This is a genomic window from Fusibacter sp. A1, assembly GCF_004125825.1.
In the GTDB taxonomy this organism is placed as follows: Bacteria; Bacillota; Clostridia; order Peptostreptococcales; family Acidaminobacteraceae; genus QQWI01.
In genome coordinates this window covers 1-50,942 of record NZ_QQWI01000016.1, presented here as the reverse complement: position 1 = coordinate 50,942, position 50,942 = coordinate 1, and the positions used below count along the sequence as shown (strand labels likewise).

The 50,942-nt window shown below is 42.6% G+C and carries 35 protein-coding genes, 2 rRNA genes, 2 pseudogenes and 3 riboswitches; of the genes and pseudogenes, 32 read left to right on the top strand and 7 right to left on the bottom strand.

Annotated features, from left to right (window positions below):
* Positions 1 to 93, top strand: a 23S ribosomal RNA gene (locus DWB64_RS17710); the annotation flags it as partial.
* 148 nt (positions 94 to 241) lie between these two features.
* A 5S ribosomal RNA gene (rrf, locus tag DWB64_RS17705) occupies positions 242 to 358 on the top strand.
* 2,081 nt (positions 359 to 2,439) lie between these two features.
* Here the strand turns inward: rrf and DWB64_RS19690 are convergent.
* Positions 2,440 to 2,808, bottom strand: a pseudogene (locus DWB64_RS19690) (hypothetical protein); the annotation flags it as partial.
* A gap of 655 nt (positions 2,809 to 3,463) precedes the next feature.
* Between DWB64_RS19690 and DWB64_RS17695 the strand changes: the two are divergent.
* The 10 genes and pseudogenes from DWB64_RS17695 to pepT all read left to right on the top strand — a co-directional run.
* A pseudogene (locus DWB64_RS17695) lies at positions 3,464 to 4,500 on the top strand (IS30 family transposase); the annotation flags it as partial.
* A gap of 333 nt (positions 4,501 to 4,833) precedes the next feature.
* Positions 4,834 to 6,663 carry a DUF2079 domain-containing protein gene (locus tag DWB64_RS17690; protein WP_129489551.1) on the top strand — a complete coding sequence of 610 codons (1,830 nt, stop codon included), beginning with the start codon at positions 4,834 to 4,836 and terminating at the stop codon, positions 6,661 to 6,663.
* 237 nt (positions 6,664 to 6,900) lie between these two features.
* Complete coding sequence (locus DWB64_RS17685; RefSeq protein ID WP_129489550.1) at positions 6,901 to 7,671, top strand: sortase; 771 nt, start codon at positions 6,901 to 6,903, stop codon at positions 7,669 to 7,671.
* 66 nt (positions 7,672 to 7,737) lie between these two features.
* A complete protein-coding gene (locus DWB64_RS17680; protein ID WP_164980482.1) occupies positions 7,738 to 10,350 on the top strand; it encodes a YfhO family protein in 2,613 nt (870 codons plus the stop codon).
* The gene (locus DWB64_RS17675; RefSeq protein WP_129489548.1) at positions 10,334 to 10,759 is read left to right on the top strand and encodes a GtrA family protein; all 426 of its coding nucleotides are present in this window, start codon (positions 10,334 to 10,336) and stop codon (positions 10,757 to 10,759) included. Before DWB64_RS17680 ends, DWB64_RS17675 begins: the two co-directional genes overlap by 17 nt.
* A gap of 9 nt (positions 10,760 to 10,768) precedes the next feature.
* The gene (locus DWB64_RS17670) at positions 10,769 to 11,707 is read left to right on the top strand and encodes a glycosyltransferase family 2 protein (protein ID WP_129489547.1); all 939 of its coding nucleotides are present in this window, start codon (positions 10,769 to 10,771) and stop codon (positions 11,705 to 11,707) included.
* Between the two features lie 163 nt (positions 11,708 to 11,870).
* Positions 11,871 to 11,957, top strand: a riboswitch (cyclic di-GMP riboswitch).
* A 62-nt stretch (positions 11,958 to 12,019) separates the two neighbouring features.
* Positions 12,020 to 12,106, top strand: a riboswitch (cyclic di-GMP riboswitch).
* 27 nt (positions 12,107 to 12,133) lie between these two features.
* A riboswitch (cyclic di-GMP riboswitch) is annotated at positions 12,134 to 12,212 on the top strand.
* A gap of 13 nt (positions 12,213 to 12,225) precedes the next feature.
* On the top strand, positions 12,226 to 13,008 hold the full coding sequence (locus DWB64_RS17665) for a transglutaminase-like domain-containing protein (RefSeq protein WP_129489546.1): 783 nt from the start codon (positions 12,226 to 12,228) through the stop codon (positions 13,006 to 13,008).
* Positions 13,009 to 13,239: 231 nt separating this feature from the next.
* Positions 13,240 to 14,016 carry a transglutaminase family protein gene (locus DWB64_RS17660; protein ID WP_164980481.1) on the top strand — a complete coding sequence of 259 codons (777 nt, stop codon included), beginning with the start codon at positions 13,240 to 13,242 and terminating at the stop codon, positions 14,014 to 14,016.
* Positions 14,017 to 14,188: 172 nt separating this feature from the next.
* Positions 14,189 to 15,112 (top strand): exopolyphosphatase, encoded by a 924-nt coding sequence (locus tag DWB64_RS17655; protein ID WP_206736698.1) that lies wholly within the window; start codon positions 14,189 to 14,191, stop codon positions 15,110 to 15,112.
* 166 nt (positions 15,113 to 15,278) lie between these two features.
* Positions 15,279 to 16,499, top strand: coding sequence for a peptidase T (pepT, locus tag DWB64_RS17650; protein ID WP_129489544.1), 1,221 nt, complete (start codon positions 15,279 to 15,281; stop codon positions 16,497 to 16,499).
* Between the two features lie 54 nt (positions 16,500 to 16,553).
* Here the strand turns inward: pepT and DWB64_RS17645 are convergent, their stop codons facing one another.
* Positions 16,554 to 17,588, bottom strand: a complete 1,035-nt coding sequence (locus DWB64_RS17645) for a hypothetical protein (RefSeq protein ID WP_129489543.1) — start codon at positions 17,586 to 17,588, stop codon at positions 16,554 to 16,556.
* Positions 17,589 to 17,598: 10 nt separating this feature from the next.
* On the bottom strand, positions 17,599 to 18,204 hold the full coding sequence (locus DWB64_RS17640) for a metallophosphoesterase (protein WP_129489542.1): 606 nt from the start codon (positions 18,202 to 18,204) through the stop codon (positions 17,599 to 17,601).
* Positions 18,205 to 18,326: 122 nt separating this feature from the next.
* On the opposite strand from DWB64_RS17640, the gene DWB64_RS17635 reads away from it, so the two are divergent.
* The 4 genes from DWB64_RS17635 (at position 18,327) to ppk1 (ending at position 23,972) form a co-directional block, all read left to right on the top strand.
* Positions 18,327 to 19,601 carry a putative DNA modification/repair radical SAM protein gene (locus DWB64_RS17635; RefSeq protein WP_129489541.1) on the top strand — a complete coding sequence of 425 codons (1,275 nt, stop codon included), beginning with the start codon at positions 18,327 to 18,329 and terminating at the stop codon, positions 19,599 to 19,601.
* A 2-nt stretch (positions 19,602 to 19,603) separates the two neighbouring features.
* Positions 19,604 to 20,341, top strand: coding sequence for a TIGR03915 family putative DNA repair protein (locus DWB64_RS17630; protein ID WP_129489540.1), 738 nt, complete (start codon positions 19,604 to 19,606; stop codon positions 20,339 to 20,341).
* A 116-nt stretch (positions 20,342 to 20,457) separates the two neighbouring features.
* The gene (locus tag DWB64_RS17625; protein WP_164980480.1) at positions 20,458 to 21,966 is read left to right on the top strand and encodes a hypothetical protein; all 1,509 of its coding nucleotides are present in this window, start codon (positions 20,458 to 20,460) and stop codon (positions 21,964 to 21,966) included.
* Entirely contained in the window at positions 21,963 to 23,972 is a 2,010-nt protein-coding gene (ppk1, locus tag DWB64_RS17620; RefSeq protein WP_129489538.1) for a polyphosphate kinase 1, read from the top strand. Before DWB64_RS17625 ends, ppk1 begins: the two co-directional genes overlap by 4 nt.
* 40 nt (positions 23,973 to 24,012) lie before the next feature.
* Here ppk1 and DWB64_RS17615 read toward each other — a convergent pair whose 3' ends face one another.
* Positions 24,013 to 24,282 carry a 2Fe-2S iron-sulfur cluster-binding protein gene (locus DWB64_RS17615; protein ID WP_129489537.1) on the bottom strand — a complete coding sequence of 90 codons (270 nt, stop codon included), beginning with the start codon at positions 24,280 to 24,282 and terminating at the stop codon, positions 24,013 to 24,015.
* A 145-nt stretch (positions 24,283 to 24,427) separates the two neighbouring features.
* Between DWB64_RS17615 and DWB64_RS17610 the strand changes: the two genes are divergently transcribed.
* Positions 24,428 to 26,122, top strand: a complete 1,695-nt coding sequence (locus DWB64_RS17610; RefSeq protein WP_129489536.1) for a M3 family oligoendopeptidase — start codon at positions 24,428 to 24,430, stop codon at positions 26,120 to 26,122.
* Positions 26,123 to 26,236: 114 nt separating this feature from the next.
* Here the strand turns inward: DWB64_RS17610 and DWB64_RS17605 are convergent, their stop codons facing one another.
* Entirely contained in the window at positions 26,237 to 26,665 is a 429-nt protein-coding gene (locus DWB64_RS17605) for a threonine/serine exporter family protein (protein WP_129489535.1), read from the bottom strand.
* Between the two features lie 9 nt (positions 26,666 to 26,674).
* Positions 26,675 to 27,448 (bottom strand): threonine/serine exporter ThrE family protein, encoded by a 774-nt coding sequence (locus DWB64_RS17600; protein WP_164980479.1) that lies wholly within the window; start codon positions 27,446 to 27,448, stop codon positions 26,675 to 26,677.
* A 321-nt stretch (positions 27,449 to 27,769) separates the two neighbouring features.
* Here DWB64_RS17600 and DWB64_RS17595 point away from each other — a divergent pair, with 321 nt between their 5' ends.
* From DWB64_RS17595 to pulA, 8 genes are all read left to right on the top strand, one after another.
* Positions 27,770 to 28,447 carry a hypothetical protein gene (locus tag DWB64_RS17595; RefSeq protein ID WP_129489533.1) on the top strand — a complete coding sequence of 226 codons (678 nt, stop codon included), beginning with the start codon at positions 27,770 to 27,772 and terminating at the stop codon, positions 28,445 to 28,447.
* 152 nt (positions 28,448 to 28,599) lie between these two features.
* Positions 28,600 to 28,857 (top strand): CD3324 family protein, encoded by a 258-nt coding sequence (locus DWB64_RS17590; RefSeq protein WP_129489532.1) that lies wholly within the window; start codon positions 28,600 to 28,602, stop codon positions 28,855 to 28,857.
* Positions 28,858 to 29,357: 500 nt separating this feature from the next.
* Positions 29,358 to 31,226: a 1,4-alpha-glucan branching protein GlgB gene (gene glgB, locus DWB64_RS17585; protein ID WP_206736697.1), complete on the top strand. Its 1,869-nt coding sequence runs from the start codon at positions 29,358 to 29,360 to the stop codon at positions 31,224 to 31,226.
* On the top strand, positions 31,223 to 32,368 hold the full coding sequence (locus DWB64_RS17580; protein ID WP_129489531.1) for a glucose-1-phosphate adenylyltransferase: 1,146 nt from the start codon (positions 31,223 to 31,225) through the stop codon (positions 32,366 to 32,368). The genes glgB and DWB64_RS17580 overlap by 4 nt, the downstream gene beginning before the upstream one ends.
* A gap of 11 nt (positions 32,369 to 32,379) precedes the next feature.
* Positions 32,380 to 33,507, top strand: a complete 1,128-nt coding sequence (gene glgD, locus DWB64_RS17575) for a glucose-1-phosphate adenylyltransferase subunit GlgD (protein ID WP_129489530.1) — start codon at positions 32,380 to 32,382, stop codon at positions 33,505 to 33,507.
* Between the two features lie 14 nt (positions 33,508 to 33,521).
* Positions 33,522 to 34,955, top strand: coding sequence for a glycogen synthase GlgA (gene glgA, locus DWB64_RS17570; RefSeq protein ID WP_129489529.1), 1,434 nt, complete (start codon positions 33,522 to 33,524; stop codon positions 34,953 to 34,955).
* Between the two features lie 8 nt (positions 34,956 to 34,963).
* Positions 34,964 to 37,378, top strand: a complete 2,415-nt coding sequence (locus DWB64_RS17565) for a glycogen/starch/alpha-glucan phosphorylase (protein WP_129489528.1) — start codon at positions 34,964 to 34,966, stop codon at positions 37,376 to 37,378.
* A 12-nt stretch (positions 37,379 to 37,390) separates the two neighbouring features.
* On the top strand, positions 37,391 to 39,265 hold the full coding sequence (pulA, locus tag DWB64_RS17560; RefSeq protein ID WP_129489527.1) for a type I pullulanase: 1,875 nt from the start codon (positions 37,391 to 37,393) through the stop codon (positions 39,263 to 39,265).
* Between the two features lie 25 nt (positions 39,266 to 39,290).
* Here the strand turns inward: pulA and pgsA are convergent, their stop codons facing one another.
* Positions 39,291 to 39,827, bottom strand: coding sequence for a CDP-diacylglycerol--glycerol-3-phosphate 3-phosphatidyltransferase (pgsA, locus tag DWB64_RS17555; protein ID WP_129489526.1), 537 nt, complete (start codon positions 39,825 to 39,827; stop codon positions 39,291 to 39,293).
* 199 nt (positions 39,828 to 40,026) lie between these two features.
* Here pgsA and DWB64_RS17550 point away from each other — a divergent pair, with 199 nt between their 5' ends.
* The 7 genes from DWB64_RS17550 (at position 40,027) to DWB64_RS17520 (ending at position 50,809) form a co-directional block, all read left to right on the top strand.
* On the top strand, positions 40,027 to 41,043 hold the full coding sequence (locus DWB64_RS17550) for a MotA/TolQ/ExbB proton channel family protein (RefSeq protein WP_129489525.1): 1,017 nt from the start codon (positions 40,027 to 40,029) through the stop codon (positions 41,041 to 41,043).
* Between the two features lie 11 nt (positions 41,044 to 41,054).
* Complete coding sequence (locus tag DWB64_RS17545) at positions 41,055 to 42,005, top strand: OmpA family protein (protein ID WP_129489524.1); 951 nt, start codon at positions 41,055 to 41,057, stop codon at positions 42,003 to 42,005.
* 19 nt (positions 42,006 to 42,024) lie between these two features.
* Positions 42,025 to 42,486: a thioredoxin-dependent thiol peroxidase gene (bcp, locus tag DWB64_RS17540; protein ID WP_129489523.1), complete on the top strand. Its 462-nt coding sequence runs from the start codon at positions 42,025 to 42,027 to the stop codon at positions 42,484 to 42,486.
* Between the two features lie 110 nt (positions 42,487 to 42,596).
* Positions 42,597 to 43,274, top strand: coding sequence for a TIGR01906 family membrane protein (locus tag DWB64_RS17535; protein ID WP_129489522.1), 678 nt, complete (start codon positions 42,597 to 42,599; stop codon positions 43,272 to 43,274).
* 2 nt (positions 43,275 to 43,276) lie between these two features.
* Positions 43,277 to 46,597, top strand: a complete 3,321-nt coding sequence (locus DWB64_RS17530) for a PD-(D/E)XK nuclease family protein (protein ID WP_129489521.1) — start codon at positions 43,277 to 43,279, stop codon at positions 46,595 to 46,597.
* A complete protein-coding gene (gene addA, locus DWB64_RS17525) occupies positions 46,581 to 50,024 on the top strand; it encodes a helicase-exonuclease AddAB subunit AddA (protein ID WP_164980478.1) in 3,444 nt (1,147 codons plus the stop codon). Before DWB64_RS17530 ends, addA begins: the two co-directional genes overlap by 17 nt.
* A 2-nt stretch (positions 50,025 to 50,026) precedes the next feature.
* Positions 50,027 to 50,809 carry a 3'(2'),5'-bisphosphate nucleotidase CysQ gene (locus DWB64_RS17520; RefSeq protein WP_164980477.1) on the top strand — a complete coding sequence of 261 codons (783 nt, stop codon included), beginning with the start codon at positions 50,027 to 50,029 and terminating at the stop codon, positions 50,807 to 50,809.
* The last annotated feature ends 133 nt before the right edge of the window (positions 50,810 to 50,942 follow it).

Genomic DNA, 50,942 nt, shown 5'->3' with positions numbered 1-50,942 from the left:
GACCCCTTGTAGACCACAAGGTTGATAGGTCTGAGGTGTAAGCGCAGCAATGTGTTCAGCTGACAGATACTAATAGGTCGAGGTCTTGACCCAAAATGTGATTATATGAAGTTTTGATTTTGCAAAGTACTATGCAGGTAATTGTCTGCATAGCGCCTTTCCGGCCAGTTGAACGTGGTTTGTTCAACGAGGAGGAATAGGAGAAAGTTTCTGAAAGAAACTCTACAAGCAGATCAGAATATTAGGTGACGATGGCAAGAGGGATACACCCGTTCCCATCTCGAACACGGAAGTTAAGTCTCTTAGCGTCGAAAATACTTGCCGGGCAGCTGGCTGGGAAGATAGAACGTTGCCTATTTAGAAAGACACATCAGTTTATAACTGGTGTGTTTTTTCGTATGTACAGAATGATTTATTGGACAGCAACGATCTTTTGTTCCCAGTGGCCAGCCCGTGAGCAAAAACAGCTCACTTTCGCTGGTTGCGAGTAAACTACACTCGCAAGGATAGAACGTTGCCTATTTAGAAAGACACATCAGTTTATAACTGGTGTGTTTTTTCGTATGTACAGAATGATTTATTGGACAGCAACGATCTTTTGTTCCCAGTGGCCAGCCCGTGAGCAAAAACAGCTCACTTTCGCTGGTTGCGAGTAAACTACACTCGCAAGGATAGAACGTTGCCTATTTAGAAAGACACATCAGTTTATAACTGGTGTGTTTTTTCGTATGTACAGAATGATTTATTGGACAGCAACGATCCTTTGTTCCCAGTGGCCAGCCCGTGAGCAAAAACAGCTCACTTACGCTGGTTGCGAGTAAACTACACTCGCAAGGATAGAACGTTGCCTATTTAAGAAATGACACATCAGTTTACTAGTGTGTTTTTTCTATTTTGATAGAAGAGATAAGAGCGATTTGCGGAATGTGGAATGTGGAATGAAGAAGCCCTTGCGCGTTCCGCGCGTGGGGAGCTCTCACGAAGCGTAGCTTCAAGAGTTTCCGCATTCTACTTTCCACATTCCACAAAACTCGGTGAATCTCTCAAGAGACCTTATCTGGGGTCGGGCTCCGTGAACCCTGCCCGTGAATAAAAAGTATTCACTTACACCGGTTACGAGTAAAGAACACTCGCAAGGATAGAACGTTGCCTATTTAAGAAAAGACATCAGTTTACTGGTGTGTTTTTTCTTTTTTTGTAAAAGAGAACAGAGAGGTTTGTGGAATGTAGTATGTGGAATGTAGTATGTGGAATGTAGTATGTGGAATGTGGAATCCCTTGCGCGTGGGGTGCTCTCGCGAAGCGTAGCTTCAAGAGTTTCCGCATTCTGCCTTCTACATTCCACAAACCTCTGTGAAACTCTTAAGATACCTTATCTTCGGTCGGACTCCGTGAACCCTGCACGTGAATGAAAAGAATTCACTTCCGCAGCTACGAACAAAGTACGTTCGTAGTTACAATTGACTTTCAGCCCCCACGAGAAAAAAATATAAAAAAATGATATTACCCCTGAATTTTAATATTTGATTCGTATAATAATTTAAGACAACTACTTATTAGAAGCATCAATTCAGTTTGAAAGATATCAATATCACATTATGGCGATAATGAATTTCAATGTCGTAATATTTATGATTATTTCACTACAATAAGGGTACAAATAATAAGGAAATAGCTTATAAAAAAAATATAACGGCAAGATGCTTCTATCGATGGAGGTGATGATAGAGAATATACTTGAAAGGTTATAACAGTAATTTTTGTTTTACGAATCAGAGACATACATTGTTTCATTGATGACAAAATTTAAATAGTTTAATCATGAGTTGACGTATGTTGCAATTGCAGAAAGAGTATTCTTAATTTCATAATACTAATGTGCTAAGCTCTACTATTGATCTATTTTATATATTTATAATGTTTGAAATTAAGTACATTCTTACAGAATTCCATTTGTTTTGTGATAAAGCTAGTTAAATTTAGTTGAATCAAAATTCAAACGGATTAGAGAGGAGTATCCGTATGAGAGGCAAAAGAAATATCGAAAGAGCTATTCAATCAATGGCTCTAGTATTGTTGTTAATTTTGTATACGACGATAGGCTCATTTGCAGCAACGGAGTCTGAAGGTTTTAACGCCGGCCAATCTAAATCATCAGGTCTTAATAATGGTGGAGATTATATACTAGGCTCGCCGTATGTTGAAGTTGCGAAATTTAATGCTTTTGAGACAGGAACAAAAGGTCCTGTAACACTTTCAAGCTTTAATGGGACTTCATTTACATGGACATCAACTAAGCCTATTTATGCAATTGTGGTAAAGGGTGGAGATGGAAGCATTGTATATACTGATCCCAAATTATTTGATGATCCAGTGTATCTTTATGATAAAGATAATGATATCAAATTCACTGCTGAATTTGAGACTATGGATTTTCCATTAACCAGTGGTACAGTAACTAATCCTAAAATACCTTTTGTAGGAGATGATAATGTAAATAGACCTGCTATATCTCACATTACATTCTACACAAAGATAATTGAAACAACAGTCACAGAAACAACAATCACAGAAACAACAGTTACAGAAACAACAGCCACAGAAACAACAGCCACAGAAACAACAGTCACAGAAACAACAGTTCCAGAAACAACAGTTCCAGAGACGACAGTTCCAGAGACAACAGTTCCAGAGACAACAGTTCCAGAGACAACGGTACCAGAGACAACAGTTCCAGAAACAACAGTTCCAGAGACGACAGTTCCAGAGACGACAGTTCCAGAGACGACAGTTCCAGAGACGACAGTTCCAGAGACGACAGTTCCAGAGACAACAGTTCCAGAGACGACAGTTCCAGAGACAACAGTTCCAGAGACAACGGTACCTGAGACAACAGTCACAGAGATATCATCAACCATTGAAAGAACCACTAAGCGGGTTCAAGAGACTACAACTACTACGCAAGCACAAACAACAACTACTACAGAGGAAGAAACTATAACTATTACAGAAACAACACCACCATTAGGTTCAGTTACTACTACTGTTCCTGAAACTACTACAACTACTACAACAGAAGAAGATCTTATTGAACTTGATATTGAGATTCCACTTGGTGCTCTACCAAAAACTAGCGAAGCTGCTCCAATTTTAGATATTGGATTAGGTACTGGTTTGATGGCTCTAGGTTGGGTATTTAGAAAATGGAATAAGCGTTAATAACAAATAGAAGAGTATCAATCAGAAATGATAGTTTAAGAAGTAAAATATAATAAAGCCACTCAAATTTATACAATTTGAGTGGCTTTATTAATAATCCCGCGTTGTAAAATGAAATTGAACCAATAAAAAATCCATAGCTGGAGCAACCTGTAATATAATGGTTTCACCACAAAACTTTATATAACAGGATAGGTGCACAACTATGGATTACCAACATCATACACTAGAATCAAAGTAGAATAAATATCTTAATGATTTTGAACGCGGTCAAGTTAAGCTTCTCATAGACGATAACCGTTATCCTTACTACATTACAAAGAAACTCAAGCGATCATCAAACACTATCCGCAATGAATTTAAGCGTGGTACAATCCTCAGAAGAAAGCTGGTAAAACTATCATGATTTACCTGCCAGATGCGGGGAAAACTATCTATGAAAAGAACCGTTTAAACTCACGAAACCGTATAAATACTTAGAATGTATTGATTTCATCCAACACGTTGAAGAGAAGCTGAAGACCGCTAAGCATTCAGTGGATGCCATATTTGGTCGCGTGATGCTTGAGGGAACCTATGAAACAAGCAAACGCGTTTGTACGAAGAAAGTCTATAAATTATATCAACTTGGGCTTAATGCAGTGCAAGAACATTGACTTACCACAGAAAACGAAACGTTCTACCAAGCCTAGACGCGTACGAAAAAACAAAATGGTCTTAGGGAAAAGCATAGCTGAGCGTCCTGAGTATATCAACGATAGGAGTGATTTTGGCCATTGGGAGATTGATTGTGTCATCGGCAAGAAGACTCAAGGGGAGAGCGTTCTATTGACTTTGACAGAAAGAAAAACGCGTATGGAGATAATTCGTAAGCTGCCTGCAAAAAGTTCTTGGGCTGTCCAGCGTGCCTTGCAAAAGCTCAAAGAAGATGCCGGTGAACTTTTTTGTCTAACCTTCAAGAGCATAACAGCAGATAACGGATCTGAGTTCTCAGAATTATCCTCGTTCGATGAAAGTGAGATCTATTTTGCACACCCCTATTCCTCGTGTGAACGTGGCACAAATGAGCACCATAACGGCTTAATTAGACGTTTTATCCCTAAGGGGAGGAGCATCAATCCTTATCCCTTGAAAACTATTGAAGCTATTCAAAGCTGGTGCAACACCTTGCCCAGAAGGATTCTAGGCTATATGAAACCACAAGAAGCTTTTGAAAGAGAAGTATTCTTACTTACTGCACAATGCTTCCATTATATTACATTAGGTATTAGTTCAATTTGATATTGAAATTTGGACTTTATTAATAATGATAAATTTGATTATATTATTCAAAGATTAACTGCTACTTGATGGAAGCATTATTATTTTGTTTATTGGTATGGGTTGTAGCCATTACTATTTCAGGGTGGAGTGAGTGAAACTATTGTTAAAAACAGTAAATAAGGATATGATGGAAAGAGCATCTAGCGGCTTACTTTGCTGTTTTGATTAAATTGATTAAATGTGAGTATATTCAATAATAAGGAAGGTTGAAAATTTATTAAAAAGCAACGAGGAAGTAATAGTTCTTAAGCGTTAATACAACAATTTGGGGAATGTTAAGTGAGGTAAACTATGGAGAATATAGTAGTTGCAAAAGAAGCTGAAGCACATCAAAATAGTGTTCATTCTGAAAGAAAATTTGATGCATTTAGAAGATATAATTATAAAGAATTACTCTTGATGCTGTTTTCTTCTTATATTTTTGCTTCTATAGTTAGTATGATAAATGTAGTCGAGAAAAACTCAAATTTATCATTTGTTACTAATCTAAACGGTTTTAGTATTATAATCTCTATGATGCTTTATTTAGCAGTTGTTATTTATATGAAATTGAAATTAAAAATTAGTGAGTCTGTGTATTTAGGATTAGTAGTTGTTTCTGGATGTTTTGGCGTGTTAACTGTAGTAGACAGTGAGAAGAATATTTTTCTAACACTTGGTGTGATCGGGATTATGTCGGTCATCATCATTTCTTATTACCAAAATGTAGATATCAATAAATTTGAAAGAGTAAACAATAAAGTCACAAGTGCGATTATTGGATTGCTGTTTATGGTGATGTTCTACATGATTTCTACTGCAACGATTTTTAGATACAAAACGTACAATGCTTCAACATATGATTTTGGGATTTTCACTCAAATGTTTCACTATATGAAGCAAACGGGGTTACCTTATACTACATTAGAGAGAAATGTATTTTTATCGCATTTTGCGATACATTTTTCTCCGATTTATTATTTAATTCTACCTGGATATTTACTATTCAGTTCTCCAGAGTATTTACTGATTGTTCAAGCATTTTTTGTGACATCAGGAGTTATTCCACTATACTTATTGTGTAGACATCAGAACTTGAATACCTTTATTACAATGCTGATTTCAGGTTGTTATCTTTTCTATCCAGGAATAGTAAGTCCAACTTTTTATGATTTTCATGAAAATAAATTTCTTACAGCTTTAATGCTTTGGATGCTCTACTTTTACGAGAAGAATAAAAAAAAGTCTATGATTTTGCTGGTTTTTTTGGTTTTATTTGTTAAGGAAGATGCTGCGTTATATATCATTTTTTTTGGTTTTTATGATCTATTTGCTAATAAGAACATTAGGCAAGGTTTAATAATAACGTGTATTGGGTTTATATATTTTTATTTAGTTACAACTGGAATGAGTCTTTATGGTTATGGAATAATGGATGATAGATTTAGTGTCTATCAGTTACCAAATGAAACGGGATTAGCTGTAGTAATGAAAAATATTTTAATGAATCCTGGTTTTTTCATTACTCAAGTGTTTATGTTGGAAAAACTAAAATTTGCATTATATATGTTGACTCCACTAGTATTTATCCCAATCATTAGCTCTAAATGGAGCAACTTAATATTTTTGATACCGATGCTAGTAATCAACTTAATGCCTAAATATGTTTATCAATATGACATAGGTTTTCAATATACATATGGTGTATCAGCTATCATGTTCTTTCTATTTATAAAAAACATTAGTAAGTTTGAGTATAGAAAGCAATTGACTATTTGCTCAATTGGAATTTTTGCATCTCTAGTATTACTAATGACAGCTACTAATGACAAATTTTCTTACTATCAAAATATTTATAATACATTCAGTCAGGAAATAGTAAGAACTGATGAGGCTTTATCATTAATACCAAGAAATGCTTCAATTACAAGTGAGACGTTTTTCACACCTCACCTATATTATGTACAAGAACTCTATGAATACCCAAATGACTTTGAAACTGATTATCTTGTTTTAGATGTTAGATGTCCGGTTGAAAAATTTGATGAAAAATCAAATTCCGCATTAAACGCTGGGTATGTTGAAGTATTTTCTGGTGGAATGGCAGTGGTATATAAGAAAATCGATAATCCTCTTGAGTAATGTTATGATTTCTGATAATTAATTTCAGATAAAGAGAACCAGCAAGTACAATGGCAATACTATTGGTGTTTCGATCTATAGTAAACTTACAGTGAGATGTATCATAATCGAGTGTTTTATATGGATTAGAGTAAAGGATACCATTCAAGACGTGAATAGGAAAGGTGTTGGATGGGTATCATGAAAGCAGTTCCTCTGTTACATAATTAGAGTATTATAAAAAGAGAGGATGCCCACATGAAAATAGCGATTAGAGTTATACTGATAATTACTGTTGTTTTGCTTTCAATTGTTTTATTACTTAAAAAAGACGATTTTCTTAGCAAAGCAACTCTTTCAATGTCAGTTGATAGACAGAACCATGAACCACTTTTAGACGAGTACAACTCTTTAAATGAAGTTTTTTCAAAACGGGATGCTGTGGATGTAGATTATATCATCCTGTTGGAGAAAGAGAATAAATCTTATAAAGAGGAAGTTGATTTTATAAAGTTACAAAAATTGGAGAGACTAAAGGAGCGTCAAGCACTTGCTGATAGGAAGAGTGTAGAGTTAGCTCTCGAAAGAGATAAATACGAATCGGAAATGCCATTGATCACCAAAGAAGGACATTTAAGTTTGTTGGGAAGGATAGCTATAGCTAGCATTAATGTCAATATGCCACTTGTTGAAGGTACAAGCGCTAGTGATATTGCAATTTCAGCTGGACATTTAGAAAATACAGCATATCCAGGGCATATTGGTAATTCGGTTATTGCAGGTCATAGGGGCTATAATTATGGATTACTATTCAATCGATTAGATGAGTTGGAAAAAGGTGATAGAATTGTGTTGACCACTTCGCAAGGAACATTTACTTATGAAGTATATCAGAAAAAAATTGTTGTTCCAGAAGACACATCGGTTATCAATCAAACAGACACTCATAGGGTTTTAACTTTGATTACTTGTGAACCACTTTATAAATCAACATATCGATTGGTTATTCATGCGGTATTGGTAGAATAGCATTTTGAAAGAGATTAGTGGTATAATTTATATATGAACTAATAGAACTTACAAAGGATGGTATGTATGAGTTTAATAAGGCGTTATGGATACAGTTTACTAACTTTTTCAGTTGCATTTCTAATAATGATGTTCGCATTTGTGAATGAAGGATTATTCCCTTTCGGGGAAAATCAGATCATGATCATCGATAGTTGGCACCAGTACTATCCAATATTGCAGGAACTTCAGTTTAAACTGCAACATGGCGAATCGTTGTTCTATTCCTGGAATACAGGGACTGGAACTAATTTTTTTGTAATGATGGCCTATTATGCGATGAGTCCACTCAACTTCTTATCCTTTTTTGTACCTGCTGAGTTTTTAAGGGAATTCATGCTGTTTGCTACGATTGGCAAAATCGCTTTTGCGGGTGCCTTCTTTACGGAGTATTTACGAGGGGTATTTAAATCAAAGAATCTGTCAATAGTCCTATTCGGTCTAATGTATGCCTTTAGTGGATTTTTAATGGGGTATTACTGGGATATCATGTGGCTGGACTGCGTTGCTTTGCTGCCTCTTGTTATACTCGGATTACATAGATTGATGGATGAAGGCAAGTTCGGACTATTTGTTTTTACGCTTGCTCTGAGCCTGATCAGCAACTTTTATATTGCGTATTTTGTATGTGAGTTCATTGCCCTTTATACCTTTGTGGTCTACTTCACTAAATATAGGTCTAAGGGAATCACACATTTCTTCAATAAGATTTCAAAGGTAGTCATGTACTCGGTGTTGGCAATTGGTTCTGCGATGTTGACTTTACTTCCGATTTTCATAGGTATGCAGCGTGCATATGGCCTATCATCAGGTAATCCAACTAGCTTTAAATTGTATCATTCCATACTTGATATTCTAAACAATTTGCTTGCCTATGTAGAGCCGACAGTCGTAGATGGTTTGCCGAACATTTCCATAACGATGATCGGGTTACTATTTATGATCTTCTATTTTCTTGTTCCAGGAATTCCTACAAAAAACAAAGTGATCAATGGATCATTTGCTGCATTTTTGATTTTGAGTATGAACATCAATTATTTGAATTTTGTTTGGCATGGATTTCACTTTCCAAATCAGGTGCCTTTTAGATTTTCCTTCCTACTGTCATTTGTACTGTTGACAATCGCATATGAAGCGATGACTAAGTTAAATGAACTACCTGTAAAAGCGGTTTTAAAAGTAACTGGTGTCATGATGGTTTATCTGATTGTTAATGAAAAACTTTACACAACATTATTCGATGCACAGGTTTTTTACATCAGTGCGGCATTTCTGCTTGCTTATGCCTCTATTGTTCTCCTTTATAAGCATGACAAGGTTTCTATCAAGTTTATGGCAAAGATGATTTTGATCGTCTTGTTAGTCGAAATCACAGTGTCTGCATTTCATGCGACAGAGGTTGCTGGAAATTCAGGGCGAACTGACTATCCTGTTCAAAATAGCGAAGTACAGGCTGCTCTAGATGATTTATATGCTAAAGATACTGGGTTTTACCGTCTGGAGATGTATCAGCAATATAGCGCTAACGATCCCTTATTATATGGATATCGGGGTATTACACAATTCTCATCTACTGCAAATTCAAAATTGAACACCTTTGCAAAGAAAATGGGAATGTCTGCCGATCCAGGTGGAAACTCAAATAGGTATTTGCCAGGCACACCAGTGATCAACGCGATGTTCAATATAAAGTATCTTCTGTCAAAGCATGCTGCTTTGCCTATTCCAAACGCTGCCTATACGAAGTTTAACGAGTTTACTGACCTTGAGGTATACGAGAACAGGTATGCTTTCCCACTTGGATTTAAGGTCAATCCTGACATCCTCAACTTGACGACAACCGACATCAGCCCATTTAGAAGACAAGAGCAGTTCATGAGTCTTGCGACTGGGAATGAGGTGACATTCTTCAAAGGGGTAGAAGCGGTGAATGAGACCTATGAAAATATGGATAGGCATCTGCTTGAGGATATAAGATACCACTATAAAAATATCGATGCTTCCAAAATAGGAAAAGCGAAAATAGAGTTTGTTGCGCAGCAAACAAAACAGATGTATATCTACATGCTTAACCAAACGAAAACGGTTACGCTTAAAATGAATGGAGTTTCCACCACCCACCAAACCCCACGAGGTGTGATCATCGACTTAGGGATCGTGGAAGAGGGAACAAGCTTTGAGTTATCTTTTGAGGTAATGGCTTCTGCATCTGGATATTTTGACATTCATGTTGTCACATTCGATGATGAGGTGTTTACCGTCACCCGAAACGATTTGATTGACGAAGCATTCGAAGTGGATGAGTTTACCCAGACAAAGCTTACTGGAGTTGCGACACTCAACAGTGATGGACTGCTTTATACTTCGATTCCTTATGAAAAAGGCTGGAAAGTAAAAGTAGATGGTGACCGAATAGAACCTATGGCTTATCAAGATGCGATGATTGCGATACCACTGCGTGAAGGAACACATCAGATTGAATTCTCATATGTTTCAGCAGGCTTTGTCTCTGGACTGATGATCAGTGTTTTATCACTGCTTATCTTGGCTTCAATTTATGTTTTAGGAAGGAAAACGGATTTTCAAAAGGAACAGAAGGAACTGAAATCTAAAAGGGGACAGCATGAAATTGCTGGTTAATGTGATGGAGAAGATAGAAATTTTAAAGGATAAACTGTTCACACGTCAATTTGTAAGATATCTCATTACTGGATTTTCTGCATTTTTCATCGAGTACGGTTTGTATGTGCTGCTGATTAAGGTGTTGAACGCACAATATATCATCGCTAGTGTGCTGGTTTATTGTGTGATTTTCTGGTTTGTATTTTTAATGAATAGAAAGTGGTCGTTTGAGTCGACAAAGGATATTAGGAAGCAATTGGTGCAATATGGACTGCTGTTCATTTTCAATCTGGTTGTCGCCAATATCGTACTGATGACATTCTTTACAGAGATACTAGGAATCAGTGAATTGATATCTCCACTCTTAAAGATGGCATGTATCGTGATGTGGAATTTTTGGATCTACAAAAATGTAATCTACAAATAGGAGTCAACTATGGATATGGTTAATAGGCATAAGGAACTAGCGATTATTATTCCTGTTTACAATGAAGGAAAAGCGCTGCAAACCAATTTTAAGGAGATTGTGCGCGTACTTGAACAAGATCGAGTGGATTGTCGATTCATGTTTGTCGATGACGGTTCTACTGATAATACCTGGCAGGTGCTGGAGTCCATCGTAAAGGAGTATCCTCAGGCAGAAGCGATAAGGTTTGCAAGGAATTTTGGCAAGGAAATCGCTCTTGCTGCAGGTCTTGACAGCATCGATGCCCAGCTTTATCTGCTTATGGATTCTGATTTGCAGCATCCGCCCGATCAAATAAGACCTATGCTCGAGCTGCTGATTAAGGAAGATGCGAATATCGTGGAAGGCATAAAAATCACTAGAGGAAAAGAGTCCCTATTTTATAGGTCCGTTGCAAAACTATTTTATTGGGTCTTAAACGTAGTCACTCATCTAGATATGAGAAACTCATCAGATTTCAAGCTACTGGACAAACAGGTGGTTGAATCAATAAGACGATTTGATGAAAGAAACCTGTTTATCAGAGGTATCGTAAAATGGGTTGGGTTCAAAACCGTTCAACATCCTTTTCATGTAGAGGAGAGAGTAAATGGAGTCAGTCATTTTTCTACTGCGAAGCTGGCCATGTTGGCACTGAATGCCACTCTCTCTTATACAAGTAAACCACTCTATATCACCATGATCAGCGGGCTTATCTTCTTGTTCTTTGCAATCATCTTAGGAATTCAGACACTGGCTAATTACTTGGTCGGGAACGCATTGGATGGATTCTCAACAGTGATTCTGGTCCTTCTGATCACTGGTTCTATGATTATGATTTCGCTTGGTATTATTGGGACGTATATTTCGAGAATCTATGACGAGATTAAAGCTAGACCGAGGTATATTGTTAAAGACAAAATCCAATGACGCTTGTTGTTTACATAATCCTAAAAGATTTTAAGAGCATATGACTTGTAAACGTAGCTGCCCTGTAATCAAGATGTAATCAAAATTACGACTGTATTGTTGTAAATGGTGGTATAATGTAGTTGAGAGGGTAGTCAAAAGTCGATTCGATTGACCAAAATTATTCTGTAAATCGCAAAGCTGATGAAAATCAGTGTCGCAAAGCTATAGGGTCTAAGGTTCATATGAACTATGACAGCCAGTTTCCAGAGAAAGACTTTGATTGCCAAATAGGTTGTGTAGACCATGTTTGCACACCAGGTATCAGATCTTTTCTCGACAAGGCAAACCAGTTGAAAGATTGGGGCGCAAAACTAGAGGGCCTAAGTCACTTGTGTGATATGGCAGCCAGTCGCCGAAAGAAAAGTTTTTTACTTTTCTTTCCCAAATGTAACAAGGCAAACCCATCGTGAGGTGGGGACGCAAAACTACAGGGTCTTCATAATGAAGATAGCCAGGTGCCGAAGGGAGAGAATTAGATGAAAAGAGTGATTTCTTTATTAACTCTTACACTCATTATCATGACATTGTCCGCCGTTGCTTTTGCAGATGGTGGCATTATCAAGGTCAACGAAGAAATCGGCACAGTAAGCATCAATTATACTGCAACTGATTATTCCGATTTTAAAGTTCTAGTGAAAAAGGGAACTGAACAATATGTTTATAACCTTTATGATTCACAAGAGGAGTTTCCACTTCAAATGGGAAGCGGAGATTACTCAATAGGACTCTATCAACGTGTGGATGGCAACAAATATCGAAAAGTGACTTCTGCTACTGCAGTTGTTACGGTGGATATGATGAAAGTCTACACAGCAAGTATTCAAACCATTAATTGGAAAGAGAATACTAGCGCAGCTGTATTAGCTGATTCATTGACTACGGAAACGATGACAGATCAAGAAAAATTCAATGCAATTTACAAGTACGTCATCAATAATGTAGTTTATGATTATCAAAAGGCAGCTACTGTTGATAGTCGATTTATTCCAAACAACACATTGACGATTGAGAACAACAATGGTATTTGTTACGACTATTCATCACTGATGGCATCGATGTTAAGAAGCGTTGGTGTTCCAACTAAAATGATCCATGGTCAAAGTACCTATACATCCGTGTATCATGCATGGAATGAAGTATATCTCAATGGAAAATGGGTGATCATCGATACTACCGTTGATGCACAGTTGTCAAAAGGTAGTGCGAGATACTCGATTGAAAAATCAATCAACGATTATGTTGGAGTAAAATCATTTTAAAAGGATAAGTTACCCTCTCAGCTATTTTATCTGACAAAGCCGATAAGGCTTTTTTTTTGCCTATCACAAAGATAGCTCATTCGATGAATTAGTGTTATAATGTGACTGCAAGCATAGAGTGATTCAATGGACTTTGGTGAGTCCAAAGACCTATTTAGCGGTTAAGCATGATTATGTTTTATCAAATGTGGTATATATATAATAATTGAAGTCATGAAAGGGGCGAGAAAGATGAAGCGAAAGTTAGTAGTTCTGTTTGTAGTAATGATTGCCGTGTTATCAAGTTTCGCATTTGCAGATGGCATTATTAATTACAAGCCCGATGAAGGAATTGTTAAGATAAATTATACAACAACCGATTATACTAAGTTTAAAATAATCATAAAGAGAGATACGCAGCAGTACATCTACAATATCAACGATAACGATGAATCATTTCCACTTCAGATGGGCAGTGGTTTGTACACAGTAGCAATTTACCAAAATGTTTCCAGTAATAAATATAAGAAAATCACATCAGCCTCTAAGACGGTTACTGTCAATGAAGATGCTGTAAATCTTGCAAGTGTGCAGAATATGAGCTGGGCTGAAGAAATGAAGGCAATCGTTCTTGCAAAAGAACTGATGGCTGATCTTGAAACGGATGAGGAGAAGTTTGATGCCGTTTACGACTATATCATCCGGTCGATCGTCTATGACTATTATAAAGCCTCGACTATCTATAGCAGGTATTTACCTGTGATCGATGTCACTCTTGAAGAAAAGAAAGGTATCTGTTATGATTATTCATCACTGATGGCTTCAATGCTTCGAAGCCAGGGCATAAAGTCAAAATTGATTGAAGGTGAAAGTACTTATACCTCCACCTATCATGCTTGGAATGAAGTGTATTTGAACGGCGAGTGGAAAATCATTGATTCCACAGTCGATGCGCAGCTTTCGAAGATGATGGCCAAATATGACAAATACAAGACTACCACCAGCCACGTTAAAATGAAAAGTTTCTAGTGTATGGTGATAAATTTAGTTAGCCCTTAGAGATAAGGGCTATTTTTTTAGTATAATAAGTCTATGATTATTAACTTATTTAATAGGTATATATGAAATAGTCAGCGGTTGGAGCAACTGTTCTATCAAGTGTTAAAAGGCTAGGATGCTCAAACGAACAAGGAGGATTAGCATGGAAGGAAAATATAGACTAATTACACGAAGTGATTTTGACGGTCTGGTTTGCGCAGTCTTGCTTAAGGATATGGGATTAATTGATGATATCAAATTTGTTCATCCAAAGGATATGCAGGATGGAATCATTCAGGTGACAGAATTTGATATTACGACGAACTTGCCCTATGTTTCAGGTGCTTACCTTGCATTTGACCATCATTTAAGCGAAACAATCAGAAATCAGGAAGTCGCTGAAAATCATATCATTGATCCCAATGCGCCCTCTGCCGCAAGAGTGGTTTATGATTACTATAAAGATAAACATCAGTTCAGGGAGGATTGGCAGGAAATGCTTCTTGCAGTAGATAAGGCCGATTCAGCTCAGTTTACCAAAGAGGATATTCTTGAACCTAAAGGGTGGGAACTTCTGAGCTTTCTGATGGATGCAAGGACAGGTCTTGGACGATTTAGAGCCTTTAGGATATCGAATTATACACTGATGATGGAACTGATAGACTACTGCAGAGACCATACGATCGATGAGATTCTTGAGCTTCCTGATGTGAAGGAACGTGTGGAACTGTATTTCAGATATGAGGACGACTTTAAGAAGATGATTCAGAATCATGCGAAGGTCTACGATGAAATACTTGTAGTAGACTTAAGGGATGTCGATCCCATACTTCCAGGAAATAGATTCATCAAATATGCCTTATATCCTGAGACACAAATTTCAATTCAAGTCATGTGGGGCCTTAAAAAACAAAATACCGTATTCACGGTTGGGAAATCCATCATCAACCGTTCTTCAGATGTGAATATCGGTGAGGTCATGCTTCAATATGGCGGTGGTGGTCACAAGAATGCAGGAACGTGTCAGATTCCGAACGATAAGACAGAAGAACTGCTTGTGGAAGTCATTGGTAAATTAAAAGCATAATATTTGAGGCTGATCAAGACATCAGCCTCTTATTTTGTGTATAATGAAAACGTGAGAAAATTGCGTGATGGATAAGTAAGGTGTTTCACTGTATAGGAGCTGTTGGAGTTCTTATGAATGAAATTATGCGGTTTACTCAAGTGAGTGATTATTGAGGAGGATTATTATGGAGAATAGGTTAATTGAAAGATTTTTAAGCTATGTAAAGATTGACACGCAGTCTAACGAGGATTCTACAACTCAGCCTTCAAGTGTAAAGCAGTTTGACCTGGCGAAGGTTGTAAAATCAGAACTCGAAGCGTTGAAACTAAAAGATGTTTTACTGGATGACAACGGATATTTGACAGCGACTTTGCCTGCCAATATCGAAGGCAAGCACGATGTGGTCGGTTTTTGTGCCCACTTTGACACCAGCCCTGATTTTTCAGGTGAAAATGTTAAGCCGATTATACACAAAAATTATCAAGGTGGCGACATTTACCTCAACGAGCAAACCATCCTTAAACCAAGTGAGTTTCCTTTTCTTAAAAACCATATCGGCGATGATATTATCACAACCGATGGAACAACCCTCTTAGGTGCTGACAATAAGGCAGGGATAGCTGAAATCATTGAGCTTTTACATGTCCTGATCGACCATCCTGCGATTCCACACGGCGAAATAAAGATCATGTTTACTCCTGATGAGGAAATCGGTCGCGGTACGGATGCGGTGAATCTTGACAACTTTAAAGTAGACTACGCTTATACTGTCGATGGTGGTGAGCTTGGAGAGTTGGAATATGAGAACTTCAACGCAGCTACGATGATCGTCAACGTCAAAGGAAGAAATATCCATCCTGGCTCTGCGAAGAATAAGATGAAAAACGCGCTTGCCATTGGAATGGATTTTCACAGGCTCTTGCCACTGACTCAGGCACCTCAATATACGGAAGGGTATGAAGGCTTTTATCATTTGAATGATATGACAGGAAATGTAGAGCATGCCCAGATGCACTACATCATCAGGGACCACGACAAGGAGGCTTTCGAGTATAAGAAGGACTTTGCCTTAAAGGTCGCCGAACTACTCAATAATCAGTATGATGAAGATACGATAAGCCTTGAGATCACAGATTCCTATTTCAATATGAAAGAAAAAATCGAACCTGTGATGCATATTATCGATTATGCTAAGCGTGCGATGGAAGCTGCAGGTGTGAGACCTCTGATCAAGCCGATCCGTGGTGGAACAGATGGGGCAAGGTTGTCGTTTATGGGGATTCCTACACCAAACATCTTCACAGGTGGCTACAACTATCACGGGCGCTACGAAATGATTCCTATCCAGTCCATGGAGAGGGCGGTTGCCGTACTAGTGGAGCTGGTTCAGATTATCGCTGAATAAAGCAAATTGTAGAAATTGTACTACCAAAGATCAGTTCATTGCGAACTGATCTTTTTATTTTTTTTGTCCTTTTGTGATAGCGGTCTCTAGGCTTATGAACGTAAGGAGCTCGTCATCATCTAGTAGTGAAAGGCAAAGCGCTCGATTGCTTGCGGCAAGTTCTTGTTTAGTCTGGTTTTTTGTAGTTCTCAGGGAATGCCATGCTATCTTCTTTTTCCCCAGATAACAGTCGATATCTGCGATACGCTCATTCTGTGCATTGAACTCCAGTACTTGCAGGAGTCTTTTTATCTCTGTTGGATCCTGAAAAGTAATAAATGTCAGAGTATACACTCCGACCGACATCATAGGTCTGACCGTGTCTCTTCCCCAGCCCTCATGAATGACAAACCCAAGGTCTGAATGATCCAGTATAAGGCGGACTCTCCTGTAATGTAAATCATACTGCTCATAAATATCGTAAATCTTTATGGTGCACTCATGCCACTTGTGATGGCCGATTGATGCATTGATGTACTTGAGACGGTTAAGGCTTAGTTTGGACATCACCTCATAGACAGGCAAGGGACAAAAGAGAGCCTTATCATGCAAGCGGTTGAAAGGGACTGAACGCTTAAGGATGTCCTGTGTAAACATGAGGATGGTACCGCTCGCATAGCGCTCATAGAGATCTTGGGGCAATCCGATTTCACCTTCCAGATCATCGATTACCCGCTGGATATACTTGTCTGGTTCACCTACAGTTTTTGCCATGATTAGTTGTGGGGAGACCCTGACGCTAGTGATTTGAGCGGATTCCTTTATGTTCAGTAAGTCGATCAGTAGAGTGGAGAGTTCAACATCTACGAGCATGAGATGCTTAAAATCGAGGTTTTCAAAAGTCAGCAGTGGATGTAGTTCTTCTGCGAAGAGGAGAACGCACATAGTTGGACCCGCGAAGCCGCTGAGCCATTCGAACTTATCTTTGAAATGATCGCAGTAGGCGACCGATCTTATCGGGTTGAAGGTCTCTGTGAGTACGTTGACCGTCTCATGTATGTTATGAGATGCGATGATGAGAAAACTTGCGCCTTTTCTAAATAGAAACATATAAGTCCTCCTAGATTCCTGCTTTGAATTTTTTCATCCTTACATCATCCGTACCAAACGGATAGGATAACCGATAGACTTTTAGCGGATGGAACTCGAAAACGAAAATACCTTCAATCGCATTACTCAGATAAGGGTGGTGGTCAAACTGACTTTTTACCTTTAGGTCATGTCCAAAAAGCAGTAGGTCTGCTTTTGTAGCGTCGATCTTATGCCGGTAGTGGGAGATTCCTAATTTAACTCCCTCAATCGTAGGATAACACATGTCCTTAAATAGTTGGTCGCTGCCGAATAGCTTGCCAAGCGTATCAAAGTCGTCATGGTTGCCCTTGGTGATAAAGAGTTTTGCCTCGCAGGAGTTGAGGATGGAGGCAAGTGCCTTTACCTTGCGCTGATAATGGATAAGTTTCGACGGGTGAAGTTCAAGTTTTATGTTGTCGACCAAATCTCCTGTATGGACGATATAGGTTGGATTGATGAGTGCGATGATATGCTTAAGACTTGCGTAGGTCATCGTTGGCGTATCAGAAATATGAAGCAGTCTGATTCCTTGGTCGAACAATTCTGAAGGTATGGCATATGGATAGTGCAGCCTGTGCAGAAAACGATTGGTCATGGTAGGTCTCCTTTAACCCATTATATCAAATTAACAGTAATTGTGATGAGATATTGCATCCTGCTCGAAGAGGGTGTATACTAATCGTAAGAACATACGTTCGCTATAAAGGAAGTGATCTGATGAGCATTCAACATAAAATCGCATTACTGGCAGAAGCGGCTAAATACGATGTCTCCTGTTCGTCGAGCGGCAGCCACCGCGCGCCTGAAAAGGGGAAACTAGGACATGCGTCACCACCAGGGATCTGCCACAGCTGGGCGGAGGATGGGCGCTGTATCTCACTGCTGAAAATTCTGTTGTCAAACGATTGCGTCTATGACTGCGCCTATTGTGTGAATAAGTCCAGTAACGCGACTGAAAGAGTCACGTTTACTCCAGAAGAGTTGGTGAGGCTGACGATTGGATTTTATCGACGAAACTATATTGAAGGACTATTCATCAGCTCGGCGGTTGTGATCAGTCCCGACCATACCATGGAGCAGATGATTGAAGTGGTCAAAATCTTAAGGGAACGTGAAGGGTACAACGGATATATCCACATGAAGGGGATACCCGGAGCCGACCTGAAGCTCATCGAAAAAGCCGGTCGATATGTGGATAGGATGAGCTTGAACTTGGAACTGCCAACGACAAGAAGCCTGCAGCTGCTGGCACCGCAAAAGACACGGAATGAGATATTGCTTCCTATGGATTATCTAAAGGGCCGTATCATCGAATCGAAGCAGAGCAGAATGGGTGACATTTTCGTTCCTGCCGGACAGACAACACAGATGATGGTGGGTGCTTCCGATGATTCGGATTATGAAATTATGACTTTAGCCGAGGGAATGTATGGGACGCGAGCGATGAAAAGGGTCTATTACTCGGCGTATGTCCCCATTTTTCAAAATGAAAAAAACTTACCTAGCACACTCACATCACCCCTTTTACGTGAACACAGACTTTATCAGGCCGACTGGCTCTTAAGGTTCTACGGCTTTGGTGCGAATGAACTGTTAAGTCCCGACAGGCCTAATCTTGATATCACGATCGACCCCAAGGCGTTCTGGGCGATCAGCAATCTGAATCTATTCCCTGTGGAGGTCAACAAGGCCTCGCTTGATACCCTTTTGAGGGTACCGGGGATAGGACCCATATCCGCGAGAAGGATCATGCAATCAAGAAGATTCGGTCCTCTCACATATGAGGGGCTTAAAAAGACTGGCGTAGTGCTCAAGAGAGCCAAGTATTTTATTACATTAGGTGGGCGATATTATGGGTCCGGCGAATTTGAGCCGACAGCGATTAGGAATCAACTGATTGTCTCCGATTCGACGATAGGCGGGAAGAGCATCAATCAGCTGTCCCTTCTCGATGCCTATGCTCATACCATGCCTGAGCTGATAAAGGGGTAAAGATGATATTGATCTATGATGATACCATTGAGGGGTTGATGACGGCGCTTTACTGGTCCTACCATTACAAGACCCATGAGATTTGCAGCATGTCCTCTTACGAGCCCAAGTTGCTCGATGTGCCTGAATATATGGTCACGGACACTCATCTTGCTTCAAAAATGATGGGGCGCATAAGAAATCGATTTGGAGAGCGTACTGCCGAAAAAATTCTGTATGCTTTCTTGTCCGACCAGGGAGATGTAGGCAAAATCATCAGGGTTTTTCTCGATTATGCGGTTACTGTCACCGGAGCAATCGAGGATTACAGTCATGACTGTGTGTATCCCTTACTAGCGCTTTCTCGAGCGGTAGAAAGAGAAAGTCATTTGGTCGTGGGACTCTTGAGGTTTGAACATCTTAAGTCCGACGTATACTATGCGGCTTTTGAGCCGACATATGATATTCTAAGTGTGCTTACTCCTCATTTTGAAAAACGATTGTCCGACCAAGTGTGGGTAATCCATGATGTCAAGCGTGGTAAAGCGGTGTTTTACGATACCCACGAAAGCTGGACGGCGCCACTTGACAAGCAGATGGCCCTAGCACTGCATGAGAATGAAGAAGCTTTTCAGAACTTATGGAAGAAGTACTATGAGCATATCGGGATCAAGGAAAGACGAAATCCCAAATTGAGAATGAACTTCATGCCCAAAAAGTATTGGAAGCACCTTACAGAACTAAAAAATACGAAGTCGTGACGGTTTGAACGTAGCGGCTTTGTTTTATGTGGTTTTTAAAGGGTATCTTCAAGAAAAGGCGAAGAGTTAGGTAGGTGGATTTCAAACTGCCTGCTTGAGTTGGATTGGAGGCTGTTTTGAGTATATTCGCAGCAATAGATATCGGATCACATGCGATCAAGATCAAAATTGTGGAGCATAAAAAAACTGGATATAAACTTCTTGAAAATATCATTCACCCTCTTGCACTGGGGATATCTGTGCTGCACAGCGGAAAAATCAACCGCACAGAAAGGGAAGAGCTGATTGACTGTCTGATCTATTTTAAGAAGCTGATGAGTGAATATGATGTCGACAGATATAAGGCGGTAGCCACAGGTGCTTTTAGAGAAGCAAGAAATGGACGTTTCGTGGTCGAGCTGATAGGCAAAAGGGCGAAACTGCAGATTGAAATCGTCGAAGAGCCCATAGAGAGGTTTTTAACCTACTTATCCTTAAAGGAACATCTGCCCCACTATAAGAAAATGAGAAAAGAAGGCGTTTTACTGGTCGAAGTGGGCTCCAACAGTTCGGAGGTCATCGTATATAAAGAAAATAAAATGGTCAGAAACAATGAGATCCATATCGGTACGCTAAGGCTCAAAGAGTTGATCCGAACCATCAATAGGGAGACGATTCATGTTCCTCAGATTCTAGAGGATTACGTCTATGCCGCTACGGAGAATTTGCAGAGCTATTTGATCAGGAAACAGATCAATCATTTTGTGATTGTAGGTTCTGATGTGAAAAGAGCTCATCTGCTGATGGGAGACCATCAGGACGGATTCACACCCCAAGCCTTCCTTAACTTTGTCGACGACCTGTATCATCAGGACAAGGCGCTTAAAATGAGGATTGAGGATGAGCATATGGATTATGAGGAGATGCTTGCCGCGATGAGCGTTTTCAATCAATTCTTCAAGCACACCACGTGCGAACTCGTCTATGTGCCTGACATCTCACTTCGGGATGGAATGATCATCGCGCTCAACGAAAACATCGACAATTACAGCAGAAACCACAGTTACACAAGAGATATCATTGCCGCTGCCAAGCAAATCGCCAAAAGGCATCACTCTACAATCAATCATGTGACCCATGTGGATAAGAATGCAGTGATGATCTTTGACGCATACCAAAAAGAAGAATCCTTTACTGAAAAGGACTTGCTGCTCTTAAGACTTGCAGCCATACTCCATGAGACCGGCAAGTTTTCAAGACAGACCAATTATTATGCAGCAACCTATCAGAGCATCACCCATGCGACGCTTTTAGGAGTCACTCAGCAAATGCTACTGGAAGTTGCCGAAATCGCCATGCAGTTCTTCTATTTTAACGGGGATATGGCAAATACGGACGACTTGAACCATACGCAAGCTACGACAAAACACACCAAGCTTGGACTGATCCTTGCGCTTGCTGATGCGACTGACAAATCAAAAAAACAGTCGATTTTGCTTAAAAAGGCGGTACTTGAAAAGAACAGGTTGAAGATGACGATGAAAATCTACCATAAGCATTTTTTTGAGACTTGGGCGATCAACTACTTAAGTGAAACGGTCGCTGACATATTTGGTCATGAAATAGTTTTGAAGGACGTGGAATGATGAAGACCAAGGAACGTTTTATCAATCGGGAACTCAGCTGGCTGGCATTCAATCAAAGGGTGCTGCACGAATGCCTGGACACAAGAAAAAGCGTATTCGACAGGCTGAAGTTCAGTGCGATCTATAGCAACAATCTAGATGAGTTCTATATGGTCAGAGTCGGCGGGCTATTGGACCAGTGCAAAGCCGGTTATACGAAGAGGGACATCACCGGCCTGAGGCCCGCGGAGCAACTGAGTCTTATCCATGAGAAGATGAATGATGCGACAGCGCTTCAGAACGAGATCACAGACTCTCTTTTGAAAAACGAACTGGCTCGGCTTGGATTGGTTGTCACAAGGGTATCCGAACTCAACCAGGATCAGAAGGACAGCTTGAAGGATTACTTTTTAGAAATGGTATATCCAGTGCTCACGCCCATGGCCATCGATATGAGCCGACCATTTCCTCTTGTGCTCAACAAGAGCCTTAACATACTCTTCAAGTTAAAGGACGACGAGGACAAGTTTGCTACCGTTCAGGTGCCGTCTGTACTCAAGCGGCTGGTTCGGGTAGAGTCCGACAGACATCAGTATGTGCTGTTAGAGGACCTGATCACCCATTTCTGCAGCCTGCTTTTTGAAGGGATGGACATACTTTCATATGGCGTCTATAGGCCGACGAGAAACGGTGATTTGACCATTGAAGACGAAGGTGCCGAGGATTTGCTCGGGGTGATAGAAGCCTCTCTTAGAAAAAGAAAATGGGGCGAGGTGGTCAGGCTGGAGATTGAATCCGACATGCCCGGTGAACTGATTAAAATCCTTAAGAGGGAGTTCGAGGTCACAAGAGAGATGATCTATCCGATTGCCGGACCACTGGATTTGACGTTTCTATTTCATGTCTACTCGTTCAAGCAGGAGTTTGAACCGGTTATCGAACATGAACCCGAGGTTTATGCAGTGAAAGAGACTCTTTTTGACGATATCAGAAAACAGGATATCTATTTACATCACCCCTATCAGAGTTTTTCGACAGTCATCGACTTTATCAGCGAGGCCGCTGTCGATCCAAGCGTGTTGGCGATAAAGCAGGTGCTATATCGCGTAAGCGGTGATTCACCGATTGTCAAGGCGCTCGCGCTGGCGGCGAACCGAGGTAAGCAGGTGACAGTGCTTCTAGAACTGATGGCGCGATTCGACGAAGAGAACAACATTCAATGGGCCAAGGAACTTGAAAGACATGGATGTCATGTCATCTTTGGCCTTCCAGGGCTGAAGACACATGCGAAAATCACCCTGATTGTACGCAAGGAATCGGACGGCATACGGCGCTATGTCCATTTGGGAACGGGTAACTACAATGACAAGACCGCAAAGCTTTACACGGATGTGGGACTCTTTACATGCAATGAGCAAATCGCGTATGACGCATCGAAATTCTTTAACATGCTTTCGGGGTATACAAAGGAATCGGAACTAAGAAAACTGATTACAGCTCCCCAAAGCATGAAGCCTGAAATCATCAGGATGATCGAACAGGAGACTTATTGGTCAAAGCGTGGAGTCCATTCTAGAATTATCGCAAAAATGAACGCGCTCGTCGACCGTGAGGTCATCGAGGCCTTGTATGAGGCATCCTGCGCCGGAGTGAAGATCGATCTGATTGTCCGGGGTATCTGCTGTTTAAGACCTGGTGTGGATGGCATGAGTGAGAACATTCGAGTGATCAGCATCATAGATGATTTTCTCGAACATTCAAGAATATACTGTTTCAGTTCCAATGGCAAGCACAGGACGTTTATCTCAAGTGCGGATTGGATGCCCAGAAATCTGATTAAGCGGATAGAACTGCTTGTTCCGATTGAGGATGAGACGATCAAGGAAACAATACGAAGGGAGCTTGACCTTTACCTGAAGTCGACGGAGAAGACTCGTTTGATGCTCGAAAGCGGGGAGTATATCGGCCTTACAAGCACCGAAAATCAGTATTCGGCTCAGCATCAGCTAGTGGAACACTATCACTAATAAAAAAACACACCTTGATTTAAAAGGTGTGTTTTTAGATTCATTTTTTACAGGGAATATGAATATCGACATCACCTGTCACTTCAACCTCGCAGGCTAGGCGGTATCCTTTGTCGATTTTTTCCTTGCCGAGTGTGCGGATTTCATTTTTGGTGGGTTCTGAGACATCCCCTTTGACCTTAATGACGCATTTTCCGCATTTTCCTTTCAAACAGGATGTTTTGATTTCGATGTCGGCCTTTTTCGATAGCTTTAGTAGAGGTGTACTTTTTTTCGCTTTGACCGATGTGATAAATCTGACTTTTGACATAATAGCTCCTTTAGGTATGTTTTAGTAACTGATACCCGATTTCAATTGAAATAAACACTGGATTTATAAGAGCGTGCTTGACAGCTTAAGCGCTTAACGGTGTAATAGAAGAGGTAAGACTTTAGGAGATACCAAGGAGGTTTAAATGAAATTCAATGAAATGAAGTATATGAAAATTGATATCGACAAATGGCAGAAGGAGTTTGATAAGGAACTGAAGCTTTTTGAGACGGCCAATACTGTTGAGGATAAATTAAGTGCCATCGATAGAATCAACAAAGAGCGCAATCACTTTGAAACCATGGAGAATCTAGCCCATGTAAGGCATGTGATTGACACGTCAGACGAATTTTACGAAGCGCAAGTGAACCACTTTGATACGATCAGTCCCTTTTATCAGCGTGCAGTGACGACCTACTATCAGTCCCTTGTAGGCGATCCCATGCGTGATGAGTTAAGAGAAAGACTTGGTGACCACTTATTCAATCTGGCGGCTGTGAAGCTGAGAACCTTTAAGGATGAGATACTAGAGGATCTGGCAAAAGAAAACAGACTTTCAACGGAATACACGAAATTACGGACCAGCATCGAGATCGACTATGACAACAAGAAGTTGAATCTCTCTCAGATAGGTCCTTATTTGGAAGTGGTCGATAGAGAGAAAAGAAAAGAGGCATACTATGCGATGGAGTCTGCGATAGAAGAGAAGTCGCAGGAGTTCAATACCATTTTTGATGAGATGGTAAAGCTGCGTCATCAGATCGCCTTAAAACTTGGATATGATAACTTTATCGGCCTAGCGTATGACAGACTGTCACGAACGGATTACGATCATGGGGATGTGCGTGTCTTCAGAGAAAGCGTGAGAGACCATTTGGTACCTAACATGACTACACTTTATCAAAAACAAGCGGCTAGGCTGTCAATCGATGCGCTTAAGTTTTACGACATAGGACTTAGTTTCACTTCTGGAAACCCCACTCCAAAAGGAGATCCGGACTGGATAGTCGAGCAGGGAAGAACCATGTACCATGAACTGTCTTCGGAGACGGGTGTCTTTATCGACCATATGATAGACAACGAACTAATGGATCTTGTGGCGAAACCTTCAAAAGCGGGTGGTGGATTCTGCACCTATATCCCTGATTATCAGGCGCCTTTCATCTTTTCGAACTTCAATGGAACCATGGGCGATATCGATGTGCTTACCCATGAAGCGGGACACGCCTTTCAGGTTTATGAAAGCAGGCATCACCAAGTTCCTGAATACCTGTGGCCGACGCTTGAAGCATGTGAGATCCATTCGATGAGCATGGAGTTTTTAACTTATCCTTGGATGAACTCCTTTTTTAAAGAGGACACGGAAAAATACTATTACACGCATATGTCAGAAGCGATCAAGTTCATCCCTTACGGAGTGCTGGTCGATCACTTCCAGCACTGGGTGTATGAACATCCATATGCGACGCCAAAAGAGAGAAACGACACATGGCGCACACTTGAAAAAGAGTATCTGCCTCACAAGGATTATGATGGACATGAGTTCCTGGAGTCTGGAACCTACTGGTTTAGACAAGGTCATATCTTCAAGGATCCCTTCTATTACATCGACTATACCCTGGCGGCGGTCTGCGCGTTTCAGTTTTGGCAGAAGGCAAACCTAGATAGGGACACAGCATTTTCGGATTATCTGAACCTCTGCAAGCAGGGCGGAAGCCAGCCTTTCACGCAGCTGGTTGCGGATGCTGGACTGAAGCAGCCGTTTGAAAAAGATACCTTAAGAACGATCGCTACTGACGTGGTAGAGTATCTTAGCAGTATCGATGACAGCAAATTCTAAACCGGCCTGTCTGAGGTGATCCAAAGGGCAAAAGAAAACGTTAGCGAAAGAGTTCCGCTAACGTTTTCTTTTTTTTGCAGAGATTAGTTGGACCAGTGTAGAATCAGACGGTTACTAAACCTTCAGCCATTCTTTCATCACCCGGCCCAGTGTGGACGCGATGATGATCGCACTTGCGATGGCGATGGCGATCAGTAGCGCCTCGAATCCTACAGAGACGGCCTGTGTGTAATCCTTTTGAATTATTTTTAACATGGTATAGTAAATTCCGTAACCAGGGACTAGCGGAATGATACCAGGGACGACAAAAAGTGTCGCTGGCTGCCTTAGGATTCTCGCCAGCATTTCGCCGGTGATACCTACGGCAAGCCCTCCAAAGAAGCTTGCTATCAAGAGGCTGTCGTTCATGTTGAGGGTTACAAGGTAAACGAGCCATCCTGTGGCTCCTGTAGTACTGGCCCATAAAAGATATTTTCTGGGGATGTTGAAAAGCACAGCAAAACCTAAGGTGGAAAGAAATGCGAACAAGACATTAAGTAACATGGAAGCCTCCTAAATAGTCACAAGATTGAGAGCGATACCGACGCCGATCGCTATAGCGACAGCGATGATGATTGCCTCTGACAGTTTTGAGACACCAGAGATGAAATCGCCTGAGATAGTATCCCTGAGGGCATTTGTCATGGCGACACCCGGAACAAAAGGCATGAGTCCGCCGATAATGACGATATCCTCGTCAAGAGAAAGATGACCCCACTGCATCAGGTAGGCGCAGGTTATAGCGATGATTCCGATGGAAAAACCTGCTAACATATGTTTGATAAAATAGGACTGGATTCTGAAGTTGGATATGTCGATAATCCCGATTGCAAGAAATCCCGTGAGGAAGGCACCGACGAACTCATTGAAGGAACCTCCGAAGATCATCGCGAAGAAGCCTGCCGCGACACCGCTGAAGATCATTCTGACATACATGGGAAACTTGGGTGTGGACGCGATGTTTTTCAAACGTTCTTGAGCTTCCTCGAGTGTCATCAGACCTGAAGTGAAGTTGCGTGAGAACTGATTGACCATCGCGATGACTTCCAAGTCGATTCTTGTTGTCTTCACTCTTCTGATAAAGGTGTACTCCTCATCCTGATAGGTTCCTGAAAAGAAAATCCCTGTTGGCACACAAAAACAGTGGGTATCGGTAAAGGACTGTGAGCTGCACATTTTTTCGACTGTTTCTTCCACCCTGTAGGTTTCAGCTCCGTTTTCGAGCATGGTTTTTCCCGCAAGAAGGGCTGTGTTCATGATGAGTTTTGCTTTTAATGTATCCGGCATATCAAGCCCTTTCTTAATTAGTGGAACGGTTGTCATTCATTGATAAGAACTAATTGCATGATGTTGATTCCATTTCTCCGTGAAATGATGCTGTTTCCTCAAGTATAATCCTAATCATATGTTTGTAAATGGGCTAAGATTAAGATTTGGAAACAAATCGGAGGGAAACGTTATCAGAATGATGAAATGGTTTAAAATCTAATCAGGTGTCTTTTGAAACAAATATGAGATTTATAGATTATATCGGTTAAAAAAGGTTATCAATAAGTTACCCATACTTGTCACATAACATGCAATAATCATCGAAATTTGGAGGAACTAATGAAAATAAAAAACAATATCATTGACCAGTTGGAGCCTGTTAAGGACAATAAGAGCTATGCTGTGAACATCACTTTGAAAAGTGGGGAAGTCATTTATCTCGAATCGCTTACTAAGGGCGAGAAGGATGGATATCTTGGTTATGTAAAAATAGGTACCGAAGTCATGTTGATAGAAATTGGAAGGACGATCTGGAGAATCATGCCTGAAGATATTGAAAAAATGGATGTCAAGGCATACTCGGTAGTTAAGTCGAACGGCATCTACCCGATCATGAAGGTGCTTATGGCCAAGAGTCGGATGGAATCCTCTACATTCTTACGTTTTATCGTATTATTTGTCGCCGTCTTCGTATTGGCACTTGTCGCAGTACTCGGAAAATCACTGGTGGACAATGAAATCATGAACGTCCTGTTTGACAGCTCCGTTAGAAGCGAATACCTTCAACTGGCGGTCACATGGATAGATCTTGGGTATAAGCTCATCATCATGGTGATGCTCGCAACAAACATACTCGACTTGATCCTCAGACCTGTGGAAGCGTTTCATATCATCGACAACGATCGACATTTTCTGTCGGGCACGAAAACATTACATGTGCTGATCACTTTTGGATTCATGATCGGCTACACCATTTTTATGATCATTTTCAATCGACTGCTTAGCGGATTGATGTAATTGTTTGATAAAACTGAATATTTGTCATATTATTGTAATTTTCAATTGAGAAACCTATGGTATAATATTAAAGAACTTAAAATTTGAAAAGGAGGTGGTTACATTGGTAAGAATAATCAGACAAAACACACAATACACTAAGGAGGCTTACCATGCAGTACTTGAACGGAAAGGACGTATTGCCGGATCACCTATTAGAGGCGCTTCAGGAATACGTTAACGGTTGCATGATTTACATCCCATCTGGTATCGATAGAATAGGTTGGGGTGAAAAAAGTGGAACAAAATCAAAACTGGCAATGAGAAACAGCGAAATTCACGCTGACTATGTTGCTGGAATCTCGATCAAAGAATTATCGCAGAAACACTTCTTATCTGAGTCGAGTATTCGTAAAATTGTGAAATCTTGATTATAATTATTCTAGGTTTTGACAGTTACCTGCGAAGAGGCGATAATGTAGTTGATCGATCAAACATTCTCACCAAGAAAGGAGATGGCAAAAAATGATGAATAAGGTGATGACTCATTAAGGGTCTAGTAAGCCGTCTCGGTGGAGACGGCTTTTTTAATAGAATAAGTTAAACTGAAAGGCTTTCTGAACCGCTCGGTCAAGAGGGCTTTTTTTATTGCTATAAACGGCAGGAAAAGGAAATCGTTTTCTTTCCTGAAATAAATAGAAATACGTAATTGCAATAGTTGAGAACCGGGAAAACTATGAAAATAATTGTCGAAATTGCGAGAAAATTACTCAAAACCCCTTCAACTTTATGCGAATTTTCTGTAAGCTAAGGGGGGAAGGGAAAGAATTATTGTTTTTACTGCTTTTACGCTTAACTGGTTATTATTGTGGTATCAATTAAGACAGTGGATACTGTACGTTTGAACATAAATTATATGGGGAGATGTGAGATGCAAATTACAGAAATGGACCGATATTTATTCCACGAAGGAACACATACGCACGTACATCATTTTATGGGTGCTCAGATACATAAAACCGGAGTCACTTTCACCACTTGGGCGCCTCACGCAAAAGAGGTCAGGGTTGTCGGCGATTTCAATCAGTGGGACGGTAAGTTCCATTCGATGAAGCGAATAAGTCCTGAAGGTGTATGGAGCCTTGATATCAAAGGTGTGGAAGCATACGCGATCTACAAATTCGAGATTTTTACTGAAAATGGAAAAGTTCTCATGAAATCAGATCCCTTCGCCTATCATGCAGAGGTCAGACCGGATACCGCTTCCATGGTGTATCCGATGACACCTTACGACTGGACCGATGAACCGTGGATGAAGGAGCGTGCCAGCGGAAATATCTTGGAAAAACCGATTTCAATTTATGAAGTGAACCTATCCTCCTGGAAAAGGGACGGGAACCGCTGGTTGAATTATAAGGAACTGGCCGATGAGCTGATTCCCTATGCGCTGGAGCACGGTTTTACTCATCTCGAACTGATGCCCATCATGGAACATCCCTATGACGGTTCCTGGGGATACCAGATAACAGGTTATTTCGCTGTGACCAGCAGGTATGGATCGCCACACGATTTGATGAGATTCGTCGATGAATGCCATAAGGCGGGACTCGGAGTCATCTTGGACTGGGTTCCTGGACACTATTGCAAGGACGCCCACGGACTAGCCATTTATGATGGAAGTCCCCTTTATGAACCCTCGGACCCGATCTTAAGGGAAAACATCGAATGGGGCACGATGAACTTTGACTATGGCAGACCCGAGGTAAGGGCGTTTCTAATCAGCAACGCGAACTTCTGGCTGGATACCTTTCATGTCGACGGTCTCAGAGTGGATGCTGTAGCCTATATGTTGCACAAGCATATGGCAACCGGGCGTTATGATATCTACAGTGAAAAGGATATCAACGACGATGCGGTACGTTTTCTGCAGCAGCTCAATACTACAATTTTCGGACTACATAAGAACGTCTTGATGATTGCAGAGGAATCCTCGGCATTTCCGCTTGTGACAAGACCGGTTCATGACGGCGGGTTGGGATTCAACCTGAAATGGAATATGGGTTGGATGCATGATACGCTCAAATATATGGAGACGGATCCTCTAGGACGGAAGTTCCACCACGAGGCCCTGACCTTTTCAATCTATTATGCCTTCAGTGAGAATTTCATGCTGCCCTTGTCGCATGACGAGGTAGTACACGGCAAGAAGTCGCTGATCGGCAAGATGCCTGGAGATTACTGGAAAAAGTTTGCTAACTTAAGACTCATGATCGCCTATCAGCATTTCCACCCTGGAAAAAAGCTTAATTTCATGGGGAATGAGTTCGCTCAGTTCATCGAATGGAACGAATGGGATCAGCTGGACTGGCATTTGCTTGAGTTTGAGGGACATCGCGGTTTCAATACCTGTTTTAAAGCGGTCAACCATCTATATAAGACGTTGCCGCAACTGCATCAGGTGGAGCATGAATACAGTGGATTCGAATGGATCGAATTTGACAATTCGAGTGAGAGCATTATCGCATTTAAGCGAAAAGACAAGCTTGGGAATTACGTGATTGCGGTCTTCAACTTCACACCTGTAGTGAGGGAATCCTATCCGCTTAAAGTCGTAGAGGAAACGGATTATTTTGAAATCTTCAATTCGGATGACAAACTGTTCTACGGTTCAGGGATTCTCAACAATCAACCGATCAAATCGCGAAAGATCGGTGAGGAGTTTGAAGTCAGAATAACATTGCCACCGCTAGGGGCGATTTTACTTAAACCTAAAGATAAGCTGAAAGGAGTAAAGGAATGAAACGTAAAGAGATGATAGCGATGATTCTGGCTGGAGGACAAGGCGCCAGGCTTAAATCGCTGACTACGAAAGTTGCTAAACCGGCGGTGCCATACGGCGGAAAATATAGGATCATCGACTTCACCTTATCAAATTGCGCCAACAGCAATATTGATACGGTAGGGATATTGACCCAGTACCAGCCTCTTGTGCTGAACAGCCATGTCGGCATAGGTATTCCGTGGGATCTTGATAGACGATACGGTGGGGTGAGAGTCTTGCCGCCCTACACCTCCGCTGAGGGTGGAAAGTGGTATCTAGGAACTGCGAACGCAGTCTATGAGAATATCAATTTCATCGAAATGTACAATCCGGAATACGTGCTGGTCCTATCAGGAGACCATATCTATAAGATGGATTACTCCAAAATGCTCAAAGCGCATCAGGATAAGAACGCGGATGTGACAATCAGTGTGATAGAGGTTCCGTTGGAAGAAGCGTCTCGATTTGGAATACTCAACACGCATGATGACCTTAAAATCTATGAGTTTGATGAGAAACCTGAAAATCCAAAGAGCAATCTCGCCTCGATGGGTGTCTATATCTTCAGCTGGAAGGCGCTTCGTGAACAGCTGATCAAAGACAACATCGATCCCACCTCGGACCACGACTTCGGCAAGAACATCATACCGAACATGCTGGAATCGGGTATGAGCCTTTACGGCTATATCTTTGACGGCTACTGGAAGGATGTCGGTACGATAAAGAGCTTCTGGGATGGAAATATGGATCTGCTCGACAGAAACAATAAATTTGACTTGTACGATAGCAACTGGAGGATCTATTCGGAAAATGAAGACCTGCCTCCTCAATATATCGGTGAAGAAGCGACAGTGGAAGATGCGATGGTGAATGAAGGATGTGAGATCATGGGGACAGTCAAACACTCGATCCTGTTCACTGAAATCATTGTGGAAAAGGATGCTGAAGTCGTAGATTCGGTTATTTTTCCAAAAGTCCGCATCGGTAAAGGCGCTAAAGTCCACAGAGCGATCGTGATGGGGGACTACGAGATCAAACCGGGAGAGATCGTCGGCGATCCTGATTCGGATGATATCGTTCTTGTTGGAAATCCAGACGATTCGCTATTCTTTGAGAAGTAGGGGGAGACAAAATGTCAAAAGACGTAATGGGGATAATCAACCTCAGTGAAAATGAAGAGAAGATAAAAGACTTAACACTCAACAGACCGATTGCAGCCCTGCCTTTTGCCGGGCGTTACCGAGTGATCGACTTTACCTTATCCAATATGGTAAACAGTGATATCCAAAAGGTAGCAATCTTTACAAAACACAAGTTCAGGTCCCTGCAAGACCATTTGGGCCCAGGTAAATACTGGAACTTAGACAGAAAACGCGACGGACTTTACATGTTGCATCCGATGGTGGATTACAGCACCATGGTCAGAAAGTATGGCGACCTTGAGAACTTTAAGAACAATCTCGGCTTCATCGCCCACGCCAAGCAGGAGTACGTTCTGATCTCAAGAAGCTATATGATCATGAACATCGATTACTCCCCCGCGATAGAGTACCATAAGGAATCGGGCGCTGACCTTACGATCATCTGCAAGCATATCTCAAACGGACAGAACATGAGCCAGTATATCGGCCTTGATCTGCTGGATGTGGATGAGAACCTCAATGTGAACAGTATCGGTTTGAACTTCGGCTCCAAAGAGGAATACTGTCTTTCGATGGAAAGCTATATCATGAAACGCGATCTGCTGGTGGAGATCATTACAGAGGCTTATCAGAGCGGCAATATCAGCTTTTTAAAGGAAGCGGTATTCAGTTACATGGACAAGCTCAAAGTGAACGCTTTTCCGTACTCAGGTCCGTCCATGTGCATGAATACGATCAGCAATTACTATAAATCCACGCTTGACCTACTTGACAGACGTAATTTCTCGCAGCTCTTTGACGGACCGGGAAGAATCTACACTAAAATCAAGGATGAGCCTTCCGCATTCTATTCTCCTACAAGCAGCGTGACGAATTCGATAGTCGCTAACGGATGTATCATCGAAGGAACCGTTGAAAATTCTGTGATCTTCAGGGGAGTGCACATAAAAAAAGGTGCGATTGTAAGAAACTCGATCATCATGCAGGATGCCAAGATCGGTGAAACCGCCCATCTCAACTACGTGATCGCCGACAAGAACGTTACTATTGGAAACAAAAAGATACTGATGGGTGATGGTGGCATACCGTTTGTCATCAAAAAAAGTCAAGTTATCTGATTGGAGGTATTGGAATGAAGATATTGTTCGTTGCATCAGAAGCGGTGCCTTTTGCTAAAACCGGTGGTCTTGCAGATGTCGCATATTCGCTCCCGAAAGCGCTAACAAAAGCAGGTCATGACGTCAGGATTGTCATGCCCAAATACAAAGGAATCAAAACGGAATACGCGGATGAACTTGAATTCATCAAATCATACGATGTGCAGATGAACTGGCGTCATCAGTACGCAGGCGTATTCATGCAGGAGTACAATGGATTGACCTATTATTTCATCGACAATGAATACTACTTTAAGCGTGATGGTTTCTATGGCTATTACGACGATGGTGAAAGGTTCGCCTTTTACTCGAAAGCGGTCCTAGATACCGTATGCGCGGATATTTTCGTGCCTGACATCATCCATGTCAACGACTGGCACACTGCACCTATCGCGCTGCTGGTGAAAGACCCCATGTACAAGGATACCGAGATAGGCGGTGTCAAAACCGTTTTCACGATACATAATCTTAAGTATCAGGGGATTTTTCCAATCAATCTGCTTTCGGACTTTTACGGTATCGACGACAGCTACCTGACCTACGAGGGATTGGAGTTCAACGGAAATTTAAATTTCATGAAAGCGGGGCTTGTCTATGCGGATGCGGTTACGACCGTCAGTAAGACCTATGCGAATGAAATCAGATATCCCTACTACGGAGAACAGCTGGAGAACACCATAGGCGCCATCAACCATAAGATGAGCGGAATTATCAACGGGTTGGATTACGGACAATACAATCCTTCTGAGGACAAGGTGATCTTTGAACAGTATGACATGGAGAATGCGGTTGAAATGAAGCGAAAGAACAAGATGATGCTTCAAAGGCTGTTAAGACTTAAGTGCGATCCGGATATCCCGATGATCGGGATGGTCACGCGGCTTGTCGAGCAGAAAGGGATCGACCTGCTGCTTCATGTGGTAGAGGAACTGATGCAGATTCCCATGCAGGTCGTCGTTCTTGGAACAGGTGACAAGAAGTACGAGGACGCCCTTAAGAGTATCGACAGCTATCATCCTGAAATGATGTCTGCGAACATCTATTTCGACAACACGATGGCTTCAAGGATTTATGCGAGCGCAGACCTCTTCTTGATGCCGTCCCTTGTCGAGCCCTGCGGAATAGGCCAGATGATCGCCATGCGATATGGTGCGATTCCCGTAGTTCGTCAAACCGGAGGATTGATGGACACCATCGATCCCTTTAACAAATATGATGACACAGGGTCTGGATTTGGATTCCTGAACGCAAATGCTCATGAGATGCTGTTCACGATCAAAGAAGCATTGTCTGTCTATGAAGATAAGCCGAAATGGAAGGCAATGGTAAAAAGAGCGATGTCGAAAGATCTGAGTTGGGACGTCTCTGCAGATAAATATATCGAATTATATGAAACATTGCTGAAATGAGGTGAAATATGAAATTCACTCGTGAGGAGTTTAAAAAGTTATACATCAGCCGGTTGAAGTCGTTGACGGGAAAATCACCTGATGAGACGACCAACTGGGACAAGTACTACACCCTTGGCATCATGATCAGAGACATCATCACAGAAGACTGGGTGAATCAGAACAGAATCTATATGAATACCGGTGAAAAGCAAGTGTATTATTTTTCAATGGAATTTCTTACAGGACGGTATCTAGGAAAGAATCTGGAATATCTCGATATGAAGGAACTCGTTGAAGAATCGATGAAGGAACTTGGTTATGACTATGAGGAGATCTACGCCATCGAAAAGGATCCAGGACTTGGGAACGGCGGACTCGGAAGGCTTGCAGCCTGCTTTTTGGATTCGCTAGCTTCCACTGGTTACGCGGGACACGGGTGCGGAATCCGGTACAATTACGGTCTGTTCGAACAAAAGATTGTAAATGGCTATCAGGTAGAGTTTCCGGACCGCTGGCTATCGAACCGCAACGTATGGGAAATCAACAAACCGGATAGGGCGGTTGTCGTCGAATTCGGAGGGCAGCTCGAAAGCTATGAAGAGAATGGTCATTTGAGGTTCAAGCATATCAACACCGAAAAAATTAGAGCCGTGCCTTATGATACCCCGGTCTTAGGTTATAGAAATGATCGCATCAACAACCTGCGTCTGTTTGCCGCAGAGGCCGTGCAGAATGAGTTCGATTATTTCTCCTTCAGCGAAGGGGATTACTTAAAGGCATTTGCCCAAAAACACACTGCTGAGGCGATTTCGCAAGTGTTGTACCCGAATGATAACTATTATGAAGGACGCGTATTGAGGCTAAAGCAGGAGTACTTCTTGGTTTCTGCAGGCATACAAAGTCTGCTGAGGACCTACAAAAAGGGGGACAGGTCGATTCATGACCTAAGCAACCATATCGCGATCCATATCAATGATACGCATCCGTCTCTGATCATACCCGAACTGATGCGCCTACTGATGGATGACCATCAGTTGGGATGGGATGAGGCATGGCTGCTGACGCAAAAGACGGTATCCTATACCAACCATACCATCATGTCCGAAGCGCTTGAAAAATGGCCGGTCAATCTGATGTATGAGTTGCTGCCGCGTATCGCGATGATCATTGATGAGATCAACCGCAGGTTTGTAGATGAGATGGTCCATAAATACCACCTTGACAGCGTCATGGTGGACCGGATGAGGATCATTCAGCACGATACCATCCACATGGCCAATCTTTGCATCGTAGCGAGCAATAGTGTGAACGGCGTCGCCAAGCTTCACACAGAAATTCTCAAGCATAGGGAATTGAACGACTTTTACAAGATATATCCCTTCAAGTTCAACAATAAAACCAACGGCATCACACACAGAAGGTGGCTGATGCATTGCAACCGACCGTTATCGCAGTACATCACCGAGGCAATTGGTGAAAGATGGCAGTACGAACCGGTGATCATGGACCAGCTGATGAAATTTGAAAAAGATGACGTTTTTTTGGAAGGTCTTGAAAAAATAAAACTCGCCAATAAAATCAAATTGGCATCCTATATCAAGGAAAAGAACAATCTGACCGTCGATCCGTATTCGATCTTCGACATGCAGGCTAAACGGCTGCACGAGTATAAACGCCAGCTGATGAACATACTTCATATCATGTACCTTTACAATAAGGTGATCGATAATCCAGGAATTGATGTGGTGCCAAGAACTTTTGTTTTTGGAGCTAAGGCCGCACCAGGTTATCATATCGCAAAGCAGATCATTAAACTGATCCATACCTTATCTGATAAGATTGAGAGCACGCCTGTTGTGAGGGACATCATCAAGGTAGTCTTCCTAGAAAATTACGGAGTGTCTCTAGCCGAGCGCATGATACCTGCTGCGGATGTCAGCGAACAGATCTCTACGGCTTCCAAGGAGGCGTCTGGAACAGGTAACATGAAGTTTATGATGAACGGAGCTGTGACGATCGGTACGCTTGATGGAGCGAATGTCGAAATCAGAGATGCTGTAGGCGATGACAATATCTATATTTTCGGTCTCAATTCAGATGAGGTGTATCAGTTGCATCATGAGCGCACCTATAGCGCACAGTCCGTGTATGACTATCATAGTGAACTTAGAAGGATTTTGGACCAACTTACAAATGGATTTTTTGATTCTGTTCCAAGAGACGAGTTTTCGACGATTGTGGACTCGCTACTTAAACAGAATGACGAGTTTTTGGTGCTGAAGGATTTTGACGCCTATGTAAGAGCCCAGGAAAGACTGAGCAACGACTTCAGGGATGCGAAAAAATGGAACCGCATGACGCTTACCAATATCGCAAAATCGGGCATCTTCTCAAGTGATTACACAATCAAGGAGTATGCACAGCAAATATGGAAACTTTAAGGTGGTGATGGGATGTCTACCTATCAGTCAAAGAAATTCGGCTACAGATATGAGAAAACAAATACAAGGTTCAGGGTATACGCATCTAAATGTGAGGCGGTAAATATTCTCCTTTATTCCAATGCGCATTCCTATCGTCATAAAAGCCTGGCGATGGAAGCGGTAGGTGATAACGAGTGGGAACTCACTGTAGACGGAGATCTGCACAATACCTATTACATGTATCAGGTCGTCAGAGGAAAAAACAGGTTTATCGCCACAGATCCTTTCGGATATGCATCAAGCGCCAACAGCAAGCGAAGTGTGGTAATCGACCTAGCGATGACTGAGGTCGAAGGTTTTGAACAGGATGAGTTCGTCAAGGTCAGCATGCAGGAAGCGGTCTTGTATGAAATGCACATTCGAGACTTTACAATGGACCCTAACCTAAAACTCAAACATCCAGGGAAGTATCTGGGTGTGGTTGAAAAGGTCGACCATTTACCTTATGGAATCGACTATCTCAAGGATTTAGGAATCACGCATGTTCATTTTCTACCGCTTCAGGATTTCTTGTCCATAGATGAAAGCGACCCGACTGCATACAACTGGGGTTACGATCCTGAACAGTATTTCGTTCCGGAAGGATCCTACTCCACCGATCCGGAGGATCCCCTATGTCGGATAAGAGAGCTAAAGACCATGGTGAAGAAACTCCATGACAACGGATTGGCTGTGGTGCTGGATGTGGTGTATAACCACACGTACAGGGGAGGGGAGAATCCTCTTGCCGTATTGGCCCCGTTCACCTATTACAGGCATTTATCCGATGGGAGCTATTCCAACGGGTCAGGATGCGGTAACGAACTGAAGACGGAGCATGCGATGACAAGACAGCTGATTATCGACAGCATGATCTACTGGATGAACACCTTCCATATCGACGGATTCAGATTTGACCTTATGGGGCTGATGGACGTTGAAACGGCTAAAATGATAGAAAAGGAAGTGCGGTCGATCAATCCGAACGCCATACTCTACGGCGAGCCGTGGACAGGTGGAGGAACCATTCTTCCTGGTGAGAAGATGATGGTCAAGGGCAAGCAGAGGGATTTGTCCATCGCGTTTTTCAATGACGATTACAGAAGCGCCTTGAAGGGTGACAGCGATGGAAAGGATCACGGTTTCATCCAGGGGTACAAAGCCAAGATGCATGATGTGAAAACAGGACTCTTGGGATCGATTCATTTTTCAGAGCACCATGTCGGTTTTGCCAAAGAGCCTTGGGAGTCTGTGAACTATGTGAGTGCGCATGATAATCTGATACTCTACGATAAGCTCAAATACTCGACCATGTGGGATGACGATAAGGTGAAAAAAGCGACCAAGATGTCGTTTTCACTGATCCTGCTTGCCTTTGGCATACCCTTTATCCAGTCGGGTACCGAGTTTATGCGGACGAAGCATATGGACCACAATTCCTATCGAAGCAGCGATGCTGTGAATGCGATGGACTGGGGCATGGTGAACTGCCATCAAGACTTATATCAGCATGTGAAAACGCTGATTGCAATTAGGAAGAACTTGCGATGCTTCGAGGAGTTCAACGAGAAGGACATCAGGGAAAGAGTCGTGCTTCAGCATACGAAGAATGTGGTCGCGTATAGGATCACTTTGAGGAATCACGCGTTTAAAAATGCATTGATCGTGATCAATCCTAACCATCATGAACATCTGTCGAGGCTTGTGCTCAGACGTGAATGCAGGATTGTTTACGACGGTCAGACGTTTGACCCTGATGGACTGGCGATCGACAAGTACTTGCAAGGTCGAAGAATCAAACTGGAGCCTTTTCAAACACTTGTCGTCTGGTCGAACCATCACTCCCATTCGACATTCAAATTTTAAAAAAACCGTCTGAAATAATCAAATTTCAGACGGTTTTTCTATGGTTCTTGTTATAGATCTTGATGTAACTGAGTATCGCGATGAACTTCATCAAAAGTGCGGAGATGATAAGCATATCACCTAAGACTCTCGGGATATTGAGCAGTATCAGCACGATGGTAAGTGAAAACAGGACTGTCGCTATCTTACCCAAGATATTTGAGGGAATAACGGTCTTCTCACGTTTTAGGTAAAGCAGTACTCCGCTGACAATCAGGAATAGTTCCTTGGAAAGAATAATGATAATGACAATTACATGCACCTTGTCTGTAAGCCACAAGCAAGTAAGCACTGTCAGTAGCATCAGTTTGTCGGCGAGGGGATCTAGAACGGTTCCAACAGCGGTGATAAGATCGTATTTTCTTGCCAAATACCCGTCGAGAATGTCTGTTGCGCTTGCGATAATAAAGATAATGAGGGCGAGGTACTGCGCGTTTGCAAGCTCTGAAAAATAAACATAGGCAAATATAGGTACGAGTAACATTCTAAAAACGGTCAGCAAGTTGGGAATGTGTTTTAGCATAATGGCTCCTTTTCCATTGGTTCTTCAATTAGTAGTCCATAAGAGTCAAAAATTACCTTCCATCTCCATTATATCATTTTACATGTCGATCTGTTACTCAATTTTATGTGCGTCAATTTATTAAAGTTATTTGACAATCCACATGATTGCGTTTAAAAAGAGCCTCTTACTGGTATGATTTAAGCAAGGAGGATTTTCTATGTTTAGACAATTTATCGACACTATCTTAAACTTAAATGTAGTAGGACTGACCATCGTAATAATCATTGTCGGATTACTCATTGCGGCATTCACAATCAATATTTTCGTGGTGCTTGGCTACCGAAGGATGTTAAGGGATCTGAGCAGTGAGAAGAATAGACAAGGAAGATTGTTCGAACACAAGATTCTCAATAACATCACATCGGACTATCTGAAGGCAGGCAAGGAACACAGCGGCGAAGTGAACACCCAGGCGATTATCGAGAAACACTTCGATATGGAGATGAAAGTCTCCCAGCTTGGTGAGCGGTATGTCAAAACGTCGGTGAGCCTGATGATCATCCTTGGACTGGTAGGTACCTTCTTCGGACTGACGATGTCGATAGGTCAACTGGTCAACTTACTCGCAAAGGATGTCGGTAATGCCCTGTCGGTCGATTCGTCGATCACTCAGAGTCTTATCAGCGCGATGTCCGGAATGTCTGTCGCTTTTGTTACTTCATTATTCGGTATTAGCGCATCGATCGTGATGACACTATTCAACCTCTTCTTCAACGCCTCGCAGCGAAGAGTCAATCTTATGGTTCATCTTGAGGAATACCTGGATAACGATGTGTTCAAAGATGTACGAGAGTACCGAACCGTCAGCGGAACGTCGTTCTCGGGTGCTGCGGTAAGTTTTGGCGGCGGTGATACGGTCACTGTCGAGGCGATGAAGGTTCTTACAGACACGCTTGTCGACAGGCTGTATGGGGTGACGGGTGAAATGGCCGCTACCGCAGAGGCTTTTCAGGAGACTATCACAAGCTTCGATCTTTCTCTTAAGGTCTTTGCTGAAAGTGCGAGGGACTTTAGGGAGTTCAACCATCACCTCAAAGACAACGTGCAGAGGATGAGCCTTGGATTCAGTGATTTTACTCAAGAGATGACGCATCAGACCGAGAGGATGGCAAGTGGTTATGATTCGATCAAGGACCTGACAAAAACACTCAAAGAACTAGCTAAAGATGAGTAGGGGGTGTAGATATGAAGAGCAGAAGACGTAACTTCACCGTTGAAGAAGCGGCAGAGAACTTCTGGCCGTCCTTCACCGATCTGATCTCCACTTTTGTACTCATACTTTTCATTCTAGTGATTATCGCCTTTATTCAAAATATCGTTACTGGAAACAACCTTGAGTATTCGAGAAAGCAACTCATGGATACCCAAGACCGTCTGGAGTCTTCAAGAGCGGAGATCAGTCAGGCGGAGAATCAATTAAGACTTTTAGAAGATGAACTCGCAGATACGATGGCTGAAATAGAGATCGGGCAGATCGCCCTTAAGTTATCCGAACAGGAAGTAGATGAGCAAAGGCAAATCATTGCAGAAAGCAATCGGGAGCTTGGCGAGTTAAGATCCAAGCTTCAAGGGATCGCGGTACTCAGATTGGATGTACTTGGAAAGGTGAAAGACAGTGTTGAGGCGGCACTTGGTAAAACCAACGCTCAGGGACAGCCGCTAGTGACCATCAGCGATGCGGGAAACATCATCATCAATGAGGGTCTAGTTTTCGATTTCAATTCGGCCGTGGTAAAGCCCAGCGGAAAGGAGCTCTTGAACAAACTGGCTGAAGCGTTCAAATCCGTACTGGATGATGAAACGACCAGGTTAAACATCGAATCGATCATCATACAGGGGCATACCGATGAAAGAGCCGATGCGGATTACAACCGTTCACTATCGGCAAACCGCTCGGGGGCTGTTGTAAATTATATGCTGTCCACAGATAGGGAGCTTGAGAGCGAGTACGGAAAATACTTCGCTTCCTCCGCATATTCTGAGTTCAGACCCATTGATACGGGTACTAGCGAGGAAGCATACGCGAAAAACAGGCGTATTGAGATATCGATTGTCATAAAGGACTCTGAAGTCCAAAACGTGATCGATGAATATTTAGAGGAAACACAAGAGATGATAGATAGCGCAGAAGAGTAATGTTGAAAAGGAGGAAGAGATGCCGTCATTACAAATAGGTGATTTAGCACCGGATTTTTCTTTGCCTGCGGCAAGCGGTAAAGAAGTCGTTTTAAGTAGCTTTAGAGGGAAAAAGGTGATCCTATACTTTTATCCGAAGGACAACACCCCTGGGTGCACAACCCAAGCCTGTGACTTTAGAGACCATATCGAGGTCTTTGAAAAGGCAGGTGTAGTGATCCTTGGCGTTTCAAAGGACAGTTTGAAATCGCACGGTAACTTCATCGCAAAGTATGAGCTGCCGTTCGAGCTTCTGAGCGACGAGGAACTTAAAGTACAAGAAGCCTATGGAGTCTGGGTGCTCAAGAAAAACTATGGCAAAGAGTATATGGGAACCGAGCGTTCCACCTTTGTGATCGATGAGCAGGGAAAACTGCTTCAAATTCATCGAAAAGTAAGTGTGAAAGGTCATATTGAAAAACTAATTGAATCACTAGGCTAGATAAAGGGCTATTCTTTAGGAAACTTGAGAATAGCTCTTATATTTTAATGTTTTTCAAGTGGATTGAGGTATAATGGAAGAACAGATAGAAGGATAATAGGAGGTAGGGGATGAGAGTTTTAAAAGGTTTGAGCTGGGTGCTTTTCCCGGTCGTCGTCATTATGGTCATGACGCTGTTGATGGCGAGTTCGAAAGGGTTTTACACCTATCAATATGAAAAAAACAATATTTATGAGGCCACTGGAATCACGAGAGAGGACATGCCTGAGGTGATCGACAGGTTGTCAGGATATGTGGTCGGCAGGTATAAGACCTTGAATCATGAAGTGACAATACACGGAAAAACCGAAATGATCTACGGCGATCGCGAGATCGCACATATGAAAGACGTCAAACTAATTTTTGATGGCTTGAGGTATGCAGGTGTCGTCTATCTTATTCTACTCCTTACAGCGGCCTACGCTTCGGCAAAGGAGAAAAAACTGGCGACCTATTTTGTCAAACTCTCGCACTACGGACTATACGGTTCTGTGGTGCTTGTCGCGGCTGTCGGCATCCTAGTCGCTTCGGACTTCAGCAGGTATTTTGTAGTCTTCCATGAACTGTTCTTTTCAAACGACTTATGGCTTTTGGATCCTCGCACGGATGTTCTGATTCAGATGCTTCCTGAGTCCTTCTTCATGGAAATGGCCATCGTGATTCTTGCCCTTAGTTTCGCACTGAACCTCGTGATGTTTGTGGTTTCCGGACAGGTCAAAAGACACCTTGTTGAAAATAAAAGGAAATAGATATGATCAAATTGATTACCTCAACGGTTGTACTGGGCGAAACCCAATACGACCTATCCAACATAAAATTACTGAATGCAGTGAATGATAAAGCGCTTGTGATCGTTCCTGAGCAATATACCTTGCAAGCGGAGAAAGACTTGCTCAAAGCCCTTGATGTCAAGGGTTTGTTTCATATTGAAGTGCTTAGTTTCAAAAGACTGATCCATAGGGTCTCAGAGCAGATGGGGCTAAAAGAGGTCGTACCCCTTTCAGAACTGGGTAAGAAAATGCTCTTAAAGCATATCCTGGACAAGCTCAAGGACGAACTGGTCATCTATAAGAAGTCCTACCATGTCAAAGGGTTTCTGGACGACCTTGCGGATACGGTCGCTGAGCTACGGCAGAATGCGGTGAACATGCAGTTCTTAAACGCCATCATCAAGATGATGGACGACAGCCAACCAATTTTCAAGCTTAAAATGAAGGAGCTGGCACTTGTCTATGAAGCGTATCTGAACGCTTTTGACGAACAGCTGATGGATGAGGACTCGCTTGTGGAGAAAGTGGTGGAATACCTTGAACAGAACGAGGTCTATAAGGGTGTCAATATCGTCGTAGAAGGCTTTTCGAGCATGACCTCCCAGGAAGTCAATTTGCTTTGTGTGCTGGGACATCAGGTGGAAAATCTGACGGTGCGCCTAGTGGACGATCGCACAGAGAGTGTCACCAACAGATACCCGAAACGGCTGCGCGAAACACTTGTCAAACGCTTTACAGGAGACGGGCTGACCATCACAGAGGTAAGGGATGTGAGCGATATCCCGGAGGGCGCCAAAGCCTTCAGGAATATTTTCGATTATCAGCCCCATGTAGGGTCAACGGGACAGAGCCTCATCACAGCCACGGACAAGCAAGAGGAGCTTGAAGGTGTCGTGATAGACATGATCAAGCATTTTCAGGGATCCAAACTCAAGTGGCATGAGATGGCCATTCTTACAAACGATTTGAACAGTTATCAGTCGACCGCCAAAAGGATCTTTGAACAATACGGTGTCCCATGTTTTATCGATAGGAAAAGACCCGCACTCAGCCACTATGCGATTGATTTTGTCTTAACCAGCGTTCGTGCGATCATGACAGGATTTAGCACCAAAGAAGTCATGAAGGTATTAAAGACAGGATTCTACAATATCGCGTACGACGACCTATGTGAAATGGAGAACTACGTTCTTTCAAGAGGCACCAGGGGAAGAGCCTGGCTGAGCACTTGGGAGAACTGTGATAACTTAGAGCTTGAGGCAATCAGGGAAAACTCGATCGGCATCCTCATAAGCCTCAAGGACGACTTGAAAACAGCTGTCGATGCCTCTGAAATGGTATTCGCACTCAAAGGATATCTACATAGACTCAAGGTGTTTGAGAAGCTGGCTGTGGATGTCGATGAAAAAAGAGAAGCCCGTAAATTCGAGGAAGCAGAGGAACTAGCCCAGATCCATAACATCATCGACCATGTCTTGTACCAGATACACAGTCTGGGTCAAAACAGCTCGCTTGAGATTAGAGGCTTCTACGATCTGCTCAAACTTGGATTTGAGTCCTATGAGATAGGAATCATTCCTCCAGAGCAAGACTTTGTGACCTTCGGCAACATCAAACGAACCCGTCTCAGCGCGGTGAAAAGGCTATATGTCATCGGCCTCAACGACGGAGTGATCCCGAGCAGGGTGGATGGTGCCGGACTTTTCAACGATGAGGAGATTCATTTTTTAGTGGACCAGGGAATCACCAAGATGCGTTCGACACTTTACCAGTTCGATGAAGAAGTGTTCAAGACCTATGAGAACACACTGAAAGCCACAGAACACGTTACATGGAGCCACAGCGCCCATTCGTCGGAAGGTGTCGAGACAAAAGCCTCCTTATGGTTTGAACAGCTAAAAAAATCAGCTGGTCCTGTCGGGTGCTTTGACACTTCGATTGAGACGCTTAGGGAACATGGCTTGGCATTGCCGCTGGTGAATAAGGTGCTGAAGCTTCTTAAAAAAGGTGAGACGGTCGACACTCAGGCGCTTGCAGCTGTCAAGGGCCTCTTGTCTGAAGAACGTTACCTGCGCATTGTAAACGCATTTTTCGCAGGCATGCACCATCACAATTTGGCTCATAAAATTCCTGAAGAACTGATCGGGAACCTGTATGGCGATTACGTGAAGACGAGCGTCACGAGGCTTGAGAGCTTTTCAAGATGCCCGTTTCAGCATTTTACAAGGTATGCGCTTAAACCTACCACAAGGGAAACGCCTGAGCTGTCAAGTCTTGATATCGGCGACCTCTTCCACGAAGTGATCGAACTGGTGATGAACCACATTCAGAAGCTGAACAAAGAGGTCATTGTCGACGAAGATTGGAAAGAGGCTTTTGAGTCGATTTTCGAATCGGTCATTGATCAGAAAATGAGATTTGGACTTAGTCCCAAGAACAAGTATTATGCAAAGCGCCTTAAAGGTGTACTTATAGAAGGTATCGGTCACATTGCGGATCAGATCAATCTTGGGAATTTCAGCAATGTGATGAATGAACTGAGTTTTGGTGTAGGACTTGAAGTCGATGCGCCTCCTCTTGTGCTCGAAACCGAGGACGGAAAGAGAATTCTCCTTGAAGGCAAGATCGACAGGCTGGATATCGTGAAGACCAAAACGGGAGATTACCTAAGAATCATCGACTACAAGTCCGGACAACAAAAGCTTAATTTAGGCGATGTCTATGAAGGACTTAGTCTGCAGCTGATGCTCTATCTTGATGTGGCCACAAGCCATGCCAAGGTCATCACAGGTGCTCAGGCGAACCCTTTTGGAGCCTTTTACTTTAGGGTCACTGAACCGATGATCGAAACGGATGTCATTTTCGACCCCGCCGACTTGAAGGAACAACTTTTAGAAGCTTTCAAAATGGATGGCGTATGCATAAAAGATATGGATCTGATCCTTCAATCGGACAGAAGCATCGAAGAGACAGGGAAATCCAAGGTCGTCAACGCAAAACTGAAAGCCAGCGGCGAGCTAGGAGATGCGGACCATCTACTGGAACCCGACGAACTTGAGCTTGTGATGAACTATGCAAAAGAAAAGGCGAAAGAGATCGCTACTACCCTCTATTCTGGTGAAATCGGCATCAGGCCCGTAAAGGAAAGCCAGAAAACAGCTTGTGACTGGTGCGAGTTCAGGAGTATCTGCCAATTTGATGAGAAGAAGCACGATGAGGACTTCAAACGAATTCCTAAACGTGATAAAGGCAGCGCACTGGAAGAAATGAAAGGAGTCATCGATTGTGAAATGGACAAATGAACAAGCTCAAGCAATTGATACCCGAAATCTGAATATCTTGGTGTCTGCTTCGGCCGGTTCAGGAAAAACAGCGGTTCTCGTGGAACGTATCCTTAATCTGGTGATTGAAAACAAGAGACCGCTCACTTCCTTTTTAATCGTTACCTTTACGAATGCCGCAGCGGCTGAGATGAGGGAGCGTATCGCCAAACGGCTGATGTCGCTTTTGAGCGAAAGAAGTGAAGACGCGAAATTCATCAGCGAACAGATTCAGAGTATTCAGCAGGCCAATATCTCCACGCTGCATAGTTTTTGCAAAGAGGTGATCAGGCAGAACTTTTTTCACCTGGATATCGACCCGAATTTCATCATAGGAAACCAGCAGGTCTTGGAGCTGAAGCAAAAGGATGCCATGGACCTTGTCTTCGACAATGCCTATGAAGTGATGGATGAAGCCTTTGAGAGTGTGCTCGGCATCTATTCCAGCCATAGGTCAGACGACCTTTTAAAAGAGTTCGTGAAACGCATCTATGATTTTTCAAGAGCGCACCCTTACCCTGAAGAGTGGCTCGACGCTTGCGTCGGTACACTGAAGGTAAGCGGCGAAAGTGCTGAGGAGATACCTTATGTCAAGGCGATAAAGGAAAACGTGCTTGAAACGCTGACCCTGTTTAGAAAACAGCTGGAAAGCGCCCATGGCATCTGCCTAGAGCCCGGTGGACCTGAAGATTATTCAGAGACCCTGTCAAGCGACTTGGATTCCATTGACAGCTGTCTGGACGGCCTTTCTCATAAGAGCTATGACCAGGTTTCGGATGCGATCAACCAGATTGCGTTTGTACGGCTCAAGACCATAAAAAAGGCCAACAAGGAGCTTGTGGATATCAAGCTCGTCGCAAAGGTGAAAAACTGCCGTGACGGGGTGAAGAAAGCGATCAAGAAGATGCAGGAGAACTATTTTGCCAAGTCGCTCGATGCATATATGGAAGACTTGAATCAAATGGCGCCTCATCTTGAGACCCTGGTGGATCTTGTATCCTCTTTTGCGAGGGAGTATGAAATAGCCAAGCGCGAGGATAACCTACTCGATTTCAACGACTTGGAGCAATATGCGATCAAGGTCCTAAACAGTAAAGAAGTCGCAGACATGTACAGAAACAAGTTCGACTATATCTTCATTGACGAGTATCAGGATTCGAACAGGGTGCAGGAAGAAATCGCTTCACTGATCAAACGGGACAACAATCTGTTTCTGGTTGGAGATGTGAAGCAGAGCATCTACCGCTTCAGGATGGCTGAACCCGGGCTGTTCTTGGAGAAATTCGACGAGTATCCCTCCCATCCTCTGGGGCATAGGGTCGATCTGAACATGAATTTCAGGTCGCATAAGGACGTGCTGATAGGGATAAATACCCTATTCGATACACTTTTGACCAAGGGATTCGGCGGAATAGCCTACAAGGAGGATGGACGGCTGATTCCAGGCCGGACCGACTTTATGGAGGCTGCCAAGCCCAGACTCAACCTGGCCCATTATGATGAAAAATCCGATTCTATCGCAGTCGATGCCATCCAGATGGAAGCCCACCTGATCAAAGAGAGAGTCAAAGCGCTTCAAGGTGAGATGATCTACGATACCGAGCTAAAATCCAAGCGTTCGATCAGACTTTCGGATATCGTCATTCTGATGAGAAGCATAAAAGGCAAAGCCCAGCAGCTGCGTGACGAACTTTCAAAATACGGGATTCCTGTGATCGTTGACGAGGAGGACAGCTACTTCGACATCATCGAGGTAGCCACAGTCATCAACCTGTTAAGGATCATCGACAACGCGCACCAGGATATCCCGCTGCTTTCTGTGATGCGCTCCTCGATAGGCGGTTTTAGCGACGAGGAGCTTGCGAGGATACGAACGATTAATAACAAGTCCTATTACGACACACTCTTCGAGTACGGACAGGCTGGCGAAGAGGAGCTTTTAAGGGGCAAGGTCGTGAGCTTCCTCAGGCTGATTGAAAACTTGCGCGCAGAAAGCAGGACCACCATCAGCGAGTTTCTCTGGTATGCGCTAACAGAGACAGGCTACTACCATTTTGTAAATGGTCTGGAGGATGGCGAAAAAAGAAAACAGCATCTGGATGTCCTGATAGAAAAAGCGGAGCAGTTCGAAACGGAAAGACAAAGCGGAATCCATCATTTTGTCGATTATCTTGATCAGATGAAGGAAGCTAAGGTCAGTTACGGTGGAAAAGCCAACAATACGGATGTCGTACAGGCGATCAGGGTGATGAGCATCCATAAATCCAAAGGGCTTGAGTTTCCAGTGGTGATACTTGCTGGCATGTCGAAGAACTTCAATATGATGGACATACGGTCAAAACTCGTCTTTCATCAGGAGACGGGACTGACGACGAAATGGATCGATCCTGTAAGGCATATTCAAAGGGATACCCTTCCTTTTGTACATCTTAAGAATGTTTTAAGGAGAGAGACGATTCTTGAAGAGGTTAGAATCCTATATGTGGCTATGACAAGGGCTGTCTATAGGCTTGAAGTCTGCGCGGTAATCAATAAATTCGAAAAGGCAGTGGAAAAATGGCAGGATACGCCGGATGACTACGTGCTGTCGAATCAGACGAGATTCATCGACTGGTTCATGAGCATATTGATGCATACAGGAGAAGTGCCTGAGGACCTCGTAACAGATAGGCGAATGTCCTTTGAGGGGAATACATGGTCCACTAGCATTGTTCCGATGGCGGAGCTGCTCACAAAGCAGTTCAATACGCGTAAAGAAGTACTCGGTAATGCGAGTTTGGCGCTTGAGCAAGTGGATGCTGTGGAAATGGTGCCTTTCGATGGACACTCTTATGGATTGCCTGCCAAGCTTTCTGTAACAGAACTTAAGAATAAGTCGAGCGAGAACGTGTTCACACCGCGAATCACAGCCTTGACGCATTATTTTGAAACACAAGAGGAAGCACTAGAAAGAGGTAATGTCTACCATCTGATCATGGAACATATGCCACTAGACAGGCAACCCGTAAAATCCGTACTTGAACTGCTCCTAAAAAGAAACGTCCTCACTGAGGAGATGGTGGAACTGATCGAAGAGAAGCATGTCGAGGAATTTAGGAACAGTTCTGTCTATCAGCGTATGATCAGTGCGCTGAAAGTATGGAAAGAACAACCCTTTGTCTTTGAAAAAGAGTTTGAGAACGGAGAAAAAACACTTGTACAGGGGATTGTCGACGCCATGTTCCTCGAAGAGGACGGTATCGTGCTGATCGATTACAAAAGCGACCGTGTTCAAGAAGCCGGCGTTTTGGTAAAAAGATACAAGGAGCAAATCGACATCTATGCCCAGGCTATTGAAAGCGTACTTGGTCATCCTGTGAAAGAAAAGATGATTTACGCCTTATCGTTAAACCAGTGGATCGAGGTATGAGAATGAAATGGACAGTGGAGCAGATCAGAGAAATATGTGAAAACGCCTCAGAGATCATCATGAGTTATTATAAAACAGACTTGAAGATATCAAGCAAAGAGGACGACACGCCGGTAACGGTAGCCGATAAGGCATCCGACAAGCTAATCAGGGCGGCGCTTAAGCTCCTTGAGGATATTCCTATTCTTTCTGAAGAGACCCTGGATACGAAAGAAAGGTTGAAGGCCTCAAGAATATGGCTTGTGGATCCCCTTGACGGTACAAAAGACTTTATCGGAAAAACGGATGAGTTTGCGATCAATATCGCCCTGATCGAAAACCGTCGCCCGGTATTCGGAGCAATCTACATTCCTGTAAAAAAGGAGTTCTATTACGCCTTTAAAGGTCAAGGCGCTTTCATGCATAAGGACGGAACTACTACAGGCATTCATGTCAGTGAACGGATAGAGGACCTGAGGCTTTTGAAAAGCCGATTCTACAAGTCGGGAAGGCATGAGGCCATCGAAATCAAATACGGTCATCTGATCGAAGCGGTACACGCTGCGGGGAGCTGCTACAAAGGTTGCCTGATAGCCAAAGGCGAAGGCGAATGCTACTTCAGATATGGATTGACATCGGAATGGGATACCGCGCCTATGGATCTGATCGTACACGAAGCCGGCGGTATTGTCAGGCAGATGGACGGAACGCTCTTTGAGTACAACCGCGAGGATACCATCAATAGGATCGGATTTTATGTCGTGAACAACAAAAAAAACATATTGGATGCACAAGAACGCCTTTAGGCGTTCTGAGACTGTTGACAAAGTCCACGAAAGTGGTCTTTGTCTTTTTTTGTACCTAAACCTCGCGTAGTAGCGCACCCTTGTGGTCGCCCTCTCTTATAACGATGTGTTCAAAGAGACGCGCATAAGAGGC

Excerpts from the sequence above, each read along its gene's own strand:
- DWB64_RS17690 (WP_129489551.1), top strand. The coding sequence starts at position 4,834 with ATGGAGAATATAGTAGTTGCAAAAGAAGCTGAAGCACATCAAAATAGT.
- DWB64_RS17685 (WP_129489550.1), top strand. The coding sequence starts at position 6,901 with ATGAAAATAGCGATTAGAGTTATACTGATAATTACTGTTGTTTTGCTT.
- DWB64_RS17680 (WP_164980482.1), top strand. The coding sequence starts at position 7,738 with ATGAGTTTAATAAGGCGTTATGGATACAGTTTACTAACTTTTTCAGTT.
- DWB64_RS17675 (WP_129489548.1), top strand. The coding sequence starts at position 10,334 with ATGAAATTGCTGGTTAATGTGATGGAGAAGATAGAAATTTTAAAGGAT.
- DWB64_RS17670 (WP_129489547.1), top strand. The coding sequence starts at position 10,769 with ATGGATATGGTTAATAGGCATAAGGAACTAGCGATTATTATTCCTGTT.
- DWB64_RS17665 (WP_129489546.1), top strand. The coding sequence starts at position 12,226 with ATGAAAAGAGTGATTTCTTTATTAACTCTTACACTCATTATCATGACA.
- DWB64_RS17660 (WP_164980481.1), top strand. The coding sequence starts at position 13,240 with ATGAAGCGAAAGTTAGTAGTTCTGTTTGTAGTAATGATTGCCGTGTTA.
- DWB64_RS17655 (WP_206736698.1), top strand. The coding sequence starts at position 14,189 with ATGGAAGGAAAATATAGACTAATTACACGAAGTGATTTTGACGGTCTG.
- pepT (WP_129489544.1), top strand. The coding sequence starts at position 15,279 with ATGGAGAATAGGTTAATTGAAAGATTTTTAAGCTATGTAAAGATTGAC.
- DWB64_RS17645 (WP_129489543.1), bottom strand. The coding sequence starts at position 17,588 with ATGTTTCTATTTAGAAAAGGCGCAAGTTTTCTCATCATCGCATCTCAT.
- DWB64_RS17640 (WP_129489542.1), bottom strand. The coding sequence starts at position 18,204 with ATGACCAATCGTTTTCTGCACAGGCTGCACTATCCATATGCCATACCT.
- DWB64_RS17635 (WP_129489541.1), top strand. The coding sequence starts at position 18,327 with ATGAGCATTCAACATAAAATCGCATTACTGGCAGAAGCGGCTAAATAC.
- DWB64_RS17630 (WP_129489540.1), top strand. The coding sequence starts at position 19,604 with ATGATATTGATCTATGATGATACCATTGAGGGGTTGATGACGGCGCTT.
- ppk1 (WP_129489538.1), top strand. The coding sequence starts at position 21,963 with ATGATGAAGACCAAGGAACGTTTTATCAATCGGGAACTCAGCTGGCTG.
- DWB64_RS17615 (WP_129489537.1), bottom strand. The coding sequence starts at position 24,282 with ATGTCAAAAGTCAGATTTATCACATCGGTCAAAGCGAAAAAAAGTACA.
- DWB64_RS17610 (WP_129489536.1), top strand. The coding sequence starts at position 24,428 with ATGAAATTCAATGAAATGAAGTATATGAAAATTGATATCGACAAATGG.
- DWB64_RS17605 (WP_129489535.1), bottom strand. The coding sequence starts at position 26,665 with ATGTTACTTAATGTCTTGTTCGCATTTCTTTCCACCTTAGGTTTTGCT.
- DWB64_RS17600 (WP_164980479.1), bottom strand. The coding sequence starts at position 27,448 with ATGCCGGATACATTAAAAGCAAAACTCATCATGAACACAGCCCTTCTT.
- DWB64_RS17595 (WP_129489533.1), top strand. The coding sequence starts at position 27,770 with ATGAAAATAAAAAACAATATCATTGACCAGTTGGAGCCTGTTAAGGAC.
- DWB64_RS17590 (WP_129489532.1), top strand. The coding sequence starts at position 28,600 with ATGCAGTACTTGAACGGAAAGGACGTATTGCCGGATCACCTATTAGAG.
- glgB (WP_206736697.1), top strand. The coding sequence starts at position 29,358 with ATGCAAATTACAGAAATGGACCGATATTTATTCCACGAAGGAACACAT.
- DWB64_RS17580 (WP_129489531.1), top strand. The coding sequence starts at position 31,223 with ATGAAACGTAAAGAGATGATAGCGATGATTCTGGCTGGAGGACAAGGC.
- glgD (WP_129489530.1), top strand. The coding sequence starts at position 32,380 with ATGTCAAAAGACGTAATGGGGATAATCAACCTCAGTGAAAATGAAGAG.
- glgA (WP_129489529.1), top strand. The coding sequence starts at position 33,522 with ATGAAGATATTGTTCGTTGCATCAGAAGCGGTGCCTTTTGCTAAAACC.
- DWB64_RS17565 (WP_129489528.1), top strand. The coding sequence starts at position 34,964 with ATGAAATTCACTCGTGAGGAGTTTAAAAAGTTATACATCAGCCGGTTG.
- pulA (WP_129489527.1), top strand. The coding sequence starts at position 37,391 with ATGTCTACCTATCAGTCAAAGAAATTCGGCTACAGATATGAGAAAACA.
- pgsA (WP_129489526.1), bottom strand. The coding sequence starts at position 39,827 with ATGCTAAAACACATTCCCAACTTGCTGACCGTTTTTAGAATGTTACTC.
- DWB64_RS17550 (WP_129489525.1), top strand. The coding sequence starts at position 40,027 with ATGTTTAGACAATTTATCGACACTATCTTAAACTTAAATGTAGTAGGA.
- DWB64_RS17545 (WP_129489524.1), top strand. The coding sequence starts at position 41,055 with ATGAAGAGCAGAAGACGTAACTTCACCGTTGAAGAAGCGGCAGAGAAC.
- bcp (WP_129489523.1), top strand. The coding sequence starts at position 42,025 with ATGCCGTCATTACAAATAGGTGATTTAGCACCGGATTTTTCTTTGCCT.
- DWB64_RS17535 (WP_129489522.1), top strand. The coding sequence starts at position 42,597 with ATGAGAGTTTTAAAAGGTTTGAGCTGGGTGCTTTTCCCGGTCGTCGTC.
- DWB64_RS17530 (WP_129489521.1), top strand. The coding sequence starts at position 43,277 with ATGATCAAATTGATTACCTCAACGGTTGTACTGGGCGAAACCCAATAC.
- DWB64_RS17520 (WP_164980477.1), top strand. The coding sequence starts at position 50,027 with ATGAAATGGACAGTGGAGCAGATCAGAGAAATATGTGAAAACGCCTCA.